We start from the raw sequence: 47398 nt of genomic DNA, 5'->3' as shown, positions 1-47398 counted from the left end.
CTCGTGTTGCGGTGGAAGCTGGTATTGCTGATTACTGGTACAAGTACGTGGGTCTTAACGGCCGCGTTGTGGGCATGACAACCTTTGGTGAGTCTGCACCAGCTGGTGAGCTATTTAAACTGTTTGGCTTTACGACTGAGAATGTGGTTAACGTGGCAAAAGAGGTACTGGCGTAACCATTATTAAACCCGTGTTTATGTTAAAAAAGAGGGCATTAGGCCCTCTTTTTTATATGTATCCAAAGGTAAGTTTTTCTTCGCTGAATGTAGGATTTACATTTTTGCGATTATTTTCATTGTTTTCAAAATGTCAACTTTATGAATTTATTGAACTTTTTAAGTTGGCACGGGTTTGGCAATACTAAAAGTGTCTATACACAAATTTATGCTCAACTCATTAAGGAGTACCCATGAAAACGACAATGAAAACAGCACTGATGACACTACTATTTTCAGCTTTCACTTTAGGTCTTACTGCATGTACCGATGATGGCCCTGCTGAAAATGCAGGTGAGCAAGTGGATCAAACTATGTCTGAAGCGAGCGATCAAATTGATGACACTATGACAGATGCAGGTAATGCGATTGAAGATACTTGTGAAGATGTCAAAGAAGGTGTTGATGCACAAGATACTGACTGCTAATAAAAAGTGAGTGGCCTGTTGTCGGTTACTGACTTACCGATAAGCAAACTACACTTCTAGTATCGGGCCTCCGCAGTGTCGGAGGCTTTTTAATACAAACAACAAAATCGGTATCAATAGTGAGGAGCATCATGAAAGTAGCCAATTATTATTTTAATGGGTGTATTGCCACTGTGGTGTTAGCAGTGCTTAGCCCATGGTGGTGGTTAACTTTTCTGCTGGCATGGACGGCATTGGCGCTCGGTTTGGTAGCGTACGCTTATCAAAAAAATAACGGCATGATTTTTCGTAAGCGCAAAGGGGGACATATTCCTACCTTTATGCGAGTGGTGTTCTTCCCGTTTATGCTTGGCGTGCAAATTTATAATCACATTGTTCAAAAGCGCTCAGGCTCTCCGGTGATTCAAGAGATTGAACCCGGTTTATATTTAGCATCGCGTCTTACGCCTATGGATGTGGATTTACTCAAGAAAAACAAAATCGAAGCGATTTTAGATGCAACGGCTGAATTTGATAGCTTCAAAATTTCACTACTGGGCGAAGAAATCGAGTATTTGAATGTGCCCATTCTTGATCATGCCTACCCAGATTTTGATACCTTAATGCAAGCCATTCGCTGGATTGACAGCCAGCGCCGGAATCAACGTAATGTGGTGGTGCATTGCGCATTAGGTCGTGGACGCTCGGTGTTAGTGATGGCCGCTTACTTGCTGGCAGAATCACCGCATAAAGACTTGCAGCAAGTCATGAAACAAATCCAATCCATTCGCCGCTATGCACGGCTCAACCGCTGGCAAGAGAAAGCGTTGAGTGATTACTTAAAAAAAGACAATTTTGGTTTTGCCAAACCCAATGCGTGGATCATCGCCAACCCGGTTTCTGGCGGGGGAAAATGGCCTGAAAACAAAGCGCACATTGTTGAAGAACTCTCACCTTATTATCGTCTAACCATTAAAGAAACAACAGAAAGCGTCACGGCGAGTCAGTTGGCTGAGCAGGCGGTGAAAGATAACCCCAAACTGATTATCGCTGGTGGGGGCGATGGGACGATTAACCAAGTCGCGACACAGATAGTCGGTAGCGAAATTGAGCTCGGGATATTGCCGCTGGGTACTGCGAATTCACTGTGTCACGCTTTGTGGGGAGTGAAGTCCAAACTCGTTCCTATTCAAACCGCCTGTGACGTCTTAACGCAAGGTAAAGCCATTCATATGGATACCGCGACCTGTAATGGCGAGTTAGCGTTAATGGTCATTGCCGTCGGTTTTGAACAGCAGATGATTGAGTATGCCAACCGTGAAGAAAAGAACCAGCAAGGGCAAGGGGCCTATTTAAAAGGCTTTTTTAATGCCGTGACTGAAAATCAAGCGCTCGAGCTTAAGGTCACGTTTGACCAACAGCCACAAGAGACATTAAAAACGGGCAGTATGGTGATTGCGAATGCCGCGCCTTTTAGCACGATTCTCGCTCAAGGAAAGGGCGCACCTGATGTGCAAGATGGCAAATTGGATGTGACATGGCTACCGAGTTCAGAAAACGTCAGCGATAATGTTTGGTCCTTGACTGAACTGATTTTCAACAGCGTAGTTCAAACCAACATTGATGATGCGGTGCAGCACCGTCATGTGTCGAAGATAGTGATTGAATCTCAACAGGGGCTGAAGTACGCCATTGATGGGGAGCTTTTTGAGGCGCAGGGGATTGACATTGAAGCCGCTCCTCGTTCACTCTGGGTGCTAACGCCCGAAAAAGCAGGGCGCAGCACTGATGATGTAGAGACCGATTAGTCTTTGGCTTGGTAGCGTTCTAACTTGTTGTACAAGGTTTTGACGCTGATACCTAAATCAGAAGCGGTATCCGTCTTGTTTCCTTGGTTTTCTGCGAGTGTGTTCATAATTGCAGCACGCTCGATTTCTTCCAATGCGACACCCGCTGGAATGCTCTCTTCGACACTTGAAGGTGATTGCAGTGGTGGGGCATCGAACACTAAATGTTGCTGTTCAATTTGGTCATCAGCAAGAATATAAGCCCGCTCTACACTGTGTTTCAATTCGCGAACATTGCCAGGCCATGAATGTTGAGCGATCGCTTCAAGCGCAGCTGGAGAAATTGAAATATTCTGTTTTTCTTCCGTATTCCGATGCGCAAGAAAATGCAGAGCAAGACCGGTGATGTCTTCCTTACGTTCACGCAGAGGGGGCACGTGTATCGGGAATTGCGATAAGCGGAAATACAAGTCTTCTCGAAAACGTTCATTTTCAATCGCTTTCTGTGGATCGCGGTTGGTCGCTGCCACAATACGCACATCGGCTTTGAGTGTTTGCTGGCTACCAACGGGTCGATATTCTCCGGTTTCAAGCACACGCAGAAGTTTAACTTGATGCTCTATTGGCATTTCAGTGACTTCATCAAGGAAGAGAGTGCCGCCTTCGGCTTGCTTAAATACCCCAGCATGGTTGCGATGGGCGCCGGTAAATGCCCCTTTCTCATGACCAAACAGTTCACTATCGACCAACTCTGGGCTGATGGCGCCACAGTTAATCGCAATGAAAGGCTTATGATTGCGTTCGCTAGCAAGGTGAATCGTATTAGCGACCAGCTCTTTACCTGAGCCACTCTCACCAATAATTAAAACATTCGATTCTGTGCGTGCAACGCGGCGTAGAGTTCGATAGAGCTGATGCATAACACGTGATGAACCCACTAATAGACCAAATTGATCCAAGTTACTGCTATTTACGCCTTGTCGTTTTGCTTGGCTGTGAAAGAAATACCCAGCAATGTCTTCTAGCGTGTCATTCACCGATTCAAAATCAACGGGCGTACGAAAATGAAAGACACTGCCACCCAGCATTAATTGATCCAATTTCGGATTCGGTTTCCCTTCACTAAATAAGATCACGTCTTGATGAGAGAACAAATCGCCTGCCGCTAATAAATCCAGCTCTTGGTCACTAAGAGCGGTGATATCAATGATAGCGGCATCGGCCTTGGATTCTTGCCATTGATCTAACCAATGGCTTCCACCATCGGCGTTGACCACTGAAAACTCAGACAATGCTTTGCATTGTGCTAGTGGTGCGCAAAATTCTTGACTAACAAGATGGACGAACAATACAGGCAAGCTCATTTGCTTTCCTCAGCATATAAGGGGGGATCGATAATGTACGTAAATACTTCCGAGTCAACAAGTAAGGTTTACCGTTTTTTACCTGACTTTAACCGAATTGATACTTAAGAACTAATTTAGACAGCCTTCTAACCTCTAAAACGACATTCGACATTTCTGGTATGAAGTTTGAAAGGGATTATTTAGGTTTATTCATACACGGGAGGAGATTGTGAATAATCAAGCCCGACAGCAGATAGATGTCAACTCGAAAGACGAGCACTTGATACGCCTGATGATTGCTTGGTTAGATAAAAGTTATATGAGCGCGAGATTCCTATCACATCGTATAGAAAACAGTAGTTTATATCGATCATTGATGAGGATTACGCTGCTTAAACGTCAAGCAACGCAAGATCTACGACAAGCGATCGATACGCCTTTCCCACTGTTTATGAACCCGAAACCACCGCAGGATGATCAAGACATGACCTTGATGATGAACATGGTTGTTTCGGATAAGTATCTGATAGATAAAGGCAAAACGATTGTTAAAAACTTAGAATCTAACCAATTGGCGCACAAGGTATCCTATTGGATTGCAGCACTTCAGATGGAGATAGAGGCGACCCATTTAACGCTAAAGCGATTAAGGTAGGTTGAGAAATAAGGTAACAAACACATCACTCAGTGTTGAAGAAGTTACCGATAAACACGAAATTATTTCACAGCCTAGGAATTGAAAAATAAAAAGGATTATCATAAAGTTTTGAATTTTATGGAAAAATAAACTTGGCATAAGTTTAGCAATAGTGTAACTGCGACTTAAATAAGCATTCCAAATAATGGAGGAAACGATATGAAGACCAAGATTTCAACGTTAACTCGAACAGTAATCCTTGCCTGTGGTGTGACTGCATTTAGTGCAATGGCCGCGCCGAATGATTGGAGCGATGAAGCGCACGATGGCTGGATCGATGGGAAAGCTGAAGCCACACTCTTGTTTAACAGTGAACTGAATAACTTCGATATCAATACCGATGTAAAAGATGGCGTCATTTACCTAACCGGTAAAGTCGACTCTGATATCGAAAAACGTCTAGCGAGCGAATTGGTTCGCAACATCGATGGCGTTAAAGAGGTCGAAAACGACCTAACGGTGATGAACGCCGATGAGCAAGACTCCGATTTTAGCCAAGACGTCGTGGATGCAAAAATCGCGACCGTTGTGAAGTCTTCGCTACTGCTGGATCCTGATGTAAACGGTACTGATATCGATGTTGATGTTGACCAAGGTAATGTCACGCTTGATGGTCAAGTGACATCAGAAGAGATGGAACAACTTGCTGTTATGCTGGCGAAAAATACCGATGACGTAAAAGACGTTGATAACCAGCTTGAGATTGTTACCCAGTAATTAATGACTTTGCTGAGTATTAAAAAGGGCCCGTTTGGGCCCTTTTATTTTGTCCGTTTTTCAGCCATTGTTCACTGACGATTAACGCTCGGTTTGCGATACCGGCCGTCGCCAACTGTCAGGAATTCTCTCCTCGATCAAATCAAGTAGCGCAAGTAATCGGCGCGGTGGACGTCCAATTGGCGTATAGCAGTTGATCTCCACTGGCCCAGTTTCCCAACCCGACAAACATTCAACAATTCGCCCTGGGTGGTAAGAGGAATAACCCTGCGCCATTGTTTTTGGCAGTAACCCAATGCCATTACCGTTGGCGATGGCATCAATTTGCAGCGCTAAGTTGTCACATTGCAAACGGCTTTCCATCGGCTCAAGAAAGTATACGCCATGCTCAGAGTGGGTCATCACTAACCCCGCTTCACGCACTGAACCAAAATCAATCCAAGCATGATGATGCAGCTCACTTGGGTGTGAAAAATGGCCATGTTTTTCAAGATAATCTGGTGCGGCATAAGTGGCGTAGTGCCAATGACCTAATGTTTGTTTTCGCCATTCAATATCAGGAACTTGACCAATCCAAAAGATCAAATCAGGTCCATGACAATCCGCGATGTATTCACTGCTTAAGCGAATACGTACTTTGGGGTTGTCTGTCAAAAATTGATTGAGAGCCTGACTTATCCAACCACGCATTAATGCCGGATGACAAATGATCTGCAGTTCACCAGAGACTTGGTTATTCAAGCCTTGAATCGCATCCTGACTTTCATCGGCCAGCTCTAGCATTTTTTTGCTATAGCGAGCAAAGACTTGTCCCGCTTTGGTAATAACCAAACGGTTACCTTGGCGAATGGTTAAGGCTTGACCAACATCCGCTTCAAGCTGAGCTAGGCGGCGGCTGACGGTAGATTTCGGTTGATTTAACGCTTTGGCTGCTGCTGTCAGGCTTTTGTGTTCATTGAGCGCATCAAAGGCTCTTATTGAGGTTAAATCATGCATGACAAAATCCTGTTGAACGAGAGTTGGGTTCCATTTTTGGGAAGAGGCATTCCAGTTATCTAACTATTCATTCAATCACGAATGTGAATAATCATCAATATTCAAATGATAATTATTATCAGTTTAGGAGCGAATTATGACTATCTCGAAATGTCGGTATTTGAGTGCAGTAAGTGGTGCTGTACTGCTGACCACGCCTTACGCGTATGCCGATACAGACTCTTCCAACACGACTGAGACCGTGGTTGTTACGGCTGCCGGTTATGAACAGAATATTGCTCGCGCCCCCGCGACCATCTCAGTGATTACCGCTGAAGACATCGAAAAGAAATCCTATACCGATATCACTGATGTGTTAAAAAATATTTCAGGGGTCCAAGTTTCGGGTGGGGGTGTAGAACAGGCGATCATGATTCGCGGCATGTCATCGAGCTATACTCTGTTTTTGATTGATGGACGCCCAGTTCAGGGAAATGATGCTTTTGGTCTGAATGGGGCTCAGGCCGGTACGCCAATTAACTTTTTACCTCCAGTTTCTGAAATTGAGCGTATCGAAGTGATCCGTGGTCCAGCTTCTGCTTTATATGGCTCGGATGCCATGGGTGGGGTTATCAATGTGATCACCAAGAAAGTTGGCAACGAGTGGAGCGGTAGTATTACGACTGAATACACCATGGCTGACAGTTCAAATAAGGTGAATGAAGACTCGGCACAAACCAGCATTGCTCTAAATGCGCCGCTCATTGACGATACGCTTTCGCTGCAATTTAGTGGCTCTTATCTTAACCAGGACGAAAGCCACTTTATTGGTAGCGATGATAGCGAAGCATCCGATCCTGAATATAAGCGCCGTAATTTTAGTACCAAGGTGAATTGGATTATTAACGACAACAATAATCTCACGATGGGGTACAGTCGTTATGAACAGGAACGTACTCATACACCGGGCGTCAGTATTTCTGAAACCGTGACTAATCGTGACGGCAGTATCAGCGATGCGGAAATCAGCTATAGCAAATCCATACGTGATACTTACTTTATTGAGCACGAAGCACACTACGAGGGCATGCGTCTCAAAACCTTTATTAATTACGATGATTCTGAGAACCCATCGCGCGTCAATGATAATACCGGCAACGGAATTGATTTCGACGTACTGACCGTCAACTCATCAGCCAACTGGTTCTGGGATACCAACACTTTGACCGTCGGCGCGACATATAAAAATGAGAACCTTGAAGATGGTGCGACGAACGGGCTGTCTGAACCGGTTGTTGCCGATGCCGATGCCATCAACAAAATGGAACGCTATCAGTATTCGATCTTTGCCGAAAACGAATGGTTACCAATGGAAGATTGGTCAATCGTACTCAGTGGTCGATTTGATGATAACGAAGCCTTTGGTAGTCACTTTAGCCCGAAAGTCTATACCGTTTACGGAATCAGCGATGCTTGGGTACTTAAAGGTGGCGTCACGTCAGGGTACAAAGCGCCAAGCTTACGTCAAAGTGCCACTGATTTTGGTGCAGTATCGCGTGGTGGCGTCATTATTGGTAATCCAGATTTAGAGCCAGAAACCAGTTTGAACTACGAAATTGGTATCGCTTTCGATGATGTTTATGGTTCTGGCGTCTCAGCAACTTTGACCGCTTATTTGACGGAGTTTGAAGATAAAATTAATCGAACCAGCCGTATTTGCGAAGCCAACGTTGAGTGTACTTATGGTGGTACGACATACCCAGCTCATCAGTACGGTTATACCGCCTATGAGAACATTGCCGAAGCTGAAATGTCGGGTATTGAAGCGACGTTGGATTACCAAATCAACCAAGATATTTTGCTGCGTCAATCTTATACCTTTAGCGAAACCGAGCAAAAGAGTGGCGAATATAAAGGCGAGCCTCTAAATGATATCGCCAAGCATATGTACAACGCGTCAATTGAGTGGCAAGCAACGGAACAATTGATGCTGTGGACTCAAGGCAATTACCGCAGTAAAACGACCGGACGTTGGCAGACTGGGCCGAGCGGCCGCTCAAGCAATGGTCTGCAGATTCCAGCTTACACTATGGTTGACCTTGGACTGGTTTATAACCTCAAGAAAGACATTAATTTGAAAGCGGGTGTATATAACGCGTTTAACAAAGAGATTAATCCAGAAGAAGACGAAAACTACCGTTATATCCTTGATGGACGTAAATACAATCTCGCGCTAACGATGCGTTTCTAAACTCGAGAGTGAAGCGAGCAAGGCTCACTTCACTTATCACTTCTTCGATTTTTTCGATCATCAATAGAGAATTCGTAATGAAAAAATGGTTAGTCGGGCTGGTTTTATTTACTAGCCTGTTCAGTATTGTTCGCCCTGCTTTCGCCTTTCCTGTGACAGTCAATCATGCACAGGGAACCACTGTCATCGAGCGTGCACCGCAGCGTGTTGCCGTGTTTGACCTTGCGACATTAGATACCATGAGTGCCCTTGGCGTCAGAGCGGCAGGCGTACCGGGAACCGTTATGCCGACTTATCTTGAACAGTATGCTGATGATAGCTACGTAAAGATTGGTAGCTTATTTGAACCAGACTACGACGCATTAAAAAGTTTGAACCCAGATTTAATTATCGTCGCGGGACGCTCGGCTCGCGCTTATGAGGCATTGAGTCAACTTGCACCAACCTTGGACTTAACGATAGATCCTGCGCATTTTGTTGACGGAGTGGAGCACAACTTAGCGTTATTAGGCGATATCTTTAATCAACAGCAAAAAGCACAGCAGTTACAGAGTGAGCTTGATAGCAAGCTTAGCAAGTTGCGTTCTCAAGCGGCTGAACAGGGAAGTGGTTTGGTGTTGTTTACGGTCAATGGTCACGTTATGGCGCATGCGCCCGGTGAACGTTTTGGTATGCTGTATGAGTTAACGGGATTGACATCGGTATTGAGTGCCAACCCATCTTCTGGTTCAAAAGGACGCCCGAAGCCGGGCTCTGAAGAAGCCAAAAAACAGCAGGTTGAGCGCCAGAAGCGCTTGAACGCGGCACTTAAGGCTGACCCGAATTGGATGTTTATTTTGGATCGCGGCGCGGCAACTGGCGGTGAAGGGCAAGCGGTTGACACCTTATCCGAGATGGAGAATGTGACAGACACGTCAGCGTGGAAAGATGAGCATGTTTACTATCTCAATCCGAAAGCTTGGTATTTGGCCACTGGCGGCTATCAAAGTGTGTCTAAAACGGTTGATGATTTAGGTACTCGCTTTACCCAGTAACTCCAAACGTCAATTTTGCTCTTATTACGCTTTCGCCCCTTATCTCAATCCAGTAAGGGGTGTTTTTTATTTGTGTATTTTGATAGTGCATAAAATCACAATAAATAAAGGTGAATTTGATGGCATTTGCCGTTACCATCTAGCGCGTCAATGGAAAGGAAGCGAAGTGAGATGCTAAAAGTCGCCATTAATGGATTTGGTCGAATCGGTCGCAACGTATTGCGAGCGGTGTATGAAAGCGGTAAGAACCAGCAAATTAAAGTGGTTGCGGTTAACGAATTAGCGCAACCGGATGCGATGGCTCACCTACTGCAATATGACACCAGTCATGGACGATTTGTCAAAAAGGTCACCAATGACCAAGAGCATCTTTACGTTCATCACGACAACCTTGAAGCCGATAAAATTCGCATTCTACACTTGGCAGAAATCGAACTCTTACCTTGGCGGGATTTAGATGTGGATATCGTCCTCGACTGCACAGGCGTATTTGGCAGCCAAGCGGATGGTTTACAGCACATTCAAGCTGGCGCTAACAAGGTGTTGTTTTCTCATCCCGGTGCCAACGACGTCGACAATACCATTATTTATGGTGTGAACCACCAAACCCTCACCAATGAGCATCGTGTGGTTTCAAACGGCTCCTGCACGACCAACTGTATCGTGCCAATCATTAAAGTGCTGGATGAAGCGTTTGGGATTGACTCTGGCACCATCACCACGATTCATTCGTCAATGAATGACCAGCAAGTGATTGATGCTTACCATTCAGATTTACGCCGTACTCGCGCGGCCAGCCAATCGATCATTCCGGTTGACACTAAGTTGCACAAGGGGATTGAACGGATATTTCCGAAATTTTCCAACAAGTTTGAAGCGATTTCAGTGCGCGTTCCCACAGTAAATGTCACGGCCATGGATTTAAGTGTCACAATTAATACAAATGTGAAAGTTAATGACGTAAATCAAACCATAGTCAAGGCGTCTCAGTGTACATTACACAACATTGTTGACTATACTGAAGCACCTCTGGTTTCCATTGATTTTAACCATGATCCCCATAGTGCGATTGTTGATGGAACACAGACCAGAGTAAGCGACGGACGGCTGGTAAAGATGCTGGTCTGGTGCGATAACGAATGGGGCTTTGCGAATCGTATGTTGGATACTGCGCTCGCAATGCAGGCGTCCTAATGCCACTAGGCGCCAAGGAGAAATATTTATTTCCATGCTTGAAATAAATATGTTAAATCTCCATATCAGAAATAATTTGAAGATTCTCAGGTTCGGCAGGGTTGCCGGGCTTACTAAAAACTTTATTTAATTGAGAGGACAAACCATGTCTGTAATCAAGATGACTGATCTAGATCTCGCTGGTAAACGCGTATTTATCCGTGCAGACCTAAACGTGCCAGTAAAAGATGGCAAAGTAACTTCTGATGCGCGTATTCTTGCATCTTTACCAACAATCAAGCACTGCCTAGAAGCCGGTGCAAAAGTTATGGTTACTTCTCACCTAGGTCGTCCTACAGAAGGTGAATACGCTGAAGAGTTCTCTCTATTACCGGTTGTTAATTACCTTAACGATGCACTTGATTGTGACGTAAAACTGGCAAAAGACTACCTTGATGGCCTAGAGCTTAACGCTGGTGAACTCGTCGTTCTTGAAAACGTTCGCTTTAATAAAGGCGAAAAGAAAAACGAAGAAGAACTGTCTAAGAAATACGCAGCACTATGTGATGTGTTCGTTATGGACGCATTCGGTACCGCGCACCGCGCTCAAGCGTCAACACACGGCGTAGGCATGAATGCACCAGTTGCGTGTGCAGGCCCTCTACTTGCTAACGAACTTGAAGCTCTTGGTAAAGCGATGGATAACCCAGCGCGCCCAATGGTCGCTATCGTGGGTGGTTCTAAAGTATCGACTAAACTGACAGTGCTTGAGTCTCTATCTAAAATCGCTGACCAGTTGGTTGTGGGTGGCGGTATCGCCAACACTTTCATCGCCGCAGCTGGCAATAACGTAGGTAAGTCTCTATACGAAGCAGATTTAGTGGATACCGCTAAGAAGCTGATGGAAGAGTGTGCTATCCCAGTAGCAACTGACGTAGCGTGTGCGAAAGCGTTTGATGAAAACGCAGAAGCAGAAATCAAAAACGTGGCTGACGTTCAAGATGACGACATGATCTTTGACCTTGGTCCTGACTCAACAGCAGAGCTTGCAAAAATTCTTAAAGATGCGAAAACCATCCTTTGGAACGGCCCTGTAGGCGTATTCGAATTCAAAAACTTTGAAGCGGGTACCAAAGGTATCTCTGAAGCGATTGCCGCTTCTGATGGCTTCTCTGTTGCGGGTGGCGGTGACACACTAGCCGCTATCGACAAGTTCGGTATCAAGGCTGATGTGTCTTACATTTCAACGGGTGGCGGTGCTTTCCTTGAGTTTGTTGAAGGTAAAGTTCTTCCTGCAGTCGAAATGCTAGAAGCACGCGCTAAAGCATAATTAATCAATAGAGCGGGAGTTATCTCCCGCTTTTATGTTTGCTGCACTCGTAAGGCAAATTTGCTAGAATAGTGCGAGTTGTGAGCAACGATTTACCAGTTTTTATACTTAACAATAAGTTTTAATTATTAAAACGACAGATAAATAGGACTCTATCCATGTCTAAGATCTTCGACTTCGTAAAACCAGGTGTTATCTCTGGTGATGACGTACAGAAAGTGTTTGAAGTTGCTAAAGAAAACGGCTTCGCACTTCCAGCAGTTAACTGTATTGGTACTGACTCTGTCAACGCAGTACTAGAAGCAGCAGCAAAAGTGAAATCGCCAGTTATCGTTCAGTTCTCAAACGGTGGTGCGGCTTTCTTCGCTGGTAAAGGCGTGAAACTAGAAGGTCAAGGCGCACAAGTTCTTGGTGCGATTTCTGGTGCTAAACACGTACACAACGTTGCTGAAGCTTACGGTGTACCTGTTATTCTTCACACTGACCACGCTGCGAAGAAACTTCTACCATGGATTGACGGGCTACTAGACGCAGGTGAAAAACACTTCGCTGAAACAGGTAAGCCACTGTTCTCTTCTCACATGATTGACCTTTCTGAAGAGTCTCTAGAAGAAAACATCGAAATCTCTGCAAAATACCTAGAGCGCATGGCAAAAATGAACATGACGCTTGAAATCGAACTAGGTTGTACTGGTGGTGAAGAAGATGGCGTTGATAACTCTGATATGGACGCATCTGAGCTTTACACTTCTCCAGAAGACGTTGCTTACGCATACGAGAAACTCAACGCAATTAGCCATCGTTTCACTATCGCGGCTTCTTTCGGTAACGTACACGGCGTTTACAAACCAGGTAACGTTGTTCTTACTCCAACCATCCTACGTGATTCTCAAAAATACGTTTCTGAGAAATTCGGTCTACCTGAGAATTCTCTAAACTTCGTATTCCACGGCGGTTCTGGTTCTTCTGAAGCTGAAATCCAAGAGTCTATCTCTTACGGTGTTATCAAAATGAACATCGATACGGATACTCAGTGGGCTTGTTGGGATGGTATCCGTCAATACGAAGCGGACAACCATGATTACCTACAAGGCCAAATCGGTAACCCAACGGGTGAAGATGCGCCAAACAAGAAATACTACGATCCACGTGTATGGCTACGCGCTGGTCAAGCATCTATGGTTGCTCGTCTTGAGAAAGCCTTCGCTGACCTTAACGCGGTTGACGTTCTATAATTCATAGATACGTAAAATGTTTAAAAAGCTCGCTATTTAGCGAGCTTTTTTTATGGCGCCGAAACAGGATTAAGAGTAAGACAGAGTGAGGAAAGTCGACAAATAGGTGGCGATTTAAACGACCTTTGCTTACTCTCTAAAAGCGAACGCCATATGGAAATTCACTCGGCTTATTTTTTAGGGTGAGAACTGAGGTGTTTTGCTTTTTCAGTAAGTTATAGGCTACAGTGCGCTATAGCAGTTCGAGTTTAATGATGTAATAACCTAAAAATCGAACATAGTGAGTCATTAGATATTTTAGAGGAAACGTATTATGGCAGGTGAGAAGTTGGACGATCCGACTCCAATTACCGAGAGCTTAGAAACCGCTCAACATTGGTTGACAGATAATTCAGATCTATTAATCCAATACGGTATTAATATTATCTCAGCAGTGCTGATTCTGTTTATTGGTAACATCATTACGAAGATGATCGCCAACAGCGTTGCGAAGCTGCTCAAGCGTAAAGATATGGACTCTGCGGTTGTCGGGTTTATCCATGGCTTAGTACGTTACCTATTATTTGTCATCGTGTTGATTGCTGCGCTAGGGCGAATTGGTGTGCAAACCGCTTCTGTGGTTGCCGTTATTGGTGCCGCTGGTTTAGCTGTTGGTTTGGCACTGCAAGGGTCACTGTCTAACTTTGCTGCGGGCGTACTGATTGTGGCTTTCCGTCCATTTAAAGCTGGAGATTATGTTGAAGCCGGCGGCGTAGCTGGCTCTGTGGATTCAATCCAAATTTTCCAAACGATTTTGAAAACGCCAGATAACAAAATGGTCGTGGTACCCAACTCATCAGTGATTGGCGGGCCGATTACCAACTATTCGACTCATTCTACTCGTCGTGTTGACTTGGTGATTGGTGTTTCTTACGGTTCTGATTTACAGAAGACGAAAGAAGTGCTGCTTAAAACCATTGAAGATGAGCCGCGTTTACTTAAAGATCCAGCGCCAACCGTGGGTGTTTTGGCACTGGCGGATTCTTCGGTGAACTTTGCTGTACGTCCTTGGGTGAAAACCGCTGACTACTGGCCGACGTATTTCGATTTAATGCAAAAAATCAAAGAGAATCTAGACGAAGCTGGTATTGAAATTCCATTCCCACAAATGGATGTTCATTTCGATAAAGCCGTTGCAGCCAATGACAGCAACAGTGACGAGCAGCAACAAGCTTAATCGTCGCAAACAACAAAAAAGCGAGGCTCTTGCCTCGCTTTTTTATGTCTTAAAGCTGTTTAAACAGCATCATTGCAATACTAAACATCATTATAGCCACTGCAATATCAATCCCCTGACTGACTTTTGGCCGCGCAAGAATGTGGCTCATTTTCGCTGCGGCAAACGAGATTGTATAAAACCATGTGAATGAGGCCAGCATGGTGCCAATAGCAAAGGCAACTCGGTCTAGGCCTGCAAATTGTCCTCCGAGTGAGCCTAAAATCACCACCGTATCCAGATACAAGTGAGGGTTGAGCACCGTTACCGCAATGGCGCCCAAAATCACCCCTTTACGACCATAAACCTTCTGTGCCTGTTTGGGAGATTGTTGTTGATGAGTGCGAAAGGCACTGCGTAGAGACATCGCACCATAAACCGTTAAAAAGACAATGCCGGCGATAGTGACGGCTTGCAGCAGAGATTCATGTTGAGTGAGCAAAGCACCACCGCCAAACATACCAAGAGAAATAAACAGCACATCAAGCAAGCTGCATGTGGTCGCTGTTGTAAAGTGATGATGACGTTTCATTCCTTGGTTTAGGACGTACGCATTTTGCGCCCCGATTGGAATGATCATTGTCGCTCCCAATCCAAAACCTTGGAGTAGAATCCACAAGTTCATGATGTCTCCGCAATCGTGTTGTAAACAGTAGGGAGCGCACCATATTATAAATGGCTAATATCAGTATAATGAATAATATTAATTGATTATCAGTTTTTCTTATGAGGTGCTATGCGAGGTTTGGATTATAAGGCGATTGAAGCGTTAGATGCGGTATTAACCACTGGTAGCTTTGAGCGGGCTGCCGCTAAGTTGTTTCTTTCTCAATCCGCTGTCTCTCAACGCATCAAACAATTAGAAAAGTTTGTTGCTCAACCGGTGCTAGTGCGTGAGTTACCGCCGAGGCCGACAGAGATCGGCAAAAAGCTAATGGGTTTGTACCGCCGAGTTCAGTTGATGGAAAACGAGCTATTACCAAACCTTCTTAATCAAGAATCACAGATGCCGATGTCGGTGGCGATAGCCAGCAATGCCGACAGTTTAGCCACGTGGCTACTTCCTGCTTTAGAATCGGTAATGAAGCAGCGTAATGTCGAGATGAGTATTTACGTGGATGCCGAGGATCGTACGATTGAAAAAGTAAAAAGTGGTGAGGTTGCAGGCGCGGTCAGTTCTGGCGCGAAACCCGTTTCTGGTTGTGCGGCGGATTATTTGGGACGTATGGATTATGTCTGTGTCGCAAGCCCAGCCTTTTGCCAACGGTATTTTGCCGACGGCGTTGATACGCAAAGTTTAAATAAAGCGCCTTCGGTGTCATTTAATCAATACGACAACATGCATCAACAGTTTCTCAGCCAGTTTTTTGGTTTAGAGGATGGGGGATTGCGCCATCAAGTTGCCAGTTCAGAGGCCTTTGTTAAGTTGGCGCTATCAGGGGTCGCCTACTGCTTAATGCCTAAGTTGCAAATAGAGCAAGAGTTGGCTCAAAAAACATTAATCAATATCACGCCAGAATATTATCTTTCTTACCATATCTACTGGCATCATTGGCAGGCAGAAAGTGGCATATTGAAAGAGATCAGTCAGGCAATTGTTGATTATGCTCGAGCAGTGTTAGAGCCAGCATAGGCTCGTCAAGCTTCTGTAAGTTTGATTAAAGTCTGGTGATTAATTGTCTTTAATTACCTAAGATAAAAAACGGGATTGACTAAAGGTAGGTTTAACAATGAAAAAAATGGCTCTCTTCGCGGTTTGTTCATCACTACTGGTAGGTGTAAATACATCGGCATTTGCTGTCGACTTTCCACATTTAACCACCACAGGTTATGGTGAAGTCATCGCCAAACCGGACATGGCGACCTTTTCGGTGAGTGTGGTTGAAAGTACGATGACGGCAGAGCAAGCTAAATCTAAGGTTGATGAGGTGGTCGAAAGATTTATCTCTAGCCTGGCGCAAGCTGGTGTGACTGAGGATTCAATTTCGAGCTCAAACTTATATCTTACTCCTCAATATCACTATCCTAAAGACGAAAAGCCCGAGCTGGTGGGTTATCGAGCATCGCGAAACGTCAATGTGACTGTGAACGATCTCAGCAAATTAAATCAGTACCTCGAAGTCGCACTGGTGGATGGCATCAACCAAGTTGACAATATTGAGCTCAAAGTTAGCAATGAATCTGAATACCAAGAGCAGGCGCGACAAGCTGCAATTAAAGACGCTAAACAGAAAGCAGAGTCCTTGGTGAAAGGATTTGATAAAGAGTTGGGGGATATTTGGCAAATTCGCTATAACAACTCAAATACTCAACCTGTTCTGATGAAAACCATGCAGATGGATTCGGCAAGAATGGAAAAAAGCAGCTATCAAGATTCGGCGATAACCATTCGTGATCGAGTTGATGTACTGTATAAACTTGATGATTAGCCCTGTTTAAAAAATAAGCATAAAAGTTTAGATTTTTTATAAATCTTTAGTGATAAAACTTTAACCATATTGATTAAATACTATATAATCCACGCCTTTTGGTAAGTGTGGATTCAGGGCAGTGAAATATCGTCGAGCGTTACAAAAAGTTCTCGTGACAGTCGTGGTGATGTTTGTCGCCATTACCGCGATATTTCATTTTCAGCGATACCATGAACTGCGCCAAACCAGCCTTTCTCAAATTAGCCAGCAAGCGCTCAATTATCTCGAATATACCGATAGAGAGTATCAGCGAGCGCTGAATGAATTTAGAAGTATGGCAACACTGATTGCCAACAGTAAACCTCTCTATGATTACGCGCAAACCAAAACTGAATACCATGAACAGGCGTTGACCGAGCAATGGCAGACGCTACTTTCGAATCAGCAAAGTTATTACAAGCTGGCATTTATTGATGCGCAAGGACAGGAAACACTTTGCGTTTTTCCACCACATTCAAAGTTTGCTCATCAAACACGCGCTCAAAGTCAGCCTGAATTTTTCGCTTACGCCCAAACACTAAGCGATCACCAGATCGGTTATTGGGAAAATCGACCATGGACTTCAGATGACCATAATGGCGTCAAAGAACTGGATATTAAGCTGATTTATCCCCTAACCATCGAGGCCCAGCGTGAGGGATATTTGGTCCTTGATTTGAACATGGAAAGTTTGTCACAACGCGTCAATTACTCGCCTGACCTTTTACTCCGCGCGGATCTGCTTGATCAAAACGGCGGCTATTTGATTAAAGGCGGTCATGGTGTTGAACGAGTGCACACGTCGAATATCGGTAAGCGGCTTCACGCCGCGACGAACATCGCTGATGTTCAGCCCAAAACCTGGCAGAAAATGCAAGAATTTGAAGATGGATTTGTCAAAGAGCACGGTGTACTTACGGTATTTAAAACGCTGAATTTAATTGAAGCCACACCACTGCATTTAGCGATTTCCCTTTCTCCAGATGAATTGACCGGGTTAGCTCAAGAGGCGATTGAAGCGCTAAACCGTGAAACCGGTTTAGCTATTTTACTGGGTTTGCTCTTTATTGTGCCGACCACTTTTATGTTGATGTACTACCGACGTAATAGTATCGATAGCCATCTTGCTCGCGCTGCATTGAGTGGAATGTCGGCAGTGATGATCATTGACCGTTATTGTAAAACGGTACTAGTGAATCCGGAATTTACGCGTTTAACTGGGTTATCTAGCGCCTACGTCGAATCGAAAAACGTATTAAAAGGGCTACTAGGCGAGCGCAAAGCAGAACTGTTCAAACAGATTTTCGCTGATGTGCGTGAACATGATATCTGGGAAGACGAAGTCACTTTGTACCAAGGTGAGAGTGAAATCACCACGATTATGCGTGTTCAAAGTTCATTTGATAGCAAGGGTAAGCTTAGCTATTACATCGTATCGTTTGTTGATATTAGCGAGCGTAAAGTTTTAGAAGAGAAGTTGCGGGTATTAAGTGAAAAAGATCCGATGAGCGATCTGTGGAACCGCCGTAAATTCGAGCAAGAATTGCGTCGCTCTGCGTTGCTCGCTCAACTGGCGGATTCAAACAAACCAACGTGTTTGGCTTTGATCGACATTGATCACTTTAAACGGATTAATGACGAACTTGGCCACGATGAAGGTGACCGTATTATCAGTCGTGTCTCTTATGTCATGTCTTCCGTGGTTCGCCACAGTGACTTTTTGGCGCGTATTGGCGGCGAAGAGTTTGCGGTCATTATGCCCAACACCAGCATTGCGGATGCCAACATGGCATTGAACCGAATTCGCGAGCAAGTGGAAATTGATACACAAGCGAGTGTGACTGTCAGTGTTGGCTTTACACAGTTGACGCCGGATTACACTCGCAGCTATAAATGTGCCGATATCGCCTTGTATGAGTCGAAAACAATTGGTCGTAACCAAGTGTCATTGTGCTTGGATTGTGAAGATATTGCTTAAGAATAGAAGGTAAGAAGGCTGAGGAGAGCCCTCAGCCTGAATGGTGAGGACTACGCGGCATCAATGCTCTTTTTAATCACCGTTAACGATCGCGTTAGGTGAGTTTCAAGCACTTCTGCTGCAGCTTTGGTATCTTTAGCTAAGGCCGCTTTCATCAGTTTTTCGTGTTGTTCAAGATTGTACAGTTCTTCGTTTTCATTCATTCGAGTGATCGCAAAGTAGCGGTACCTTTTGATCTGGTTGATGAGATCATTAAAAAATGACATCATCGTTTTTGAATTGGCGCCTTCAAGCAGGGACTTATGAAATTGAAGATGGCGTTCTTCCCACTCTGACCAATCTTCATCGGTCTTTGGGTTATCGAGACGAGATAATTTGTGGAATGATGTCAGTACATCTAACTCCCAGTGTTCATCTCCAGACTCAATAGCCTTTTGAAGAAGGACGGACGATACAACACGTAAACTGTCGAAAAGATCTTTAAGTTCATCCTGACAAACCGAAGCGACCCAGCTTCCTTTTTGGGGCTCAAGTTTGACATATTTAGACCATGAGAGTTGAACTAAAGCTTCTCTAATTGGCGACGCACCTACATTGTATTTATCTTTCAGTTCCGCGACGACTAACTTTTGTCCCGGCCTTAGTTGACCGGTAAGTATGTCATGGCGTATAAACTTAGATACCTTATCGGTTAAAGTTGGACTAGACACGACGGTTACCTCTGAGCATCCTTGTTACAATTAAAGTACTAGCAGTATATTATACTGTTACGGTGAGATAATACCGTGGGTCATATGTGTCGACAAGGGAAACAATAAATAAAAAAGAGGGCCGAAGCCCTCTTTTTGTCATTAGTTTGATATGCATCTTGTTTATTATAAAACATGTACCGATGCAGTGTTGGTCGTGCCTGAAGCAACAAGTGCACCAGAAACCATAACCACGATGTCGCCTTTCTTACCTAAAGAAGTCTCAAGCGCCATTTCTTTACCTAAGTGGTAGAAAGCGTCAGTGTTTTCGATAGAGTCAACAACGATAGGTGTTACCCCTTTGCTCAGTACAAGCTGAGCAGCGGTTTTCTTATTCGTTGTTAGCGCAAGAATGTTTGCTGTTGGGAAGTACTTACGTACAGAGCGAGCAGATTTACCACCTTCAGTTGCAACAACAATCAGCGGTGCAGCCAGTTTCTCAGCTGTATCGACTGCGCCTTTACATACCGCTTCGGTGATACGTAGACGAGGGCTATCTAGGCGAGAACCAAGTTCTGCTTTAACTGCCGCGTCAGTACGAGTTGCGATTTGCGCCATGATAGTTACTGCTTCGACAGGGTATTTACCTTTCGCCGTTTCACCAGACAGCATTACCGCATCAGTACCATCCATGATCGCGTTCGCTACGTCACCCGCTTCTGCGCGTGTCGGACGTGGGTTTTTGATCATTGAATCAAGCATTTGAGTGGCAGTGATAACCACTTTACGTGCGCGGTTACATTTCTCAATCATCATCTTCTGAGCGAAGATAACTTCTTCTGCTGGGATTTCTACGCCAAGGTCACCACGAGCAACCATGATGCCGTCAGAAAGCTCAAGGATTTCATCAAAGTTATCGACACCTTCTTGGTTTTCGATTTTTGAGATGATTTGAATATTTTCGCCACCGTGTGATTTCAATACTTCACGGATTTCTTGAACGTCTGAACCTTTACGGATGAAAGAAGCGGCAACAAAGTCAACGCCTTGCTCACAACCAAACTTAAGGTCGCCTTTGTCTTTATCAGAAAGCGCAGGAAGGTTAACTGAAACGCCAGGAAGGTTAACCCCTTTGTTTTCACCTAGAGCACCATTGTTCAGTACTTTACATTTTACTTCGGTGTCTGTCGTTGAAATGACTTCCATTTCAATCAGGCCATCATCAACGAGGATAGTGTTACCTGAGCTTAGGTCCGCAGCGAAGCCTGCGTAAGTTACTGCAACTTTATCTTTGTCACCGACGACGCTGGTGTCAGTGGTGAAAGTAAATTCTTGACCTGCAACGAGATCGACATCGTTACCGCCTTCTAGCTTGATAGTACGGATCTCAGGACCTTTAGTATCAAGTAGAATTGCAAGTGGTTTACCTGTTGTTTCCATTACTTTACGGAAGTTTGCGATACGAGTACCGTGCTCGTCGAAATCACCGTGAGAGAAGTTCAGGCGCATCACATTCATGCCTGCATTTACAAGTTCCGTCAGCTTCTCTACAGATTCTGTTTTCGGGCCAATCGTACAAACGATTTTGGTCTTTTTCATGGAAGAGTATCTCCGGTAAATATTAATAGTTACAATTTGAAATTTGGTTCGCCTGCCTGAAGTCCGCCATTTTGATACCTACTTTCGACGAATCTTTGTCTGTTCGTGAGAACGGCAGCATGACTCCAGAACTGAAAGTCTTACAAAAAGTTTAGTCATTTTATGACCAATATGTATGGGTGAATGTGGCTCTTTTTGGGGTATATTCCCCTAAATGCGACACTTCACGCCAAAAAGTGTGTTCAATTCTGTAATTTTTTTTCTTTTCTCGGACGAATTCTACCACTGAATTATTTCAATATCACTGCTAAAGAATTGTCTTAGGACAAGGTTTTACCAGTAAAGATTAATTTTTTGGTTCAAAATAAATAGACAATAAACTTTCGATATGATTATATTAAGTTTTACTTCGAAACTTAACTGTCGGTTTTAAATGTCGAAACGAAACACTCAGCTCAGAAGACACTCGATTTCCAAGTTGGTTGATGAGAAAGGCGAGGTCAGTGTTGAAGAGCTTTCCCACCTTTTTGAAACATCCGAAGTCACTATTCGTAAAGATCTAGCCTCATTAGAAAAAAATGGTCAGCTATTGCGCCGGTATGGTGGCGCTATCGCATTACCGAAAGAAGTCGTAAGTGATGAAATGGAGAAAAAGGTTTCGACTCGTAAGGTTGAAGTGGCAAAAGCAGCGGCAAAATTAATTCGTGACCATAACCGAATTGTGATTGATAGCGGCAGTACGACAGGAGCTTTGATTGAGCAACTGAATCAGAAACATGGCTTAGTTGTCATGACCAATTCACTGAACCTTGCTCATGCGCTCAACGAACTCGAAAGTGAACCAACGTTGCTGATGACCGGAGGAACTTGGGATGCGCATTCCGAATCTTTTCAAGGGCAGGTGGCTGAATCGGTACTTCGATCTTATGATTTTGATCAGCTGTTTATTGGCGCCGATGGCATCGATTTAGCGCGAGGCACGACCACATTTAACGAGTTGGTTGGACTTAGCAAAGTGATGGCAGAAGTATCACGTGAAGTCGTGGTGTTGGTCGAATCAGAAAAAATTGGCCGTAAGATTCCAAACTTGGAACTGGCCTGGGATTGCATTGACGTCTTGGTCACTGATTCGGGGTTATCTGCTCAGCAAAGTGCTGAAATTGAATCTCATGGTGTGAAAGTGATTCGCGCCAGTTAGTAATTTTTGGCTTTTCACTTGGTGAAAAGTAAATCGGTATTTAGGAATAGTGGAGAATAATTTATGTGTGGAATCGTAGGGGCGGTTGCTCAGCGTGATGTCGCAGAAATTTTGGTTGAAGGTTTACGTCGTTTGGAATATCGAGGCTATGACTCAGCGGGTGTGGCTATCGTAGACGACAAGCAAAATCTAACTCGAATTCGTCGCCTAGGCAAAGTGCAAGAGCTCTCTGATGCCATTGATGAGCAACACGTAGTTGGTGGTACGGGCATTGCCCATACACGTTGGGCAACGCATGGCGAGCCTTCGGAAATCAATGCTCATCCACACATCTCAGGTGATATCTCCGTTGTGCATAATGGGATTATCGAAAACCATGAAGCATTGCGTGAAGTCCTTAAAGCGCGTGGCTACGAGTTTGTTTCTCAAACCGATACCGAGGTGATTGCCCACTTGGTCGAATGGGAGCTACGCAGTGCTTCTTCACTGCGTGAAGCCGTTCAAAGCGCTGCCGCTCAGCTTGAAGGCGCGTACGGCACTGTTATTTTCGACCGTAAAGATCCAACTCGACTCGTCGTGGCACGTTCTGGTAGCCCGATTGTGATTGGCTTTGGCGTTGGCGAAAATTTCTTAGCATCGGATCAACTGGCGTTACTGAATGTGACTCGTCGCTTTATGTATCTGGAAGAAGGGGATGTGGCTGAAATGACCCGTCGCGAAGTGAAGGTATTTGATAGCCAAGGTCAAGCGGTTGAGCGTGAAGTGATTGAATCGAATGCAGAGCATGACGCTGGTGATAAAGGTCAATACCGTCACTTTATGCAAAAAGAGATCTTTGAGCAGCCGACTGCGCTCAAAGGTACGATGGAAGGGCGTATTACCCATAACTCAGTGATCACTGAAAGTATTGGTGTTAATGCCGTTGAAATTTTGAGTAAGGTTGAGCACGTACAAATCATTGCTTGTGGTACGTCATACAACTCAGGCATGGCTGCCCGTTATTGGTTTGAAGATATTGCAGGCGTGAGCTGTGATGTCGAGATTGCCTCAGAGTTTCGCTACCGTAACTTTGTCACGCGTCCAAACAGCCTGTTAATCACGCTATCTCAGTCTGGTGAAACGGCGGATACCTTGGCGGCGCTTCGGATCGCTAAGCAGCGTGGTTATATGGCTGCTATGACGATTTGTAACGTGTCGGGTTCGTCATTGGTACGCGAGTCGGATATCGCGTTTATGACCCGTGCAGGCACTGAAATCGGTGTAGCGTCGACCAAAGCGTTTACCACCCAATTAGCAGCGATGCTGATGCTGGTAACGGCAATTGGTAAAGAGCAAGGTCGTGTAAGCAGTGAAAAAGAAGCGGAAATCGTTGAAGCGATTCACGCCCTACCTGTGCAGATTGAAAGCGCTTTGGCGTTTGATAAACAGATTGAAGCGCTGGCCGAAGATTTCGCTGATAAGCATCATACTTTGTTCCTTGGACGTGGCGAATACTACCCAATCGCGATGGAAGCGGCGCTGAAGTTAAAAGAGATCTCTTACATTCACGCTGAAGCTTATGCGGCAGGGGAATTGAAGCACGGGCCTCTGGCATTGATTGACGCGGATATGCCTGTTGTGGTGATTGCGCCAAATAATGATCTGCTAGAAAAACTGAAATCAAACGTTGAAGAAGTGCGAGCTCGCGGCGGCTTACTTTATGTATTTGCGGATGAGCAAGCCGGCTTTGAAGAAGATGACACGATGAAGATTATTCCAATGCCACACGTGAGTGAAATCACGGCGCCGATCTTCTACACAGTCCCAATGCAGTTGCTGTCTTATCACGTTGCGCTTATCAAAGGTACGGATGTTGACCAACCTCGTAACTTAGCAAAAGCGGTAACGGTTGAGTAATCAGTCGTCGCGTATTGATGAAAAAAGAGGAGACCTAAGGTCTCCTCTTTTACGTTTAGGTTTAGCGTAAAGCGCATTATTTGGTGAGTAAGCGTGAGTTTAATTCACCCGCGTATTCAGGTTGTAGCTGGAGTGTATCCGGTGTGGTGTCACTGACAACAATATCCTGATTAACCGCAAAGCTAACTGGCTGAACATCGGTCACGTCAGACGATGTACTGATGTAGGCCTGATACTGACCTTGCTCGACTATCCATTGGTTGGTTTGTGGATCAAAGCTCGCTAAGTCGGCAGCTGGAATGGTAAATGTTAAGCGCTGTTGCCCATTCACCGCTAACTGGTCAGTTTTAGCAAACGCTTTGAGTTCAATTTGCGGTTTCGCAAGGCGAGCTTCAGGTGCAGAAATATAGACCTGGGCGACCTCTTTACCAGCAAACCCTCCGGTATTGCGCACGGTCGTGGTTAAGATCACGCTGCCATCGCGACCTTCATCACTCAGTGTATTTGCACTGACGGCTGGGTTGTCCAATGAGAAAGTCGTGTATGACAAACCATAGCCGAATGGATAAGCCACATCGACATCGAAGGTGGTGTTATAACGATAACCTACGTAAATGTCATCACTGAAGTACTGGTTAAAATCACGATGATCATCGTTCGCTAAGACTTGGTCGTCGTAATTTAACTCAGGCACATCATCGGGCCCGCCGTTGATGTAGTTTTCCTCATAGATACCAGGAAATGAACTGCCGTCTTCAGAATAACTTGATACATTCTCAAGATCTAAAGGGAAGGTTTGCGCGAGTTTACCGCTAGGGTTGACCGCACCGGATACGATGTTAGCAACGGCTGTACCAGCTTCTTGACCGGGTAAGTAAGCTACTAGAATTGCATCGACTTGATCGCGCCATTGGGCTGTATCCATCGAGTTGCCGACATTGAGAACCACAACGACGTTTTTACTTTGTGCATGGAAGGCACTGGATACGCGGTCAATAAGCGACTGTTCTACGCTATTAAGGTAGTAACCTTCAGACATTGGATTGCTGTTGCCATCGCTGTCTGTCTCGAGCGCATGCTCTTCGTTATCCGCCCCTTCGGCTGTATTGCGAGTAATGGTTATGATTGCCACATCGCTATTCTCTACTGCATCACTAATTTGTTCATCGGTCAGGTCCAGCTCACGACATACTGCGAACAAACCACCGAGATTGGTTTCGCCTGCAGATGTGCCTCCTTCACAGTATTTTGCTGGGTTGAAGTCGTTGGCTGAGAGATCCATTGAGCCTTCAAGGCTGCGGGTTGCGTAAGCGCCGCTGTAGACCTCATCAAGTGCACTGTTGACAGCAAACCCCTCATCTTTGAGTCCTTGGTTAATGCTAATGATGTTTTCAGCATTCACCGAACCACTGCCGCCGCCAACGGGTAATGTACCGTATTGACCAGTACCAAAGGCGGCAATGGTGTGAGTTGCCGTTGAAAGCGGTAGGGCATTGTTGTCATTTTTCAGTAGTACAATACCTTCCTCTGCGGCTTGCAATGCGACCGCGGCGTGGGCGGTTAAATCAGGATTGCTTGAAAATGCATAGTTTTGGGAGCTCGGCGTTTTCAGAACCTGTTTCAAGATACGTACGATATTACGATCAAGATCGGCATCGGTGAGTTCGCCTGATGCATAGGCGGCTTCAATGTAAGGAAACCAATCGTCACTGTGGCCAAATCGCCATTGACCACCCGGCTCTATTACATCAACGCCCGCTTTTAGCATCTCGACAGGATTCCATCCTGCCCACCAGTCACTCATAATAAAGCCATCAAAGCCCCATTCATCACGCGCGACCGTTGTCATGAGATCAAAACGTTCGCCAGTATTGGTGCCGTTGACGGAGTTATAAGATGACATCATGGCCCAAGGCTGAGCGTGTTCAACTGTATATTGGAAGCCGCGCAGATAGATTTCACGTAGGGCACGAGGTGTGATCACGGTATTGGCTGTACGACGGTTGGTTTCTGAGTTATTGGCGACGTAGTGTTTGATGGTTGTCCCAATGCCTTGACTTTGTGCACCATTCACAATGGCAGCGCCCATCATGCCGCTGATCAGAGGATCTTCGGAAAAGTATTCAAAGTTACGGCCTGCGAGCGGGTGGCGTTGAATATTCATTGCTGGGGCGAGCCAAATGTCTACGCCATAGTCATGGCCTTCTTCCCCCGCGGCTTCACCGACTTGTTCAACTAAGTCAGTATTCCAAGTTGAGGCCAATACGGTGGCTGAAGGAAAGTTCGTTGCATAGTAGGTGTTGGCATCACCTTCGCGTGTTGGGTTGATGCGAATGCCAGCAGGGCCATCCATCAATTTGGTTGCTGGAATATCAAGGCCTGATTCATCATTTAGTACACCATTAATAAAGCCAACGGTGCCTGATACTGGCGCTCGATCATTAGTTGCGGTGGTACCAAACCCTGGGCCGATGACCAAATGCAATTTTTCATCTGAGTTCATTTGCGATACCAAAGCTTGAGCCTGGGCTTCCAAGTCATTCGGCGGGGTAGGTGGATTATTGGTGTCATTATCGTTGTCGCTGTCATTACAGCCAGCGATAAGGGCGGCAGAGATAACGAGTGAAAGGACACTCAACTTGCTGTTTAACATTATTATACTCCGAGTTCTATCAAGTCCTCTTCATACTATTCACTTTCATCGAAGCCGACTTTTTCCTTCGGTGCGAAGTTTTTGCCCTTGGGTGAAATTATTAAAAATGTGAGGTAACACGAGGCGAGAATCTAGCAGTCTTAGTTGATACATAATGGCTCTTGTCTCATTAACCTATATTTATACGAATGAATATGTTGTTAGGCCTGATGGGAAGCATTGTGAATCTTCATTGGAAATGGATAGTTCTGTTTTTCGTAGTCTCTCAAGCACAAGCTGAGGGATACTCTTTTATCGAAAAGTTTTTAGAAGCTAATTTCGCTTCCGCAATCGTGCTGAGTGACAGCGATTTTATTACATTAGGCATGGTGGATTTTGATCCGAATGGGTTGCTGCATACTGACAACCCTGAGTTAGGAACCACAGATTCGCTTAAGAATCGCCAAGCTTATAGTGTTTTTGCTTTTCCCTACTCATGGGATTTGGAGCATCAGCAGAATGCCAGTGCCTTTTTCCGTTTATCTTTTACACAGACAAAAGAAGATATTCAGTGGAATGAAGGTAGCGGTAGTGATGACTTTTCACAACTCATGATCGATGTGTCTGGTGGATACCAATATCACTATGCATTGAGCCGTTCATGGTCACTCGAACCCAGCTTAAGAGCACACCTGATGCATTATCAAAATGATGTGAGTTATAGGAGTACATTCGGACAAAGTGTCGCGCCATTCTTAAATGGATTAATTTTCAACACATCCGCTTGGGCAATTGTGTATGAGCCTCAACTCAAGGTTCAATATCAACATGATACAGGATGGGGGAGTTGGAACTTCTTTTCCAGTGGCCACTATTTTTATGGGTATGGTTGGGGGGAAGCGAACAATGGTGATGTGGGAAATCCGGAAGGCTGGTATGTCGTCAATGGTGTGAACCTTTTTTACGATATGACAGAGATAATGTCGTCCAAAATCTCGATGTATAGTTCGGTTAAGAGAGTGGATTTAGGAAGCGATGTGGTTAAATCGCTCGATGCTCCGCACTACTATCAAATCACATTGGGAGGATTAGTTGCTCCTAGCGTTGATGTTCCTTTTGTCGATAATATCGGTCTTGGATTGAGTATGAACTACGGTGGTGCTTTTAAAGGAGGGGGCATCGTTTTATTTTTGAACCAACGTTAAATATCCAACATATTTTCAATACGCTGTACTTAGGCGTTTATTTTTTGCGTCGCATGGTTTTTCTGTGCCACAGGTTTGATAGTGAGCAAGAGGTAGACAGAATCAGGCCTGTGTTTTTGATTGTCTAGTCTATGCTCATAAAAGGACGAATTTTCTCATACCAAAGAGTGAGTGTATGCGCTGGATAACGGATATTTCAATTAGAAAAAAACTACTGGCTTTGGTGCTGATACTTCTGGGTTTTACCATTATCATCTCTTCCTATGCGGTCATGAAAATGGCCCGAGTCGCAGAAGAAATCGATATCATTGCGGATGAAAATATTCCATTGGTGAAGATCGCCAATGAGGTGTCTATTCAACAGCTACAAACCGCGATTGAGGTCGAAAAATTATTTCGTGCCGCCAGTGTACCTCATGATTTCAGCCTTCAAGACCAGCAAGCATTTATTGATCAAATAAAAACAGCGACACAGCGTTTTGAGAACAAAATGTCGCAAGCCAATGCCCTTCTCTCTACTGCCAAACAGCATGCATTTGATTCGGAAGTTATATTTAAAATTAGTAACTTAGAGAAATTTGTCGCCAGTATTCAAGTGCATTATCATCAGTACGATGCGCTATTACAGGATGTGCTAACCAAGATTGAATCGAAGCAAGTTGAGTCTGCCAAGCTGCATGCGATTGAACTTGAGCATTTGCAAAATCAGCTAGATAAAGAGTTGATTGTGTTTATGCAGCAAATCGAGGCGATTACGCAAACTGCCGTCGATGTGACGAAAAAAGAGGAACATCAAGCTCTTACAGGAATGAGTATTCTCGCCGCTTGTTCGATTATTTTAGGTTTACTGATTGGGGTCATATTCAGTGGTCGCATCATCGCGACTATTCACAAAGCTCATGTGATGGCTCAGGAGATGGCGCGAGGTAACTTTACTCATCAATTAAAATCCAAAAGTCGTGACGAGCTTGGTCAGCTGTTAGATTACCTTGATCAGATGGCTGTTTCGCTGAGTCAGCTAGTGGGCGAAGTTAATCAGCGTTCCGACTCGATCGCGAGCACAGTGACTGAGCTTGCACATGTGTCACAAAGTAATAGGCAAAGTGTCGAAGAGCAGCAAGAAAATACTTCAATGGTTGCGACGGCGATGATTGAAATGTCGGCAACCATTACTCAAGTCGCGAGTAATGCCGAATCCGCTGCTGATTCCACCCGTCGAGCGGATCAAAATGTAACTCTCGGTTGTGAAGAGATCTTAAGCACCCAAAAAATTGCGAAAGAGCTTCTTGAGCAAGGAAGAATTTATCGAGAGCGAGTGTTGGAGTTACAGCAAAGTACCGAGCAAATTGAACGCTTTATTGCTGAAGTGGCGGGAATTGCTGAACAAACCAATTTACTGGCTTTAAATGCCGCCATTGAAGCGGCTCGAGCGGGCGAACAAGGGCGAGGGTTTGCCGTCGTTGCTGATGAGGTTCGTACCTTAGCTGGGCGTTCTCATAAAGCGACAAACGAAATCAGTGAATTAATTAAGCACCTGACAGACAACGTCAATGTTGCCGCTGATTCGTTGTCGGAAAGTGAAGAAAAAATTCATGAAACTTGCCAACATATTGATGCTACGGAGCAGCAATTCCAAATCATTGCTGTTGCCTTGAATGAGCTAACAGAAGCAAATACCCAAGTTGCGACAGCCAGCGAACAGCAAGCGGTGACGTCTGAAGAGGTGACACAAAACCTAGTTGGGATTCGTGATGCAGGAGAAAAAGTCCTAAGCAGTGCCGAGGAGACAGCGCAATCAAGTGAAGATTTATCTCAGCAGGCGAATGGGCTGAAAACACTGATGGCGCAATTTAAAATACGCGCCGTTTGATACGGTAAGCTCTGTGGCTTAGGGCGTGGAAATCAAGAGTAACTATCAACATTGAAAATCGCCGATCGGCATCGACGACGGTCATGATTAGAAAGGGCTTTCTCGGTCGAGATGATTGCAGATCTCCACGATTGCTAGGGAAAGCCCAGATTTGATCACCTGTTGTTGGCGCTGAAGTTGAAGCTGGTAGAAGCTAAGATCAATATCATCATCAAGCTCGAGAGGCTCTAACTGCATCATACCCATTTGTTGGACGAGACTGAGGCTTTGGATCGATGACAAGATCAGTGGATCACTGAATTGATAGTCTTGAGCTTCACTATTGAGCTTGTTTTTCAGTTTAACAATCGACTCAATATCGTGGTAAATCGCGTCGGGAACGACCCCAAGTCCAAACAGCAGTTTGAGACGTACCGAGAGATTTCCCAGTGGCCCGGTATCGTGCAGCAAAGGCCCGACAACAGATTGCACCGCGAAATTATCTTTACGAAAAATTCTTTGCATTAACGTATCGATAGAGTCATTTAACACTTCAACCGCAGCGATAAAGAAACCTCTTACCGAGGGCGCACTATTGAGTTTTTCGATGATGTCGGTTTCGTTAAATTGGTCTGCCATACATAAATTATTGGTTATACAGAGGGAGCGAGGCTCCCTCTGACAGCTTTATAACTGATTGAACAAGGTTTCAATATGCTGCGCTTGTGGACCGTTTTCATCTAATCCAGTGTAGTGCGCGAGTGTTTTTCTGAGCCCTTGCTGTTGCAGCGCGTTTTGGAGTTCCACGGCTTGTGGATCATCATCATTTTGATATTTAAACGCGGCGGCGATGCCTTTAAGTAAAGCTTGATTTTCGGTATTGTATTCTATTGTACCGAGTAATGGCTTCACTAATCTATCGTTTGCACCTAATTTTCTGATTGGTTGACGACCAACACGGTCGACTTCATCCACCAAGTAAGGGTTGGCAAAGCGACCTAGAATTTTCTCTATGTAAGCGGCATGCGCATCACGATCAAAGCCATAACGGCGAATGAGGACTTCACCGCTTTCTTGCATCGCTTGTTTTACTTGCGCTTTAATGTCAGGGTTTTCAATCGCTTCACGTATTGTTGCGTGGTTATTTAAGCAACCTAGATAGGCCGTAATACAGTGGCCAGTATTTAATGTGAAAAGCTTACGTTCAACAAACGCCATGAGGTTGTCGGTTTTTTCCATTCCCGGAATAGCTGGAATATCGCCTTTAAATTGAGTCTCATCAACAATCCACTCGCTAAAGCTTTCTACGGTCACTTCCAAAGGATCGCGACTGTCTGCATCGGCTGGTGGTACAATGCGGTCAACAGCCGAATCAACGAACCCGATTTGGCTTTCTGCTTGGGCATGCCATTTCGCATCTAAGTGTTTCAGTACTTCTTCCTTCAGATGCGTCGTACCGCGAACCATATTCTCACAAGCGATGATATTTAGCGGCTGCTTGTTACCAGACTCAAAGCGTGTAGCAATACCATCTGCGATGGTTTTAGCAATGATATCAAGAACGTTAGGCCCAACAGCGGTGGTGACAAGATCGGTTTCTGCGATGCATTTAACCACTTCTGGTTGCGTTGAATTGACGGCGCTAACGCCGGTCACAGTATCGACTTGGCATTCTGTTCCAACCACTTTAACCTGATATTGCTGTTTTTCAGCCAATAGGTTGACCACGGTTTCATTGACATCTGCAAAAATAACCTTGATTCCCGCGTCCGCTAAGAGTTTACCGATGAAACCACGACCGATATTACCCGCACCAAAATGAACTGCGTTTTTCATGTTATACCTACCAAAAAAATAACTAACGAATTGAAAGGAGAGGCAAGCCATAGGGGGTATGGCTTGACCTCAGATTGCTCAGGAGCATTGAAACGAGCAATGTTCTGAAAGTGGTGACGTTACGTCAGCCACTTATGCGGCTTGATGGCCAGCTAGGATGTTCAAAATATCCTGGACGTCTGTCGTGCTGGTCAGCTTTTCGATGGCCTCTGGGTCATCGAGAGCATTAGTGATGGTTGTAATGACTTGAATATGCTCGTCATTTTGAGCAGCAATACCAATAACTAGTTTCGCAACGTCATCATCATCTTCACCAAACTGCACCCCTTGTGGGTATTGGCAGATCACAATACCAGTCTTGATGACGCGATCTTTGGCATCCACGGTACCATGGGGAACAGCGATCGATTCACCCAAGTAGGTTGAGACCATTTTTTCACGTTCAAACATAGCATCGACGTATTCTGGTTCCACGTAACCCAGTTCAACTAACTGGTTACCAGCAAAGCGAATGGCTTCTTCTTTGCTATTCGCGGTTAAGCCGACATGAATGTTGCTTGGTGAGATTTGAAACACTGAAGGCTGTTGCTCTGGTGTTTCTGCGGTTGTCGCTTCGACTGGATCACTGCCACTTTGCGCGGCTTGTAGCGTTTCAACTAATTGATTGTATGTATCACCATCAAGGAAATTGGTTAGAGAAATATGATGTGCATTTGGAACATGCTTACGAGCTCGATCAGTTAAATCTTTATGAGTAATCACGATATCAACACCATCTTGTAAGCTATTGATCGCCAGATTGGTTACATCGATGTTCAAGCCTGCTTGTTGCACTTTCTTGCGTAGCATGCTCGCCCCCATTGCGCTCGAACCCATTCCGGCATCACAAGCGACGATAATGCTTTTAACGTTCGCCATATTGATGTTGCCTGAGGCCGCGGGTGCAGCACCTTTTGAAGTGGCCTTCATGTCTTTCATTTTAGACGTTGCACTTTCTAAAGCATCTTCGTCATCGCCAGTGCTACGCTGAGTTTTCATCAGCAGTGAGGCAACGGCAAACGAAACAATGGCTGCGGCTGCTATTGAGCACAAGACACCAGGGATCGAGCTTTTTGATGCCATAAGCAGTACGGCAAAAATCGAACCTGGAGAAGCAGGTGACACAATACCAGCGTTAAACAGAGTTAAAGTGAATACACCTGTCATACCACCTGCGATCGCTGCGAGAATCAAGCGTGGATTCATCAGGATGTATGGGAAGTAAATTTCGTGGATACCACCAAAGAAATGAATGATGGATGCACCGCCAGCCGTTTGTTTTGCTGTGCCTTTTCCAAACACCATGTAGGCCAATAAAATGCCAAGGCCAGGACCTGGGTTCGCTTCAATCAAGAAGAAGATCGATTGACCCGTTTCAGCTGATTGTTGAATCCCTAGTGGTGAGAAGATGCCGTGGTTAATTGCGTTATTCAGGAACAGAATTTTCGCTGGTTCAACAAAGATTGAGGTTAACGGAAGTAAGTTCGCTGACACCAAGAAGTTTACACCAGCCGCTAGCGCGCCAGATAAAATCTTAACGAAAGGCCCGATGAAGTAGAAAGCAAGAATGGCAAGGATCATCCCGATGATGCCTGCTGAGAAGTTGTTTACCAACATCTCAAAGCCACTTTTGACTTTGCCATCGATTTTCTTGTCAAACGCTTTGATTGCCCAGCCGCCGAGTGGACCTGCCATCATTGCGCCCATAAACATTGGAATGTCGGCACCGACAATCACACCCATAGTGGTGATTGCGCCGACAACTGCCCCGCGTTCTCCTGCTACTAATTTACCGCCGGTATAACCGATCAGTAATGGAAGCAGGTAAGTGATCATAGGACCAACCATTGCGGCGAGTGATTCGTTTGGTACCCACCCGGTTGGAATAAAGAGAGCCGTAATAAAGCCCCAAGCGATGAATGCCCCAATATTAGGCATCACCATGTTAGACAAGAAGCGGCCAAAATTCTGTATCTTGACCTTTGCGTCTGGTGATATCATAACAGTTCCCCGTTCGATGTTCTGATAGATATAGATCTTGTTGTAGTGACGGTTCGCCAAAACCGTTTATTGTTTGTTTAGTTCCCAATCAATTTACCACACAATTACTATTTCGAGCTGAGGACGGGGTTTTCGTGATCCACTCCAAATAAAATTGAGTGACAAAGAATTTTTTATGTGATCACACTCAATTATTAACCATGAAAATAAATTACATTTAATTGAAACTAAATTTGTCAATATCTTTGGTGGTGATCTATGTCTCTTTTATTGTTATTGTTAATAAAAAAATAGTGTGATCATGATCGTTATTTTATATTTAAATTTATAGATTCACTGGTTAATAGTGATTTGTATCACTTTTTAAGGCGCTTTTACTCGGTGTTCTCTCGCTATCAAAGCACCAAAGCTTCAATCGTGAAACTTTTTAACAAGTTTTTTCGTTATTCTTACATCTTGTTTGGCTTCACTAGCCTTTGTTAAAGAATTTGAGGTATCGGAGAAGCCAAATCTCCGCACCAAAGATCACCACCAAAGCGGCGCAAAACCACCAAAACGCATTGCCATCTTCCATGCCGGGCATGCCGCCGATGTTGATTCCCAATAATCCAGTTAAAAAACTGGTTGGAAGAAAAATGGCAGCGACGACCGTAAATAAGTAGCTATTTTGGTTTACCTGCTCGTCACGAAGGTGGCGTATTTCATCTCGAATTAAGTCTAGTTCACCCAAATAAAAATCGATAGTTTCGTTAATGCGGGTAATGTTGTTGAGGGCGTAATGAGCATGGTGTTCGTGCTGTATCAGCGGTGAAATCTCTGATTCAGAAAAATCACGAATGGCATACAGTTGAGGGCGAATAAAGCGTTTGATTCTTAGAAGGGCTTTTTGAGTGTCGATGGCTTTGTGGGTTTCACTGTCATTAATATCAAACGCGTTGATCGCATTATCAATCCCCTCTAAATAAAGATCGATTTTACTGCTGAGGCCATCAATGATTTGCAGCAGCAATTCGGCGAGATCGCCCGGTCCGGATTTTTTTTCAAGAGCTTGGCGAATTTCCAAAATTGAGCGGGAAGGAATTTTACGCGTCGAGATTAAGATACCTTGATAATACAGAATTCGAACGCTGAGCATATTGTCTGGCGTATCGTTACTATTCATATTGATGCCACGAAGAATCAGCATGAAATTATCCGCATCGTATTGATGGAAGGATGGGCGCGTCTCATCTGCCAGCAGTTGGTCGACAGTACTTTCCGGAATGCCATTATCGAGCAACCAAGTGCGAAGTTCAGGGCTCATCCTTTCACAGTGATACCAGTGATTCGTTTGTAAAGGCTCACTTTCAAGAGGTTGTTGCTGCGCTGGGAATACAGAAAAATCCCAGTGGTCGATCATAAAGCCCATATCACATCCTATTATTAGTGCTAACTAAATGATTATGTGGGCACAAATTCTATTTTGTCCAGCGAAGAGTGGCGACTCCTAGGGCTTAGATACCTGAGGTTAAACTTGGTTGTGAATGGTCAAATAACGGCATGCTGCTTCCTCTCCCATGTAGCGTTGTAAGGTTTTCTCGGGCACTTGGGTTAAGTCCACCATAATGAGTCCATCAAGCGCGTGGTTAAATTGTGCATCAAGGTTAAAACTGACGATTTTTCCATTGAGCCCGAGGTAGTGTCTTAGGAGAACCGGAACGGTTCTGCCTTCATCGATGCGGCTCAGTACTTTTGATAATCGTTGAACGTCGTTTAAAGCGGCCAACATGTCTGGACACCATGTTTGTCGCTCACTAAATGGTGTGCGAGCGGTCACCGCATCTTGAAATTCAGAATGAGAGTAGTGCTGGGTTAATGTTTGAACCAATAACTGTCGCGCTTGATCACTGTAATCATTGCTGATGCTCACTGGGCCAAACAGGTGCGTATAATGCGGGTTTTGATAGATAAAATGGGCAATGCCTTTCCAAAGCAGCAAGAGGGCGGTCGTCGATTTTTGGTACGGTTTGGCAATAACAGATCGCCCAAGCTCTATCGCGTTGCCCATTTTGTTTAAAAATGAGTAATTATAGTCGAATAAGGTGTGTGAATAGAGACCATTAATGTCTTGATGCGTTAGTATTTTATCAACCAGTCCTAGGCGATATGCGCCAACTAATTGCTGGTCCTTTCGATCCCAAATAAAGAGGTGATGATAGTGCTGATCAAAGACGTCGAGATCGAGCCCATGGCCTGTCCCTTCTCCCGCATCGCGAAAGTTGGTTTCTCTTACTCGACCAATCTCATGCAACATTGCGGGAATCATTGATGCTTTCGTGCAATAAACCTCAAAATCTTGATGAGTGAATAACTTATGATGAAATGGCAGATTGGCTAAATCCTCAAGCAAAGTATCGAGTGGTAACCGCTTGGCGATGGGGCTTTCTGGCTGCGTGCTGCTGATGGCTGTTTTGGTCGTGTTGTCCTGATGGAGCAGATACGTATTAAGCCTGAGATAGCTGACTAAAGTGTGCTCAGAAAGTTGGTTAAGTTCTCTAGGTTTTATCGCGCTGCCAATTGAAATATCAATACATTGGTTGTGTTTGTTGAGCAACTCTCTTCCAAGCATTAAAGTTCGTAACAAGGGATGTACCTTCCCTGCAAGATAGAAGCGTTTTGAATTGTGGCCATCAATAAAGACAGGGACGGTTGTCGCATGGTTGGATTGGATTAAGCTGGCGACAGAGCGGCTCCACTGTTTATCTTCTAATCGCCCTTGCTTGCTATCGACCATCGTTGAGACTTCGCCAGCAGGAAATAACAAAAGCAGGCCTTGTTGTTGTAGATGTCGATGGGCTTCTCGCAGAGCAAGGTGATTGGCTTTATGAGCTTGTTTTCCCTCAAACACATCGACACCAATAAACAGTTGGTCTAACTCAGGTACGGTTTTTAAATAGTGATTGGCTAGGATTTTTACGTCACTACGGAGCATAAGCAGCAGTTCGGCTAAGATGATTCCCTCGACGCACCCAAGTGGATGATTAGCGACAATAATCGTCGCGCCTGTTTCTGGCACATTATTGAGTGCTCCTCGCGCAATTCGATAGTCAATGCCTAATACTTCTAACGTAAAACGTAAGAAACCTTGAGTATCGATACCGACGGGACGTTTGGCATAAAACTTATCAAGTTTACTTAGTCCGGTTGCCCATTCGGCAACATTTTCACCAAGACCAAATGGTGTTTTACGAGGAAGTCGAAAAGGGCTAACTAGTGACATAAGGGATTCATCTCGCTGATTCATTTCGTCGAGAGTAAAAAACGCATGTGTCACTTACGCGGCATTTCAATGAGTGTTTAGTGATCTTGATATGACACTTATATGAAGCTGTGGCGTTTTTCGAGTCTATTTGAAGGGAAAGTTTGTATGTGCTGTTATAAGCCCACTTGAAAGCATAATTGCCTCACAAACTGGCGACTTTTATCAACATCATCGAAAAATTATTGCTACTGTTTTAGGGCAATATAAATAATCATAGAAACTGAGTTTACCTTTGTTGACGCTGCTCTGGATAACGGGAACCTTTTTGGTTCCCGTTTTTTATGGTGATAATTTCCATAATCAAAGTATTGTTTTTATTTACTTTTATAGTTAGTGAGTCTTTTGGTCACCCATGATCTAAAAGCTTTTGGATCATGGGTGACCAAAAGCAACAAAACCTTCTATCGTTGATTCTTGAGATAAAAAAATGGGAGCCTTATTGGCTCCCATGACGATAGATTTGTCGCGGTGTTATTTTTCGAATTGTTCTTTGACTAGACGATCAAGAAGACGTACACCGTAGCCTGTAGCGCCTTTCGGCTTATTCGGAAGACCTTCACTGGTCCAGGCAGTGCCTGCGATATCAATGTGAACCCAAGGTGTATCATTTTCAACAAAGCGTGCTAAGAATTGGGCGGCGACACTGGCTCCACCAATACGTAGCTTGTTGCCGTTATTGCGCATGTCGGCAATATCGCTATTGAGTAAGCGGTCAAATTGCCCACCCATTGGCAGTCGCCAAACTGGTTCTTGCTCGACTTCGCCTGCTGTAGTGAGTTGCTCAACCAGAGCATCATTGTTTGAAAATACACCGGCGATCTCTTCACCCAATGCAATCAGTACCGCTCCCGTCAGTGTGGCTAAATCAAACATCGCTTGAGGTTTAAAGTTACGCTGTGTGTAAGTCATTAGATCACACAGAACTAGGCGACCTTCAGCATCGGTGTTCATGACCTCGATAGTCTGTCCTGACATACTGGTTACCACATCGCTAGGGCGCTGGGCCTTATCACTCGGCATGTTTTCAACCAGACCAAGTACACCAATGGCATTCACTTTTGCTTGACGTTTAGCTAGGGTGACCATTAAGCCAGTAACTGTTGCGGCACCACCCATATCTTCTTTCATGGTATTCATGCTGGCATTGGGTTTTAGAGAAAGGCCGCCGCTGTCAAAAGTAACGCCTTTCCCTAGAAAGGCCACTGGCGCTTGAGAAGCGTCACTGCCAGAGTACTTTAAGATAACCATTAGGCTTTCACGAGCCGAACCTTGACCGACACCAAGGAGAGCACCCATTCCCAGTTCAGCCATCGTTTGGCTGTTGACGACTTCAACTTCTAATCCGTGTTCTGTGAGGCATTCGCAGAACTGCGCATAGGACTCAGGGTAAACCACATTGGCAGGCTCCCAAATGAGATCTCGAGTGACTTTCACACCTTCGACAATCGCATCAAGTGGCTGATACATGTCTTGGGCGACTTGAGGGCTAGCAGAGGAAAACGTGACACTTTCTAATTGATACTTGGCTTGCTGTTGTGGTTGAGTGCGGTACTTGTCAAAACGATAGTGGCTCAATTGCAAGCCATAGGCAAAATGAGCGGCTTGTGCAGGCTCTTCGGTAATCACGTTAAGCTCGGTTAAACGTAGCGCTTCAATGTGTTTTACGAGAGTATCTGCTGCTTGCTGAACATCAAGATCTGACCCACTTTCGACTCCAAGGATAAGTACTCGTTTCAACTCGCAACCAGAAGGGGCAACGATATGAATCAAGGCGTCTTTGCTCGCGGAAAACTCTTCTACCTCAAGCGCTCGACTGAGCGCGCCTTGGGTCTGGGCATCCAATTGCTGTGCAAGCTTAGAAAGCGGAGCGCCTTTAGCCATCAAAAATAGAGCGTTACCATCAGTGGGTAGTGTGAGCGGAGAAAACTGTATCTTCATCTGTGAGGTGTCCTTACTAATTTATTGTATCGGCGTTGAATAATGACGGGTCACGGAATGACAAAGAAAACACGACGTGAAGCCATATAAAGTTTGAGCAGAGAGCGATAAGCGCAGAGCCAAGCGATAGGAATTAAGTGGGTTTTCTTTATAAAACAACGCCTGTCAGTAGGGTACGGGATGGCTATTCAATTCGCAACTAAGCTCGGTCGATCAATATGCATTGTTATAATATGAAACGCGCATTGCGGATTGGGTCATATAACTGAGCCCCTGAGGTGTCTTGGTAAGAGCAAATACAGTCAATGAATTAAGTGACTTGCTATCGATTCGAAAGAGCGCACGGAGAGAAAACGAAAAAAGCCTGACGAATGACTTCATCAGGCTTTTAGAATATGGTGGCCCCTCGCAGACTTGAACTGCGGACCAATCGATTATGAGTTAGCCACTAACGCAGGAAGTCTAGGAAAACCGAGGTAAATTAAGCGTAACTAAAAATACCTTAAAGTATTTACTAAACAGTAGTTTAGCGTAGTTTTGGTAAAAGTGTCAAAACTAGTGACTGTACCTCTAGTGTACCTTTTTTCGGTAGTGGTGGTTTTCATAGAATGAAAATAAGACTTGATAGAATTTTACCTGTTGTCAAAATCTGACACCCATTCTTGTAGCTCGGGGATGCTTGAAAAGCAAGATGATAATGCTTGAGTTATCATGGGGTTATTTCCATGCTTCATCAGTTGCCGAGAATCTGTCCGTAGACCAATACACTGTTTGCCTAAAGAAAAAGCATACCCTAACTCAAAGCATGCCCCCTCATCAATGCTTCTTCCGTCTAGAAGTATCAGTAAGATATCACACTTTTTTATAGCTTCAATATCACCATTAAATACACTTCTCAAAGAGCTATTAACATCGCCACCATTCTCTATTTCTTCAAAGACTAATCCATTATCTCTTTGAGGAAGGAAAACATCAAAGCTTGAAGACAGTAAACTCTCTAAGTATATATTGAACTGAATTTCAGAATCGCAAAACAAAGGAGCTGCTAAGTATAATTTTTTTTTCACTTTTTATCTCCGCTGTGTTTTTCTAATAGTTTATTGAAATCGCAGGTTTTATATTCTGATAAAAATATATTTCTTACGATCTCTTTGGTTACCGATGCTATAGATTTATTTCTAGTGTCTATAAATTTTACATTTCCATCTAGCACTGGATCACTATAAACCTCAACTAAATGATTTTGCTGTCCTTTGAGGTATTCACTGTCACCTTTTCTACCTCTGTACTTTTGTCTATATTCTAATTCTTTAGGAGAACCTTTTAAAAATATCACACTAGCTTTGGTTACTCCCTTTTCTGAAAGATCATTTCTACAAACAATTTCTATTATTTGTTTAGCTTTATCCGACCATTCTGTTTTATCGACAAAAGCAAATGCGTCTACAGGAGCTCTGTCCATGACATGTATTCCTGCTTTTGCTATTTTAAACCTTCGGTTTTTTTGTCTTACTTGCCCTAAAATCCAATCATCGACTTGCTGTCTCTCTTCATTATTAAGTTCATTTGATGGTTTTGCTATAAGATTATTTCTTTGATCTAGCCATTCATCAACAATACTCATTCCTTGTAATCTGCTTATACAAGAGGTTTTACCCACAGATACTGGTCCAGATAAATGATAAAGATAATTTTCACTTACGCCTGCTTCATCATACAAATCAGAGAATTTGTCATCATCTAATAATGATATAATTTCTATTAAACAAGAAATTTCCTCATCATTAAGAAATAGTGTAACAAAATTATATAGTTCAAAATTAACCCTTGTTATTTCCTCGATTTCTTCTTTAGTTGGTTTTTTTTCCCTGCAGTAGTGAATATAGTAGTGGACTGTTCCTGGGGAAGAGCGTTCTGTTTGTCTTAATATACTTCTCATCCCCGGGTCGTTTAATGAGAAACCAACAAATAGGCATGGAGACCTTGAAAAATAGTCAAATAAAATTCTATACTTTCCTGTAGCTGATTCTATTATTTGATCTGATATTGACTCCTCAGTTAGTATTACTGTCTCTGAATACCTATCGACTGCATGTTCAGGAATAAAACCATTTGGATGATATACTACGGGCCTATTGTTCTGTATTACAAAATTAGGTCCCCATGCAGTGTAATACCCAATGGTATCTTCTGAATCTTTATTTTTATTTAATGCCTTCTCTAATAGTTCATCATAGTTATAACTTACAACTAGGGGAACTTTATGGCATAGCTTTGCCAACTCATTTAAATAAGGGTGATCATCTATTTTATTATTTAGGTTCCCAACATTTTCGTATAATGATTGACGTAGTAAATCCCGCCATTTTGTTGCTATTTCCGGTTCATGAAGCATTGGATCCAATGTGCAAAAATCATCACTTAATTCATGATGATTTTTGAATCTTGAAAAAAGATATTGTGCCTGCATTGGCTCTGCATTGTTATCCCGGTGTTCTCCATTGATTCCTGAATCATGCATTTTTTTAGATATACTACTTAATAGCTTTGTCCAAGAAGGAAATCCTGCAGAAAGACTTAACCCAGCTCCAAGTGTTATACCTAGCTTTCTTTCGGAAGATAGTTGTCTTAGATGTGATATTGCTACTGGATATTCCTTTATTAAGTCGATGCTTTTTGTTTTATTTTTCATATTAATAAACTTTTATATTGATTTTAATTTTCCAGAATAATTTATATTTTCTAATGACTGTTTTATTGCATTATAGTAACTGTCTTTTGAGTCAGTGTGTATTTCATTTATTTTATTTTTTATTATGAATTTCTTTAGAGTAAATTCTATTTTTTTTGTTATTTTGTTTCTGTAATCAAGTGAAGATAAATTTAAATTAACATCATAGGGTTCTATTTTTTTTGAGGTTTTTATAAGACCATACTTTCCAGATAATATAAGGCATTCTGAGTTTGGTTTATCTGCGCAGCATAGGTTGTCTATAAACCTTTTTGATTTGTACATATCTTTAGCTAAGCAAGGGATTTGCGCTTTTTCTTTGGAACAGTTAATTATAAAAAGTATCATTGATATTAACCTTTACATTAAAATTAATTAATTTTAATAATCTATTCCTTCGAGCATAAACCTATCTTCTCATCATGTGAACTAATGTTCAATTGATAGACTAGGCGCATGTGGAGTCACTTGACGTTCTTTCAGTACCTGTACCGTGACTTCGAGCTATCCCTTTTCTCCAAAGCCTCAGTCATCTTAGTTGACGCACCTTTCATTTCCAGACGCAGAGCTTCAATCTCTTCAGGCGTAAGTGGTCTTGGTCCATCCTGGTTTAGTTGATCGGAACTGGATAATTTGGCTTCTTTTCTCTTTCTCAACTCCTCTCTGGCCCATTTTGACGACTCCCGCATGTCTTTCCTCAAGTTTTCCTTTTCGGCTTCTGTGAGGGGGCGTGGTGGCTCTGTATTGGGTGCTTTTCTTTTCATGTTATCTCTATTGATCTAGCTACGTTGATCTCAGTGGTTTAATTCATTCCCTTCTTGGCGTTCAAACCATCATCTCACCATGTGCACCAATGCTCAATAAGTAACCTATACCGACAGCCGGTGACCAAGCTTCCAACGGGAGTCCAGAGGGGCTTGCCCCTTTGGGCATAGCGCAGCGTAAACCTTCAAATTCTATTCGAACGTCAGTTCGCGAAGACATTGATTCATGGTGAGGTACGAGGCATGAATCAATGCATGAAGTAATAGGTTAGGAAGTCTGTACAGTTCTCACTTCTCGTGCTTCCCGTGGTCCCGTTTTAGAGTCTCACTTTATCGACGATATGGTTTGTACGAGTTAAATTGCTTCGTTTTAAGGGCAACTGAACAGTGATTGATGAGTAAATCAGTAGAAATTGGAGTTTGGGGTGGGGTCAGAATTGCTCACTAGTGGCGCAAAATTGAACATTTCTAGATTTCAGGCGTGCGAATATGACCGGAGTAAACCGGCGTGTTGTATTTAAGTGTTGAGCTTGGTTTAGGTACCGTCAGCTCTCGTTGCTAAAAGGCTCTGCTTCGCAATAACGATAGTCCAGCGTTGTTTGCAGCGATATCGCCATAGAATGAGCGATACGAGCACTGTGGCCTTTAAATACTCGCCATTGATTACTTAGCCCTTTAGCTTTGAGAGATTTAAGTGCGTGCTCTTGCTGCTGAGAAAGCCAATCTTTTTTGAACCCGAGTTCAGTCATGAATTTTTTCGTGAACCATTTATAAGCGGGCTTGTTGAAGACCTTTCCTTCACTCGTACTCATTCTTGCAGTGATACTATTTAAGTAGCCTGCATCGGTAATTTTTTTGATATACCGGTACCAAGTGGAACGGGGAATCGTTTCGTTGTGCAGTCGTTCATGGCGTTTCATGAAGGCTTTGTATGTAATCGGATCCAAGAACTCTTTTTTGGCTACGCCGATACGCAAAGTCGACCAATCTACCGCATCAATTAAGGTTTCGAGTATTCGATACATTCGGAGGCGAGCGTCTTTGCGGCATATATCCAGCGATTTGAGCATAAAGCTACGTACCGGGAATTTAGCGACTCGGTCTGAGACTATACGAGTGGTTTCTGGTACTGCTTTGAGCCTTTTTCCTCGATACTTGTTAAAACGGTGCTTATTTTGTCGGGTGCTGCTATTGGTTTTGTTGGTCATGGGATCACCCTTTGAAGATAGAACATGTCAGGGTGAAAAATGAGCACTTTATATCTTTAAAGCGTGCACTATAATGAGTAACTGTCATGTTAATTTCTCTGTGAAGTCTTAATGTGAAAATGCAGGCCGGTGTTGCGAGCACCGGCCTGTGTGTCTTGATTATTTGCGTTACTTAAACGGCCAACCTCTGGTTTTGTTGGTTTGCTTATTCAACGACATCATTCCTCGATATGCCTTATCGGCCACTTTGTTTTGAATCCCTTCCAGCACGTCCGCTAAGCGATAAAGCTGCTTGCTGTACTTGGTGGTATGTGCCCACTGACCAGCAAAATAAAACGCCAGCATCACCAGGAACATGACCGCGAAAAACGCGCCAAAGTCGATTAAGTTTTGTGGTGGGAAATGCAGTTCCATACTTATTCTCCTCTATGCCTAATGGTGAAATCCTGGAGACCTGTTCTCTCAGAACTTCGGTGTGTGATTTCTTTAGCCAACCGTCTACCGGCCAGTGAAAACTCAATTCGACTCACGCCCCATACCTGCGGCTCTCGCGAACGGTGTGTCACCTGTACTTGGTTCTTCGGACTTTGCAGAATCGCTGCCAATTGAGCCTGTCATCATGTCGGCCATGTCTGAGTTGGTGGCCGATTTAAACGCGGCTTGAAGGGCGGATGCGCCACCGGCGGTGCTCATCACTGCACCAGCCGCCATTCCTCCGGTGGTCATTGCGGCCCCGGCCATTGCTCCGGCACTGATGTTGCCCGAACTGGCGGCGGCCCCGGCGCCTGGGATGAGACCGGCAACGATATTGGGAACGGAGTGGATTAGTAACACCAGGACCAACGCAACAATAAAAATAACCAGTAGCTCTCGCATGGGTGCGTCGTCAGAGAGGTTGACCAGGAATGAATCCATGATGGACATCGCAATGCCGATCATGAGAGTCATCGTCATGAGTTTTAACGCCAGGCCAAGGACGTTACGGAAATAGTTAATGGCGATATCGGAAGTCCAGCGCGAGCCGCCAAAGCCGAGGACAAAGATGCCTGCATAACAAAGTACCCAGGCCGACACCAAGGCCACTAACACGTTGGCAGAAACGATCGTCATACAAACGACAATCAGCAGGGTGATGATAAAGATTGCCAGGCTATCGAAGGGGCTGGAAAAGCTGTAGGCATTGCCTGATTTAGCCACAATATCCAGAGCAATACTGATCGGCTCAGATGGTGTCAGTTCACGGGGTAACCCCGCAGCTTCTGCACCAATGATTCTCAATGAATCGATGATGGACGTGGCAAACTCAGGGCCATTACGTAGCAGCCACAGAAAGAAGCCGAAGGTCATTATGAAGCGGATAAACTCGGCAAAGAATTCTCTGATATCCGCTTGGCGGAGGAGGAGGGTTCCTCCGGTCCAAACCAGAGAGATAGTACCAAGTAGCCAGAACAGCCAACTGGCATAGTTGGTCATCACGCCAGTCCAGGTACTGGCGACCGTCATGAACTGTAATGCGACGTCATCCAGCACACCGTTGTTATCAATGGCAGCATGGGCGGCTGCCGAAGGGAGAATCAAGCCCAAGGAAATTACCTGACGAACCTTCATGATCAGAACCCCTTATTCTGGCTGCGATCGGTAGGGTCACCCATGTTCCAAAAGCAGTTGGCTTGTTGTTTTTCGGCTTTGGTCAGGTTCGGTGAGTCGCAATCGATATCTTTGATGTCTTGCGATTGGTCACAGCCAAGCAGAAGTAATGACGTAAGCAGGCACAAAGCGATAGATGAAGTAATTTTCATGCTTAAAATCCTCTGTTTTGGGAACGGTCGGTTGGCGAACCAAAATCAAAAAGTGCTTCGTGGGCCGCTTGTTGCAGTGCCTCTTTATCGGCATCTGCCTGCATCCGAGCGCCCACAGCGTTTTGCTGAGCAATCAATAAACTGCGGATTTGCAGCAGTTGGTTAGCCTGGTTACTGGCAAGCTGATTGGCATAACCGATAGCGGCCATCTGACCATCGGCTCCCTGAGCGGCTGATTGCAATCGTTGAAGCTGACGGGCATCGGTTTGTAAGTTGTCTTGCTGGAGTGCTAGGTTGTTGAATAAGGCGTCGTTGGCCTTTTTCTGAGACTCAGAGGCCAAACGACGGTTTTGGATCATGGCAGTCCTTTCCGTTTCACTGCATCCTGAAGAGGAAAAGCAAGGAGAACTGCGGTAGTAGGCCACATCTTGAAATTTGCCCAGATACTCATCCAGACTGCCGAGCTGATTCTGATAGTAGGCGAGCGTATTGGTCGCCTGAGTCAGGTCATGAATTGTGGATTGAGCCTGGTCCCAGATGTAGGAAGCCGGAGCCATGGTGTTTTGCAGCATGTTTTCATATTGCTGCAATTGGGACTGATACTGCTGGATCTGTTTAGCGGTCTGCGTCACGGCTTCCATCGCTGAAATGATGTTTTGTTGCAGGTTAACGCCATCGGCCACCGGTATACCGGACCAAACAGGGCTAACGTGGGCAATTATCCCGCCGAGTGCTAAAAGGCGAATTTTAGCCGCTAAAATTTTTGTGCTGATTTTCATCGTGTATTCCTTACTGACGTTTAAGTGGGTTATCGACTTCTGCTCTTCGTGGCTTGTTTCTGTTTTTTCTGCGCCATTTCAGCGCGAAGTTGCGCTTTCCGTTGTTCCAGTGCCGATGGCCTCTGATCCTGTGGTTTGGCAAAACGCATGACATCAAGCTGGGAAATAGTGCTGAGCGTGTTGCGCCTGATGCCAGGCGGCGCTTTGCCTATCGGCGGAACACCACGTCGCTGAGCCTTATTCGGTGTGGCCTCATGGTTGGCAGACAGCAGTGCGAGTCGGCGTTGTTCCAGACCTTTATCGCTGAAAGTGAGGGGCAGGCCGGTATCTGCCGCTGCGCGGATCACGCGAGCTTTAAACTCCGGGGAACCATTGACACTGATTTGATTGCCATAACGCCCCAGGGCTATTTTCAGCGCCTGAGTTATCGCTTCGGAATCGGATTGAGTCGAAACCTGGAGGCGTTGACCATCGTCACGGACCGCGCCATTTTTGGAACGAAACAGAACGGTGCCGGTTTTGGTGATTGAATCGATCACACTGCCGTGGTCTTTGCGTGTCTGTCCGTTTCCCTGGAGTGTGTTGCCATTCAGTGCCTGAGCTGCTTCTCGCGCTCGCAATGCGGCTAATGCTTTTGGATCACCGTGTTGTGCTTGGTGCTTCAGCCAGTCGGCCCAGGTGCGCTTGCTGTGAGTTTGATAAACCTGTTGGCGTTCTTGTCGGTATTGTTTATGGATAGAGTCCAAGCGGCTTTGCAGTGCCTGACTCGCCTGGGAATACAGCACACGTCTAGTAAATCGACCGCTGCCGGTCAGCTTGATGGCGGCGCGGCGAACCTTGTTGTTATTTTTGGCGTTGCTGATTTGCTGGTTTTTCTTGTGGCGAAGCTGCTCTAAATTGGCGGCCTTGTGAGTCGCGAGAGCCTTTTGCTCACGCTGATAGCGTGCATACAGTTCGCTGGTATCGATGCGTGTTTTTAGCGGCTGCTTTTGGTAATTGCGCTGCGCGGTTTGGCCGGAGTGATTGCTATCGGTCTGAGACGGTTGGAAAGTACCGAATCGAGCTTCTAACTTGGGCTTTGAGA

At 44.6% G+C, this 47398-nt stretch carries 40 protein-coding genes (1 of these 40 only partly in view); 18 read left to right on the top strand and 22 right to left on the bottom strand.

Translation table 11 applies throughout. The annotated features are described in order from the left end of the window. The 3 genes from ACFFUV_RS13970 to ACFFUV_RS13960 all read left to right on the top strand — a co-directional run. On the top strand, window positions 1–176 hold a 176-nt coding region (locus ACFFUV_RS13970; RefSeq protein WP_390193901.1), incomplete at its 5' end, for a transketolase-like TK C-terminal-containing protein. Between the two features lie 233 nt (window positions 177–409). Then, window positions 410–643, top strand: a complete 234-nt coding sequence (locus ACFFUV_RS13965; protein WP_390193882.1) for a hypothetical protein — start codon at window positions 410–412, stop codon at window positions 641–643. 131 nt (window positions 644–774) lie between these two features. After that, complete coding sequence (locus tag ACFFUV_RS13960; RefSeq protein WP_390193879.1) at window positions 775–2430, top strand: diacylglycerol kinase family protein; 1656 nt, start codon at window positions 775–777, stop codon at window positions 2428–2430. On the opposite strand, the gene ACFFUV_RS13955 is transcribed toward ACFFUV_RS13960, so the two are convergent. Continuing rightward, window positions 2427–3773, bottom strand: a complete 1347-nt coding sequence (locus ACFFUV_RS13955) for a sigma-54 interaction domain-containing protein (protein ID WP_390193877.1) — start codon at window positions 3771–3773, stop codon at window positions 2427–2429. The two genes, ACFFUV_RS13960 and ACFFUV_RS13955, sit on opposite strands and share 4 nt — an antisense overlap. A 211-nt stretch (window positions 3774–3984) precedes the next feature. Here ACFFUV_RS13955 and ACFFUV_RS13950 point away from each other — a divergent pair, with 211 nt between their 5' ends. Both ACFFUV_RS13950 and ACFFUV_RS13945 read left to right on the top strand, forming a co-directional pair. Beyond that, window positions 3985–4410: a hypothetical protein gene (locus tag ACFFUV_RS13950; RefSeq protein WP_390193875.1), complete on the top strand. Its 426-nt coding sequence runs from the start codon at window positions 3985–3987 to the stop codon at window positions 4408–4410. Between the two features lie 201 nt (window positions 4411–4611). Then, window positions 4612–5169 (top strand): BON domain-containing protein, encoded by a 558-nt coding sequence (locus tag ACFFUV_RS13945; RefSeq protein ID WP_390193872.1) that lies wholly within the window; start codon window positions 4612–4614, stop codon window positions 5167–5169. A gap of 81 nt (window positions 5170–5250) precedes the next feature. Here the strand turns inward: ACFFUV_RS13945 and ACFFUV_RS13940 are convergent, their stop codons facing one another. Next, complete coding sequence (locus tag ACFFUV_RS13940) at window positions 5251–6165, bottom strand: LysR family transcriptional regulator (RefSeq protein ID WP_390193869.1); 915 nt, start codon at window positions 6163–6165, stop codon at window positions 5251–5253. A gap of 136 nt (window positions 6166–6301) precedes the next feature. On the opposite strand from ACFFUV_RS13940, the gene ACFFUV_RS13935 reads away from it, so the two are divergent. From ACFFUV_RS13935 to mscS, 6 genes are all read left to right on the top strand, one after another. Further along, window positions 6302–8395 (top strand): TonB-dependent receptor domain-containing protein, encoded by a 2094-nt coding sequence (locus ACFFUV_RS13935; protein WP_390193867.1) that lies wholly within the window; start codon window positions 6302–6304, stop codon window positions 8393–8395. A 77-nt stretch (window positions 8396–8472) separates the two neighbouring features. After that, window positions 8473–9429, top strand: a complete 957-nt coding sequence (locus ACFFUV_RS13930) for a siderophore ABC transporter substrate-binding protein (protein WP_390193864.1) — start codon at window positions 8473–8475, stop codon at window positions 9427–9429. 171 nt (window positions 9430–9600) lie between these two features. Continuing rightward, entirely contained in the window at window positions 9601–10623 is a 1023-nt protein-coding gene (gene epd, locus ACFFUV_RS13925) for an erythrose-4-phosphate dehydrogenase (RefSeq protein ID WP_390193862.1), read from the top strand. 145 nt (window positions 10624–10768) lie between these two features. After that, window positions 10769–11932 (top strand): phosphoglycerate kinase, encoded by a 1164-nt coding sequence (locus tag ACFFUV_RS13920; RefSeq protein WP_390193859.1) that lies wholly within the window; start codon window positions 10769–10771, stop codon window positions 11930–11932. 158 nt (window positions 11933–12090) lie between these two features. Beyond that, window positions 12091–13167, top strand: a complete 1077-nt coding sequence (gene fbaA / locus ACFFUV_RS13915; protein WP_390193856.1) for a class II fructose-bisphosphate aldolase — start codon at window positions 12091–12093, stop codon at window positions 13165–13167. A 313-nt stretch (window positions 13168–13480) separates the two neighbouring features. Then, window positions 13481–14383 (top strand): small-conductance mechanosensitive channel MscS, encoded by a 903-nt coding sequence (gene mscS, locus ACFFUV_RS13910; protein ID WP_390193853.1) that lies wholly within the window; start codon window positions 13481–13483, stop codon window positions 14381–14383. Between the two features lie 49 nt (window positions 14384–14432). On the opposite strand, the gene ACFFUV_RS13905 is transcribed toward mscS, so the two are convergent. Further along, on the bottom strand, window positions 14433–15047 hold the full coding sequence (locus ACFFUV_RS13905; RefSeq protein ID WP_390193850.1) for a LysE/ArgO family amino acid transporter: 615 nt from the start codon (window positions 15045–15047) through the stop codon (window positions 14433–14435). Window positions 15048–15158: 111 nt separating this feature from the next. Here ACFFUV_RS13905 and ACFFUV_RS13900 point away from each other — a divergent pair, with 111 nt between their 5' ends. The 3 genes from ACFFUV_RS13900 (at window position 15159) to ACFFUV_RS13890 (ending at window position 18850) form a co-directional block, all read left to right on the top strand. Then, window positions 15159–16055 carry a LysR family transcriptional regulator ArgP gene (locus tag ACFFUV_RS13900; protein ID WP_390193846.1) on the top strand — a complete coding sequence of 299 codons (897 nt, stop codon included), beginning with the start codon at window positions 15159–15161 and terminating at the stop codon, window positions 16053–16055. A gap of 97 nt (window positions 16056–16152) precedes the next feature. Next, window positions 16153–16851 (top strand): oxidative stress defense protein, encoded by a 699-nt coding sequence (locus tag ACFFUV_RS13895; RefSeq protein WP_390193843.1) that lies wholly within the window; start codon window positions 16153–16155, stop codon window positions 16849–16851. 121 nt (window positions 16852–16972) lie between these two features. Continuing rightward, on the top strand, window positions 16973–18850 hold the full coding sequence (locus ACFFUV_RS13890; protein WP_390193840.1) for a sensor domain-containing diguanylate cyclase: 1878 nt from the start codon (window positions 16973–16975) through the stop codon (window positions 18848–18850). Between the two features lie 50 nt (window positions 18851–18900). Here ACFFUV_RS13890 and ACFFUV_RS13885 read toward each other — a convergent pair whose 3' ends face one another. Next, the gene (locus ACFFUV_RS13885) at window positions 18901–19560 is read right to left on the bottom strand and encodes a GntR family transcriptional regulator (protein WP_390193838.1); all 660 of its coding nucleotides are present in this window, start codon (window positions 19558–19560) and stop codon (window positions 18901–18903) included. Window positions 19561–19725: 165 nt separating this feature from the next. Further along, window positions 19726–21138, bottom strand: a complete 1413-nt coding sequence (gene pykF / locus ACFFUV_RS13880; protein ID WP_390193835.1) for a pyruvate kinase PykF — start codon at window positions 21136–21138, stop codon at window positions 19726–19728. 433 nt (window positions 21139–21571) lie between these two features. Between pykF and ACFFUV_RS13875 the strand changes: the two genes are divergently transcribed. Both ACFFUV_RS13875 and glmS read left to right on the top strand, forming a co-directional pair. Beyond that, window positions 21572–22336: a DeoR/GlpR family DNA-binding transcription regulator gene (locus ACFFUV_RS13875; protein ID WP_390193832.1), complete on the top strand. Its 765-nt coding sequence runs from the start codon at window positions 21572–21574 to the stop codon at window positions 22334–22336. A gap of 63 nt (window positions 22337–22399) precedes the next feature. Next, the gene (gene glmS / locus ACFFUV_RS13870) at window positions 22400–24232 is read left to right on the top strand and encodes a glutamine--fructose-6-phosphate transaminase (isomerizing) (RefSeq protein WP_390193829.1); all 1833 of its coding nucleotides are present in this window, start codon (window positions 22400–22402) and stop codon (window positions 24230–24232) included. A gap of 76 nt (window positions 24233–24308) precedes the next feature. On the opposite strand, the gene ACFFUV_RS13865 is transcribed toward glmS, so the two are convergent. Next, window positions 24309–26885: a glycoside hydrolase family 3 C-terminal domain-containing protein gene (locus tag ACFFUV_RS13865; protein ID WP_390193826.1), complete on the bottom strand. Its 2577-nt coding sequence runs from the start codon at window positions 26883–26885 to the stop codon at window positions 24309–24311. Window positions 26886–27079: 194 nt separating this feature from the next. On the opposite strand from ACFFUV_RS13865, the gene ACFFUV_RS13860 reads away from it, so the two are divergent. Next, the gene (locus ACFFUV_RS13860) at window positions 27080–28069 is read left to right on the top strand and encodes a Solitary outer membrane autotransporter beta-barrel domain (protein WP_390193823.1); all 990 of its coding nucleotides are present in this window, start codon (window positions 27080–27082) and stop codon (window positions 28067–28069) included. A 175-nt stretch (window positions 28070–28244) separates the two neighbouring features. Further along, a complete protein-coding gene (locus ACFFUV_RS13855; RefSeq protein ID WP_390193820.1) occupies window positions 28245–29939 on the top strand; it encodes a methyl-accepting chemotaxis protein in 1695 nt (564 codons plus the stop codon). Between the two features lie 87 nt (window positions 29940–30026). Here the strand turns inward: ACFFUV_RS13855 and ACFFUV_RS13850 are convergent, their stop codons facing one another. From ACFFUV_RS13850 to traI, 16 genes are all read right to left on the bottom strand, one after another. Further along, window positions 30027–30557 (bottom strand): MltR family transcriptional regulator, encoded by a 531-nt coding sequence (locus ACFFUV_RS13850; RefSeq protein ID WP_390193817.1) that lies wholly within the window; start codon window positions 30555–30557, stop codon window positions 30027–30029. A 48-nt stretch (window positions 30558–30605) separates the two neighbouring features. Continuing rightward, window positions 30606–31754 (bottom strand): mannitol-1-phosphate 5-dehydrogenase, encoded by a 1149-nt coding sequence (locus ACFFUV_RS13845; protein ID WP_390193814.1) that lies wholly within the window; start codon window positions 31752–31754, stop codon window positions 30606–30608. A 132-nt stretch (window positions 31755–31886) separates the two neighbouring features. After that, window positions 31887–33737, bottom strand: a complete 1851-nt coding sequence (locus tag ACFFUV_RS13840) for a PTS mannitol transporter subunit IICBA (protein ID WP_390193898.1) — start codon at window positions 33735–33737, stop codon at window positions 31887–31889. 526 nt (window positions 33738–34263) lie between these two features. Then, window positions 34264–35202, bottom strand: a complete 939-nt coding sequence (locus tag ACFFUV_RS13835) for a zinc transporter ZntB (protein ID WP_390193811.1) — start codon at window positions 35200–35202, stop codon at window positions 34264–34266. Window positions 35203–35301: 99 nt separating this feature from the next. After that, window positions 35302–37053 carry a bifunctional lysophospholipid acyltransferase family protein/GNAT family N-acetyltransferase gene (locus ACFFUV_RS13830; RefSeq protein ID WP_390193808.1) on the bottom strand — a complete coding sequence of 584 codons (1752 nt, stop codon included), beginning with the start codon at window positions 37051–37053 and terminating at the stop codon, window positions 35302–35304. A 513-nt stretch (window positions 37054–37566) separates the two neighbouring features. Beyond that, the gene (locus tag ACFFUV_RS13825) at window positions 37567–39033 is read right to left on the bottom strand and encodes a leucyl aminopeptidase (RefSeq protein ID WP_390193805.1); all 1467 of its coding nucleotides are present in this window, start codon (window positions 39031–39033) and stop codon (window positions 37567–37569) included. A 632-nt stretch (window positions 39034–39665) separates the two neighbouring features. Then, window positions 39666–40100, bottom strand: coding sequence for a nucleoside 2-deoxyribosyltransferase (locus tag ACFFUV_RS13820; protein WP_390193803.1), 435 nt, complete (start codon window positions 40098–40100; stop codon window positions 39666–39668). Next, complete coding sequence (locus ACFFUV_RS13815; protein ID WP_390193800.1) at window positions 40097–41725, bottom strand: SIR2 family protein; 1629 nt, start codon at window positions 41723–41725, stop codon at window positions 40097–40099. The genes ACFFUV_RS13820 and ACFFUV_RS13815 overlap by 4 nt, the downstream gene beginning before the upstream one ends. Before the next feature lie 12 nt (window positions 41726–41737). Beyond that, window positions 41738–42112: a DUF6884 domain-containing protein gene (locus tag ACFFUV_RS13810; RefSeq protein ID WP_390193797.1), complete on the bottom strand. Its 375-nt coding sequence runs from the start codon at window positions 42110–42112 to the stop codon at window positions 41738–41740. Window positions 42113–42243: 131 nt separating this feature from the next. Next, window positions 42244–42528: a hypothetical protein gene (locus ACFFUV_RS13805; RefSeq protein WP_390193794.1), complete on the bottom strand. Its 285-nt coding sequence runs from the start codon at window positions 42526–42528 to the stop codon at window positions 42244–42246. 545 nt (window positions 42529–43073) lie between these two features. Continuing rightward, window positions 43074–43736 carry a hypothetical protein gene (locus ACFFUV_RS13800; protein ID WP_390193792.1) on the bottom strand — a complete coding sequence of 221 codons (663 nt, stop codon included), beginning with the start codon at window positions 43734–43736 and terminating at the stop codon, window positions 43074–43076. 168 nt (window positions 43737–43904) lie between these two features. Next, complete coding sequence (locus ACFFUV_RS13795) at window positions 43905–44150, bottom strand: hypothetical protein (RefSeq protein WP_258644999.1); 246 nt, start codon at window positions 44148–44150, stop codon at window positions 43905–43907. 102 nt (window positions 44151–44252) lie between these two features. Then, window positions 44253–45344, bottom strand: a complete 1092-nt coding sequence (trbL, locus tag ACFFUV_RS13790) for a P-type conjugative transfer protein TrbL (protein ID WP_390193788.1) — start codon at window positions 45342–45344, stop codon at window positions 44253–44255. A gap of 2 nt (window positions 45345–45346) precedes the next feature. Next, window positions 45347–45535 carry a hypothetical protein gene (locus ACFFUV_RS13785; protein ID WP_017048919.1) on the bottom strand — a complete coding sequence of 63 codons (189 nt, stop codon included), beginning with the start codon at window positions 45533–45535 and terminating at the stop codon, window positions 45347–45349. Window positions 45536–45537: 2 nt separating this feature from the next. Beyond that, on the bottom strand, window positions 45538–46314 hold the full coding sequence (gene trbJ / locus ACFFUV_RS13780) for a P-type conjugative transfer protein TrbJ (protein WP_017048920.1): 777 nt from the start codon (window positions 46312–46314) through the stop codon (window positions 45538–45540). Window positions 46315–46343: 29 nt separating this feature from the next. After that, window positions 46344–47398, bottom strand: the 3' portion of a protein-coding gene (gene traI / locus ACFFUV_RS13775) for a TraI/MobA(P) family conjugative relaxase (protein WP_390193784.1). Its footprint extends 718 nt past the window's final position; only the last 1055 of its 1773 coding nucleotides appear in the window; the start codon falls outside the window, past its right edge — the gene reads right to left on this strand; its stop codon occupies window positions 46344–46346.

This window comes from Vibrio olivae (assembly GCF_042428525.1).
GTDB lineage: Bacteria > Pseudomonadota > Gammaproteobacteria > Enterobacterales > Vibrionaceae > Vibrio > Vibrio olivae.
This window is presented reverse-complemented; position numbering and strand designations above follow the sequence as displayed.

Excerpts from the sequence above, each read along its gene's own strand:
- ACFFUV_RS13840 (WP_390193898.1), bottom strand. The coding sequence starts at position 33,737 with ATGGTGATGCCTAATATTGGGGCATTCATCGCTTGGGGCTTTATTACG.
- ACFFUV_RS13900 (WP_390193846.1), top strand. The coding sequence starts at position 15,159 with ATGCGAGGTTTGGATTATAAGGCGATTGAAGCGTTAGATGCGGTATTA.
- pykF (WP_390193835.1), bottom strand. The coding sequence starts at position 21,138 with ATGAAAAAGACCAAAATCGTTTGTACGATTGGCCCGAAAACAGAATCT.
- ACFFUV_RS13825 (WP_390193805.1), bottom strand. The coding sequence starts at position 39,033 with ATGAAGATACAGTTTTCTCCGCTCACACTACCCACTGATGGTAACGCT.
- ACFFUV_RS13835 (WP_390193811.1), bottom strand. The coding sequence starts at position 35,202 with ATGGGCTTTATGATCGACCACTGGGATTTTTCTGTATTCCCAGCGCAG.
- trbL (WP_390193788.1), bottom strand. The coding sequence starts at position 45,344 with ATGAAGGTTCGTCAGGTAATTTCCTTGGGCTTGATTCTCCCTTCGGCA.
- ACFFUV_RS13830 (WP_390193808.1), bottom strand. The coding sequence starts at position 37,053 with ATGTCACTAGTTAGCCCTTTTCGACTTCCTCGTAAAACACCATTTGGT.
- ACFFUV_RS13845 (WP_390193814.1), bottom strand. The coding sequence starts at position 31,754 with ATGAAAAACGCAGTTCATTTTGGTGCGGGTAATATCGGTCGTGGTTTC.
- fbaA (WP_390193856.1), top strand. The coding sequence starts at position 12,091 with ATGTCTAAGATCTTCGACTTCGTAAAACCAGGTGTTATCTCTGGTGAT.
- ACFFUV_RS13855 (WP_390193820.1), top strand. The coding sequence starts at position 28,245 with ATGCGCTGGATAACGGATATTTCAATTAGAAAAAAACTACTGGCTTTG.
- trbJ (WP_017048920.1), bottom strand. The coding sequence starts at position 46,314 with ATGAAAATCAGCACAAAAATTTTAGCGGCTAAAATTCGCCTTTTAGCA.
- ACFFUV_RS13860 (WP_390193823.1), top strand. The coding sequence starts at position 27,080 with ATGTTGTTAGGCCTGATGGGAAGCATTGTGAATCTTCATTGGAAATGG.
- ACFFUV_RS13935 (WP_390193867.1), top strand. The coding sequence starts at position 6,302 with ATGACTATCTCGAAATGTCGGTATTTGAGTGCAGTAAGTGGTGCTGTA.
- ACFFUV_RS13795 (WP_258644999.1), bottom strand. The coding sequence starts at position 44,150 with ATGGAACTGCATTTCCCACCACAAAACTTAATCGACTTTGGCGCGTTT.
- mscS (WP_390193853.1), top strand. The coding sequence starts at position 13,481 with ATGGCAGGTGAGAAGTTGGACGATCCGACTCCAATTACCGAGAGCTTA.
- ACFFUV_RS13865 (WP_390193826.1), bottom strand. The coding sequence starts at position 26,885 with ATGTTAAACAGCAAGTTGAGTGTCCTTTCACTCGTTATCTCTGCCGCC.
- ACFFUV_RS13785 (WP_017048919.1), bottom strand. The coding sequence starts at position 45,535 with ATGAAAATTACTTCATCTATCGCTTTGTGCCTGCTTACGTCATTACTT.
- ACFFUV_RS13875 (WP_390193832.1), top strand. The coding sequence starts at position 21,572 with ATGTCGAAACGAAACACTCAGCTCAGAAGACACTCGATTTCCAAGTTG.
- ACFFUV_RS13805 (WP_390193794.1), bottom strand. The coding sequence starts at position 42,528 with ATGAAAAGAAAAGCACCCAATACAGAGCCACCACGCCCCCTCACAGAA.
- ACFFUV_RS13965 (WP_390193882.1), top strand. The coding sequence starts at position 410 with ATGAAAACGACAATGAAAACAGCACTGATGACACTACTATTTTCAGCT.
- ACFFUV_RS13895 (WP_390193843.1), top strand. The coding sequence starts at position 16,153 with ATGAAAAAAATGGCTCTCTTCGCGGTTTGTTCATCACTACTGGTAGGT.
- ACFFUV_RS13920 (WP_390193859.1), top strand. The coding sequence starts at position 10,769 with ATGTCTGTAATCAAGATGACTGATCTAGATCTCGCTGGTAAACGCGTA.
- ACFFUV_RS13850 (WP_390193817.1), bottom strand. The coding sequence starts at position 30,557 with ATGGCAGACCAATTTAACGAAACCGACATCATCGAAAAACTCAATAGT.
- ACFFUV_RS13945 (WP_390193872.1), top strand. The coding sequence starts at position 4,612 with ATGAAGACCAAGATTTCAACGTTAACTCGAACAGTAATCCTTGCCTGT.
- ACFFUV_RS13940 (WP_390193869.1), bottom strand. The coding sequence starts at position 6,165 with ATGCATGATTTAACCTCAATAAGAGCCTTTGATGCGCTCAATGAACAC.
- ACFFUV_RS13815 (WP_390193800.1), bottom strand. The coding sequence starts at position 41,725 with ATGAAAAATAAAACAAAAAGCATCGACTTAATAAAGGAATATCCAGTA.
- ACFFUV_RS13960 (WP_390193879.1), top strand. The coding sequence starts at position 775 with ATGAAAGTAGCCAATTATTATTTTAATGGGTGTATTGCCACTGTGGTG.
- epd (WP_390193862.1), top strand. The coding sequence starts at position 9,601 with ATGCTAAAAGTCGCCATTAATGGATTTGGTCGAATCGGTCGCAACGTA.
- ACFFUV_RS13905 (WP_390193850.1), bottom strand. The coding sequence starts at position 15,047 with ATGAACTTGTGGATTCTACTCCAAGGTTTTGGATTGGGAGCGACAATG.
- ACFFUV_RS13955 (WP_390193877.1), bottom strand. The coding sequence starts at position 3,773 with ATGAGCTTGCCTGTATTGTTCGTCCATCTTGTTAGTCAAGAATTTTGC.
- ACFFUV_RS13930 (WP_390193864.1), top strand. The coding sequence starts at position 8,473 with ATGAAAAAATGGTTAGTCGGGCTGGTTTTATTTACTAGCCTGTTCAGT.
- ACFFUV_RS13800 (WP_390193792.1), bottom strand. The coding sequence starts at position 43,736 with ATGACCAACAAAACCAATAGCAGCACCCGACAAAATAAGCACCGTTTT.
- ACFFUV_RS13810 (WP_390193797.1), bottom strand. The coding sequence starts at position 42,112 with ATGATACTTTTTATAATTAACTGTTCCAAAGAAAAAGCGCAAATCCCT.
- glmS (WP_390193829.1), top strand. The coding sequence starts at position 22,400 with ATGTGTGGAATCGTAGGGGCGGTTGCTCAGCGTGATGTCGCAGAAATT.